At 65.4% G+C, this 55,414-nt stretch carries 55 protein-coding genes and 1 tRNA gene (2 of these 56 only partly in view); 26 read left to right on the top strand and 30 right to left on the bottom strand.

The genetic code is table 11. The annotated features are described in order from the left end of the window. The 4 genes from FHW83_RS22290 to FHW83_RS22275 all read left to right on the top strand — a co-directional run. Window positions 1–782, top strand: the 3' portion of a protein-coding gene (locus tag FHW83_RS22290; RefSeq protein WP_176648547.1) for a LysR family transcriptional regulator. Its footprint begins 133 nt before the window's first position; the window shows 782 of its 915 coding nt (coding positions 134–915); the start codon falls outside the window, past its left edge; it ends in the stop codon at window positions 780–782. A gap of 171 nt (window positions 783–953) precedes the next feature. Further along, window positions 954–1,244, top strand: a complete 291-nt coding sequence (locus tag FHW83_RS22285) for an H-NS family nucleoid-associated regulatory protein (RefSeq protein WP_176648546.1) — start codon at window positions 954–956, stop codon at window positions 1,242–1,244. Window positions 1,245–1,349: 105 nt separating this feature from the next. After that, on the top strand, window positions 1,350–2,552 hold the full coding sequence (locus tag FHW83_RS22280) for an amidohydrolase family protein (protein WP_176648545.1): 1,203 nt from the start codon (window positions 1,350–1,352) through the stop codon (window positions 2,550–2,552). 34 nt (window positions 2,553–2,586) lie between these two features. Continuing rightward, a complete protein-coding gene (locus FHW83_RS22275; protein WP_176648544.1) occupies window positions 2,587–3,207 on the top strand; it encodes an LON peptidase substrate-binding domain-containing protein in 621 nt (206 codons plus the stop codon). Here FHW83_RS22275 and FHW83_RS22270 read toward each other — a convergent pair. The 3 genes from FHW83_RS22270 to trpS are packed head-to-tail and all read right to left on the bottom strand — an operon-like array spanning window position 3,204 to window position 5,502. Further along, complete coding sequence (locus FHW83_RS22270) at window positions 3,204–4,163, bottom strand: DMT family transporter (protein WP_176648543.1); 960 nt, start codon at window positions 4,161–4,163, stop codon at window positions 3,204–3,206. The genes FHW83_RS22275 and FHW83_RS22270 overlap by 4 nt on opposite strands. 11 nt (window positions 4,164–4,174) lie before the next feature. After that, a complete protein-coding gene (locus FHW83_RS22265; protein ID WP_229224305.1) occupies window positions 4,175–4,441 on the bottom strand; it encodes a DUF1294 domain-containing protein in 267 nt (88 codons plus the stop codon). A gap of 11 nt (window positions 4,442–4,452) precedes the next feature. After that, entirely contained in the window at window positions 4,453–5,502 is a 1,050-nt protein-coding gene (gene trpS / locus FHW83_RS22260) for a tryptophan--tRNA ligase (RefSeq protein ID WP_176648542.1), read from the bottom strand. 308 nt (window positions 5,503–5,810) lie between these two features. Between trpS and FHW83_RS22255 the strand changes: the two genes are divergently transcribed. After that, window positions 5,811–7,679: a CocE/NonD family hydrolase gene (locus FHW83_RS22255; RefSeq protein ID WP_176648541.1), complete on the top strand. Its 1,869-nt coding sequence runs from the start codon at window positions 5,811–5,813 to the stop codon at window positions 7,677–7,679. A gap of 6 nt (window positions 7,680–7,685) precedes the next feature. Here the strand turns inward: FHW83_RS22255 and FHW83_RS22250 are convergent, their stop codons facing one another. From FHW83_RS22250 to FHW83_RS22240, 3 genes are read right to left on the bottom strand one after another with little or no spacing between them, the layout of a single operon-like run. After that, window positions 7,686–8,480, bottom strand: coding sequence for an ABC transporter substrate-binding protein (locus FHW83_RS22250; protein ID WP_176648540.1), 795 nt, complete (start codon window positions 8,478–8,480; stop codon window positions 7,686–7,688). Beyond that, window positions 8,477–9,697 (bottom strand): MFS transporter, encoded by a 1,221-nt coding sequence (locus FHW83_RS22245; RefSeq protein ID WP_176648539.1) that lies wholly within the window; start codon window positions 9,695–9,697, stop codon window positions 8,477–8,479. Before FHW83_RS22245 ends, FHW83_RS22250 begins: the two co-directional genes overlap by 4 nt. 18 nt (window positions 9,698–9,715) lie before the next feature. Further along, a complete protein-coding gene (locus FHW83_RS22240) occupies window positions 9,716–10,375 on the bottom strand; it encodes an HD domain-containing protein (protein ID WP_176648538.1) in 660 nt (219 codons plus the stop codon). Between the two features lie 168 nt (window positions 10,376–10,543). On the opposite strand from FHW83_RS22240, the gene FHW83_RS22235 reads away from it, so the two are divergent. Both FHW83_RS22235 and FHW83_RS22230 read left to right on the top strand, forming a co-directional pair. Next, on the top strand, window positions 10,544–11,038 hold the full coding sequence (locus FHW83_RS22235) for a chemotaxis protein CheW (RefSeq protein ID WP_176648537.1): 495 nt from the start codon (window positions 10,544–10,546) through the stop codon (window positions 11,036–11,038). A gap of 73 nt (window positions 11,039–11,111) precedes the next feature. After that, window positions 11,112–12,740 carry a methyl-accepting chemotaxis protein gene (locus FHW83_RS22230; protein WP_176648536.1) on the top strand — a complete coding sequence of 543 codons (1,629 nt, stop codon included), beginning with the start codon at window positions 11,112–11,114 and terminating at the stop codon, window positions 12,738–12,740. Window positions 12,741–12,766: 26 nt separating this feature from the next. Here FHW83_RS22230 and FHW83_RS22225 read toward each other — a convergent pair whose 3' ends face one another. The 3 genes from FHW83_RS22225 to FHW83_RS22215 form a co-directional block, all read right to left on the bottom strand. Beyond that, on the bottom strand, window positions 12,767–13,438 hold the full coding sequence (locus FHW83_RS22225) for a ribonuclease HI family protein (protein ID WP_176648535.1): 672 nt from the start codon (window positions 13,436–13,438) through the stop codon (window positions 12,767–12,769). Further along, window positions 13,438–14,178 carry a YXWGXW repeat-containing protein gene (locus FHW83_RS31230; RefSeq protein WP_176648534.1) on the bottom strand — a complete coding sequence of 247 codons (741 nt, stop codon included), beginning with the start codon at window positions 14,176–14,178 and terminating at the stop codon, window positions 13,438–13,440. Before FHW83_RS31230 ends, FHW83_RS22225 begins: the two co-directional genes overlap by 1 nt. Before the next feature lie 230 nt (window positions 14,179–14,408). After that, the gene (locus FHW83_RS22215; RefSeq protein WP_176648533.1) at window positions 14,409–14,633 is read right to left on the bottom strand and encodes a hypothetical protein; all 225 of its coding nucleotides are present in this window, start codon (window positions 14,631–14,633) and stop codon (window positions 14,409–14,411) included. A 190-nt stretch (window positions 14,634–14,823) separates the two neighbouring features. Between FHW83_RS22215 and FHW83_RS22210 the strand changes: the two genes are divergently transcribed. The 8 genes from FHW83_RS22210 to FHW83_RS22175 all read left to right on the top strand — a co-directional run bounded on the left by FHW83_RS22210 (window position 14,824) and on the right by FHW83_RS22175 (window position 27,182). Next, a complete protein-coding gene (locus FHW83_RS22210; protein WP_176648532.1) occupies window positions 14,824–18,123 on the top strand; it encodes a penicillin-binding transpeptidase domain-containing protein in 3,300 nt (1,099 codons plus the stop codon). Window positions 18,124–18,202: 79 nt separating this feature from the next. Further along, window positions 18,203–19,516 (top strand): hypothetical protein, encoded by a 1,314-nt coding sequence (locus tag FHW83_RS22205; protein WP_176648531.1) that lies wholly within the window; start codon window positions 18,203–18,205, stop codon window positions 19,514–19,516. Window positions 19,517–19,527: 11 nt separating this feature from the next. Further along, window positions 19,528–20,103, top strand: a complete 576-nt coding sequence (locus FHW83_RS22200) for a hypothetical protein (RefSeq protein WP_308936764.1) — start codon at window positions 19,528–19,530, stop codon at window positions 20,101–20,103. 3 nt (window positions 20,104–20,106) lie between these two features. Beyond that, a complete protein-coding gene (locus FHW83_RS22195; protein ID WP_176648529.1) occupies window positions 20,107–21,213 on the top strand; it encodes a hypothetical protein in 1,107 nt (368 codons plus the stop codon). Next, window positions 21,210–22,241 carry a hypothetical protein gene (locus tag FHW83_RS22190; RefSeq protein WP_176648528.1) on the top strand — a complete coding sequence of 344 codons (1,032 nt, stop codon included), beginning with the start codon at window positions 21,210–21,212 and terminating at the stop codon, window positions 22,239–22,241. The genes FHW83_RS22195 and FHW83_RS22190 overlap by 4 nt, the downstream gene beginning before the upstream one ends. An 88-nt stretch (window positions 22,242–22,329) precedes the next feature. Then, the gene (locus FHW83_RS22185; RefSeq protein WP_176648527.1) at window positions 22,330–24,504 is read left to right on the top strand and encodes a hypothetical protein; all 2,175 of its coding nucleotides are present in this window, start codon (window positions 22,330–22,332) and stop codon (window positions 24,502–24,504) included. A gap of 2 nt (window positions 24,505–24,506) precedes the next feature. Then, window positions 24,507–26,801, top strand: coding sequence for an SUMF1/EgtB/PvdO family nonheme iron enzyme (locus FHW83_RS22180; RefSeq protein ID WP_176648526.1), 2,295 nt, complete (start codon window positions 24,507–24,509; stop codon window positions 26,799–26,801). A gap of 36 nt (window positions 26,802–26,837) precedes the next feature. After that, window positions 26,838–27,182 carry a zinc ribbon domain-containing protein YjdM gene (locus tag FHW83_RS22175; protein ID WP_176648525.1) on the top strand — a complete coding sequence of 115 codons (345 nt, stop codon included), beginning with the start codon at window positions 26,838–26,840 and terminating at the stop codon, window positions 27,180–27,182. On the opposite strand, the gene FHW83_RS22170 is transcribed toward FHW83_RS22175, so the two are convergent. Next, window positions 27,166–27,795, bottom strand: coding sequence for a GNAT family N-acetyltransferase (locus tag FHW83_RS22170; RefSeq protein ID WP_176648524.1), 630 nt, complete (start codon window positions 27,793–27,795; stop codon window positions 27,166–27,168). The genes FHW83_RS22175 and FHW83_RS22170 overlap by 17 nt on opposite strands. Before the next feature lie 57 nt (window positions 27,796–27,852). Beyond that, window positions 27,853–28,731 (bottom strand): LysR substrate-binding domain-containing protein, encoded by an 879-nt coding sequence (locus FHW83_RS22165; protein ID WP_176648523.1) that lies wholly within the window; start codon window positions 28,729–28,731, stop codon window positions 27,853–27,855. A 98-nt stretch (window positions 28,732–28,829) separates the two neighbouring features. Between FHW83_RS22165 and FHW83_RS22160 the strand changes: the two genes are divergently transcribed. The 3 genes from FHW83_RS22160 (at window position 28,830) to FHW83_RS22150 (ending at window position 30,468) form a co-directional block, all read left to right on the top strand. Then, window positions 28,830–29,114 (top strand): DUF1330 domain-containing protein, encoded by a 285-nt coding sequence (locus FHW83_RS22160; protein WP_176648522.1) that lies wholly within the window; start codon window positions 28,830–28,832, stop codon window positions 29,112–29,114. A gap of 75 nt (window positions 29,115–29,189) precedes the next feature. Then, window positions 29,190–29,588, top strand: coding sequence for an OsmC family protein (locus tag FHW83_RS22155; RefSeq protein WP_176648521.1), 399 nt, complete (start codon window positions 29,190–29,192; stop codon window positions 29,586–29,588). Between the two features lie 4 nt (window positions 29,589–29,592). Further along, window positions 29,593–30,468, top strand: a complete 876-nt coding sequence (locus FHW83_RS22150; RefSeq protein WP_176648520.1) for a pirin family protein — start codon at window positions 29,593–29,595, stop codon at window positions 30,466–30,468. Between the two features lie 88 nt (window positions 30,469–30,556). Here FHW83_RS22150 and FHW83_RS22145 read toward each other — a convergent pair whose 3' ends face one another. The 8 genes from FHW83_RS22145 to FHW83_RS22110 form a co-directional block, all read right to left on the bottom strand. Continuing rightward, complete coding sequence (locus FHW83_RS22145) at window positions 30,557–31,969, bottom strand: FHA domain-containing protein (RefSeq protein WP_229224304.1); 1,413 nt, start codon at window positions 31,967–31,969, stop codon at window positions 30,557–30,559. A gap of 214 nt (window positions 31,970–32,183) precedes the next feature. Then, entirely contained in the window at window positions 32,184–33,251 is a 1,068-nt protein-coding gene (locus FHW83_RS22140; protein WP_229224303.1) for a PP2C family serine/threonine-protein phosphatase, read from the bottom strand. Next, window positions 33,248–33,724: an SH3 domain-containing protein gene (locus FHW83_RS22135; protein WP_176648518.1), complete on the bottom strand. Its 477-nt coding sequence runs from the start codon at window positions 33,722–33,724 to the stop codon at window positions 33,248–33,250. The genes FHW83_RS22140 and FHW83_RS22135 overlap by 4 nt, the downstream gene beginning before the upstream one ends. Window positions 33,725–33,730: 6 nt before the next feature. Continuing rightward, entirely contained in the window at window positions 33,731–35,278 is a 1,548-nt protein-coding gene (locus FHW83_RS22130) for a hypothetical protein (RefSeq protein WP_176648517.1), read from the bottom strand. 3 nt (window positions 35,279–35,281) lie between these two features. After that, entirely contained in the window at window positions 35,282–37,714 is a 2,433-nt protein-coding gene (locus tag FHW83_RS22125; protein WP_229224302.1) for an FtsW/RodA/SpoVE family cell cycle protein, read from the bottom strand. Continuing rightward, window positions 37,711–38,745, bottom strand: coding sequence for a serine/threonine-protein kinase (locus tag FHW83_RS22120; protein WP_176648516.1), 1,035 nt, complete (start codon window positions 38,743–38,745; stop codon window positions 37,711–37,713). Before FHW83_RS22120 ends, FHW83_RS22125 begins: the two co-directional genes overlap by 4 nt. Before the next feature lie 75 nt (window positions 38,746–38,820). Next, complete coding sequence (locus tag FHW83_RS22115) at window positions 38,821–39,246, bottom strand: glycine zipper domain-containing protein (RefSeq protein ID WP_176648515.1); 426 nt, start codon at window positions 39,244–39,246, stop codon at window positions 38,821–38,823. 133 nt (window positions 39,247–39,379) lie between these two features. Further along, entirely contained in the window at window positions 39,380–39,910 is a 531-nt protein-coding gene (locus tag FHW83_RS22110; protein WP_176648514.1) for a GNAT family N-acetyltransferase, read from the bottom strand. 128 nt (window positions 39,911–40,038) lie between these two features. Between FHW83_RS22110 and FHW83_RS22105 the strand changes: the two genes are divergently transcribed. Continuing rightward, the gene (locus FHW83_RS22105; RefSeq protein ID WP_176648513.1) at window positions 40,039–41,469 is read left to right on the top strand and encodes a M20/M25/M40 family metallo-hydrolase; all 1,431 of its coding nucleotides are present in this window, start codon (window positions 40,039–40,041) and stop codon (window positions 41,467–41,469) included. Between the two features lie 59 nt (window positions 41,470–41,528). Beyond that, a complete protein-coding gene (locus FHW83_RS22100; RefSeq protein ID WP_176648512.1) occupies window positions 41,529–41,768 on the top strand; it encodes a hypothetical protein in 240 nt (79 codons plus the stop codon). 19 nt (window positions 41,769–41,787) lie between these two features. On the opposite strand, the gene FHW83_RS22095 is transcribed toward FHW83_RS22100, so the two are convergent. Beyond that, entirely contained in the window at window positions 41,788–42,198 is a 411-nt protein-coding gene (locus FHW83_RS22095; RefSeq protein ID WP_176648511.1) for a hypothetical protein, read from the bottom strand. A gap of 109 nt (window positions 42,199–42,307) precedes the next feature. Here FHW83_RS22095 and FHW83_RS22090 point away from each other — a divergent pair, with 109 nt between their 5' ends. Continuing rightward, on the top strand, window positions 42,308–43,573 hold the full coding sequence (locus FHW83_RS22090; RefSeq protein WP_176648510.1) for a voltage-gated chloride channel family protein: 1,266 nt from the start codon (window positions 42,308–42,310) through the stop codon (window positions 43,571–43,573). On the opposite strand, the gene FHW83_RS22085 is transcribed toward FHW83_RS22090, so the two are convergent. Next, complete coding sequence (locus FHW83_RS22085) at window positions 43,565–44,434, bottom strand: DUF72 domain-containing protein (RefSeq protein ID WP_176648509.1); 870 nt, start codon at window positions 44,432–44,434, stop codon at window positions 43,565–43,567. The two genes, FHW83_RS22090 and FHW83_RS22085, sit on opposite strands and share 9 nt — an antisense overlap. 127 nt (window positions 44,435–44,561) lie before the next feature. Between FHW83_RS22085 and FHW83_RS22080 the strand changes: the two genes are divergently transcribed. Together FHW83_RS22080 and FHW83_RS22075 are read left to right on the top strand one after the other, a co-directional pair. Further along, window positions 44,562–44,646 (top strand) — tRNA-Leu (locus FHW83_RS22080). A gap of 22 nt (window positions 44,647–44,668) precedes the next feature. Beyond that, entirely contained in the window at window positions 44,669–44,875 is a 207-nt protein-coding gene (locus FHW83_RS22075; protein WP_176648508.1) for a hypothetical protein, read from the top strand. Between the two features lie 43 nt (window positions 44,876–44,918). Here the strand turns inward: FHW83_RS22075 and FHW83_RS22070 are convergent, their stop codons facing one another. Together FHW83_RS22070 and FHW83_RS30870 are read right to left on the bottom strand one after the other, a co-directional pair. Then, complete coding sequence (locus FHW83_RS22070) at window positions 44,919–45,209, bottom strand: hypothetical protein (RefSeq protein WP_176648507.1); 291 nt, start codon at window positions 45,207–45,209, stop codon at window positions 44,919–44,921. 78 nt (window positions 45,210–45,287) lie between these two features. Then, the gene (locus FHW83_RS30870; RefSeq protein ID WP_229224301.1) at window positions 45,288–45,962 is read right to left on the bottom strand and encodes a PEP-CTERM sorting domain-containing protein; all 675 of its coding nucleotides are present in this window, start codon (window positions 45,960–45,962) and stop codon (window positions 45,288–45,290) included. A gap of 243 nt (window positions 45,963–46,205) precedes the next feature. Here FHW83_RS30870 and FHW83_RS22060 point away from each other — a divergent pair, with 243 nt between their 5' ends. Beyond that, on the top strand, window positions 46,206–47,042 hold the full coding sequence (locus FHW83_RS22060; protein WP_176648506.1) for a hypothetical protein: 837 nt from the start codon (window positions 46,206–46,208) through the stop codon (window positions 47,040–47,042). Beyond that, complete coding sequence (locus FHW83_RS22055; protein WP_176648505.1) at window positions 47,042–49,228, top strand: acylase; 2,187 nt, start codon at window positions 47,042–47,044, stop codon at window positions 49,226–49,228. Before FHW83_RS22060 ends, FHW83_RS22055 begins: the two co-directional genes overlap by 1 nt. Here the strand turns inward: FHW83_RS22055 and FHW83_RS22050 are convergent, their stop codons facing one another. The 5 genes from FHW83_RS22050 to FHW83_RS22030 all read right to left on the bottom strand — a co-directional run bounded on the left by FHW83_RS22050 (window position 49,229) and on the right by FHW83_RS22030 (window position 52,897). Continuing rightward, on the bottom strand, window positions 49,229–49,615 hold the full coding sequence (locus FHW83_RS22050; RefSeq protein ID WP_229224300.1) for an HNH endonuclease: 387 nt from the start codon (window positions 49,613–49,615) through the stop codon (window positions 49,229–49,231). A gap of 17 nt (window positions 49,616–49,632) precedes the next feature. Then, window positions 49,633–50,805 (bottom strand): PLP-dependent aspartate aminotransferase family protein, encoded by a 1,173-nt coding sequence (locus FHW83_RS22045; protein WP_176648504.1) that lies wholly within the window; start codon window positions 50,803–50,805, stop codon window positions 49,633–49,635. Beyond that, on the bottom strand, window positions 50,802–52,169 hold the full coding sequence (locus tag FHW83_RS22040) for a pyridoxal-phosphate dependent enzyme (RefSeq protein WP_176648503.1): 1,368 nt from the start codon (window positions 52,167–52,169) through the stop codon (window positions 50,802–50,804). The genes FHW83_RS22045 and FHW83_RS22040 overlap by 4 nt, the downstream gene beginning before the upstream one ends. Before the next feature lie 60 nt (window positions 52,170–52,229). Beyond that, window positions 52,230–52,529 carry a DUF4148 domain-containing protein gene (locus FHW83_RS22035; RefSeq protein WP_176648502.1) on the bottom strand — a complete coding sequence of 100 codons (300 nt, stop codon included), beginning with the start codon at window positions 52,527–52,529 and terminating at the stop codon, window positions 52,230–52,232. Between the two features lie 65 nt (window positions 52,530–52,594). After that, window positions 52,595–52,897 carry a DUF4148 domain-containing protein gene (locus FHW83_RS22030; protein WP_176648501.1) on the bottom strand — a complete coding sequence of 101 codons (303 nt, stop codon included), beginning with the start codon at window positions 52,895–52,897 and terminating at the stop codon, window positions 52,595–52,597. Between the two features lie 169 nt (window positions 52,898–53,066). Here FHW83_RS22030 and FHW83_RS22025 point away from each other — a divergent pair, with 169 nt between their 5' ends. Next, entirely contained in the window at window positions 53,067–53,627 is a 561-nt protein-coding gene (locus tag FHW83_RS22025; protein WP_176648500.1) for a thymidine kinase, read from the top strand. 72 nt (window positions 53,628–53,699) lie between these two features. On the opposite strand, the gene FHW83_RS30865 is transcribed toward FHW83_RS22025, so the two are convergent. Both FHW83_RS30865 and FHW83_RS22015 read right to left on the bottom strand, forming a co-directional pair. After that, a complete protein-coding gene (locus FHW83_RS30865; RefSeq protein WP_176648499.1) occupies window positions 53,700–54,251 on the bottom strand; it encodes a discoidin domain-containing protein in 552 nt (183 codons plus the stop codon). Window positions 54,252–54,354: 103 nt separating this feature from the next. Next, window positions 54,355–55,414: the 3' portion of a helix-turn-helix domain-containing protein gene (locus FHW83_RS22015; protein ID WP_176648498.1), read on the bottom strand. It continues 11 nt past the right edge of the window; only the last 1,060 of its 1,071 coding nucleotides appear in the window; its start codon lies beyond the right edge, outside the window — the gene reads right to left on this strand; it ends in the stop codon at window positions 54,355–54,357.

Raw genomic sequence — 55,414 nt, 5'->3', positions numbered from 1 at the left:
AGGAACAACTGGGCGTGGAATTACTCGAAATCGACGGCCGGCGCGCGCGCCTGACTAAAAATGGCGAGGCGCTGTTAATCAAGGCGCGCGAGTTATTGGGCGACGCTTTTCAACTGGAGCAATTGGCCAGTAGTTTGGCCGAAGGCTGGGAGCCGCAAGTCAGTATAGCCGTCGATAGTCTGTTTCCAGTGGAACTGCTGGTCCAGGTGTTGCGCGATTTTGAACCGTGGGCCCGGCATACGCGGGTTAATCTGGAGGAGACGGTGTTATCCGGCTCGGAGGATGCGTTATTGGAAAAACGCGTGGATATCGCGATCGTCAGCCGTATTCCATCGGGTTTTCTGGGCGACGCATTAATGGATATTGAATTTGTCGCGGTGGCCCATCCTTGTCATCCGCTGCATGCGCTGGGGCGCGAGCTCGAAGCCGATGATTTAAGCCGCAATCTGCATATCGTGGTGCGCGATTCCGGCACCTTGAATCCGCGCGACCATGGTTGGCTGAATAGTAACCAACGCTGGAGCGTTACCAGCCCGCATACTCGCATGGAAATGATTTGTAATGGAATCGGCTTTGGCTGGCTGGCCGAGCACAAAATCCAGCATCAATTGGAGCAGGGCTTGCTGAAGCCTTTGCCCTTGCGCGTAGGGCAGCGCCGTAAGCTTTCCTTATCGCTGGTGGTGGCCAATCCGGAATTAGCCGGGCCCGCCACATGCCGCCTCGCCAATTTAATCCGCAAGGTTGTCGTGGACGGAATACAGTTGCGCCCCCTATGCGAATGAAACCGGCTTTTATATTCTCCCGCAGTGGTGGAAAATATTCATTTTTATCACTATATTGGGATATATCTGGAGTGCGGCCGCAAAGTTATGGTAAATTGCGCCTATCAAATGTCACGGATTGTCACTCGTGGTGTTTTTTAGAATCTAACCTATCGAAAAGAAGGAATTAAGATGACGACTTACCAGGAATACAAAGCGAAGATCGCTGAACTGGAGAATCTGGCCGAAACCGCCCGCAAAAATGAAATTGCACAGGCGAAAGAAAAAGTCACCGCGATCATGCGTGAATACGGCCTGACCATCGCGGATCTGGGCGGCGTAACCAAGGTTAAAACGTCCAAGCCACGCGCACCGGTGCCAACCAAGTATCGTGACGATGCCACCGGCCAAACCTGGACCGGCCGTGGCCGCGCGCCGAAATGGCTGGAAGGTAAGAACAAAGACGATTATCTGATCAAGTAATTCCTCCCGCTAGCCGTGGCGGAGTTTATATTGAAGCGCAACCGTCTTGCCTTATTATTCTCCGCCTTAATAGGCATATTCTCGCCCGCCACGTATGCGGCGGATATGGTGTTAAGCCCGGCACGGGTCTGGACTGGCGAAGGCCAGCCCCACGCCAATTGGGCTGTGCTGATCAGCGGCGACAAGATCGCCGCCGTCGGCCCCGCCGACAAAATCAATATCCCGGCCGGCGCCGAACGCATCAGTCTGCCGGACGCCACACTGATCCCCGGTTTAATGGATTTGCACTCGCATGTGCTGCTGCATCCTTATAACGAAACCTCGTGGGACGATCAGGTTTTAAAGGAGCCGGTTGAATACCGCACGCTGCTGGCGGGCCGTCACGCCGCCGCCACGCTGCAGGCCGGATTCACCACCTTGCGCGACCTGGGCACCGAAGGCGCCATGTACGCCGATGTCTCGATCAAAAAAGCCATTAACGACGGTGTGATTCCCGGGCCGCGCCTGTTCATCGCCACGCGCGCGATTGTGGCCAGCGGCAGTTATGGGCCCTCGCCGCGTTCCTACCGCGCCGATGTCGACCTGCCCAAGGGGGCGCAGGAAGCCAGCGGCGTCGACGAGGTGGTGAGGGCGGTGCGCGAGCAGGGCGCGCGCGGCGCGGACTGGATCAAGGTGTATGCCGATTACCGCACCGGCCCGGACGGCGGCGCGTACGCGACCTTTTCGCAGGCCGAATTGAACGCGCTGGTGCAGGCCGCGCATGAATCCGGGCGCAAGGTGGCCTCGCACGCCAGCACCGACGAAGGCATGCGCCGTTCCGCGCTGGCCGGCGTCGACACCATCGAGCATGGCTACGGTGGCACCGAAGCCACGTTCAAGCTGATGGCGGAGCGCCACGTCGCCTATTTCCCGACGCTGACCGCGCCCGAGGCCACCAGCGAATACTTTCAGAAATATCAGCGCGGCGGAGCGCCGACGCCATCGATGCAGGCCGCCGCCCGCGCTTTCCAGCTGGCGCGCAAGCTGGGTGTGGTGATCGGCAACGGCAGCGACGTCGGCGTCTTCGCCCACGGCGACAACGCGCGCGAGCTGGAGTGGATGGTCAAACTTGGCATGACGCCGCTCGAGGCCTTGCGCGCGGCCACCGTGGTCAACGCGGCCGTGCTTGGCCAGCCGGCGCTGGGCCAATTGCGCGAAGGCTACCTGGCCGACGTGGTGGCGGTGCGGGGCGACCCGACGCAAGACATCGGGGCCTTGAGAAAAGTGCAAATGGTCATCAAGAACGGCACGATTTTCCGTCGTCCATGAGCCGAGGTCAGCCATTTCGTGAGATGATAGCGAAATGCCATCGATCCCTCTTTTTCCGCTGAAAACCATCCTGTTCCCTGACGGCCATTTGCCGCTGCAGGTGTTCGAAGTGCGCTATCTCGACCTGGTCAAACGCTGCATCGCCAAGGGCGAGGAGTTCGGTGTGGTCTCGCTGCTGGACGGCAGCGAGGTGCGCGTGCCCGACCAGCATGAAACCCTGTCCGCCTGCGGCACCATGGCGCGCATCATCGACTGGAGCGCGCCGCTGCCGGGACTGCTGCAGATTTCCTGCATCGGCACCACCCGTTTCCAGGTCAAGTCGGCCGAGCAGCTCAAGCACGGCCTGTGGATGGCCGAGGTGGAGGAGGTGGCGGAGGACATGGTCGTGCCGATCCCGACCGAGCAGCAGGACGTGGCCAACGCGCTCGGCGCGCTGATCCGCTCGCTGCAGAAGAAGCAGATCTCCACCGCCAACATGTCGCTGGCGCCGCCGTACCGGCTGGACGAGGCCGGCTGGGTGGCCAACCGCTGGTGCGAGCTGCTGCGGCTGGACATGGAAGAGAAACAGCGCCTGCTGCTGCAGGAAAATCCGGTGCTGCGGCTGGAGCTGGTGCAGGACGTGCTGAGCGAGAACGGCCTGCTCGACAATCACTAATCGGCGTGCGCTTCGCTGGGATCGTCCAGCGCATGCACACGTACCGACCACATCACCCCGGCGATCAGCAGCACGATGGCGGCGATCTCCAGCGCGCGCGGCAGCTGCTGCTTGTAGATAAAGCCGTACAGCAGCGCGAACAGCGTTTCAAACAGGATCAACTGGCCGGACAAGGTCAGCGGCACCTTGCGGCTGGCGATGTTCCACAGGTGGTTGCCGATCACCGAGGCGCCCAGTGCCAGCAGGGCGTTGACGATCCAGAACACGCCCCAGTCGCGACCGCTGGCGACCGCGGCCGCGCCGGTCACGTCGCCATGGAAGATGGCCAGCGCCGCCACGGCGATCGCCAGCGCGATCAGGCCGCTGGAGATGCCGTACAGCGACGACCACTCGCCGCTGCTGAAATGCGGATTGCGCTTGAGGTAGCGCGCGTTGTCGACCGAGTACCAGGTCCAGCACAGCAGCGCGCCGGCCGCGCACAGCACGCCCACCAGCTTGTGCGCCAGCGGCATGGCGTTGCCGACGTCATGCGTGAAGACGTCGATATTGATGCAGGCGATGCCGGCCGCGACCAGCAGCAGCGGCAGCGTCAATTGCCTGAGCGGCACCGAGCCGTGATCCTTGTGACCCATCAGCGTGACGGAAATCGGCAGCACGCCGATGATCAGCGAGGTGGCGGCCACGCCGGCCAGCTTCACGCCGAGCGCCAGCAGCATGTAGTAGACGATGTTGCCGGCCAGCGCGTGCTTGACCATGGCGATGACGTCGTCGCGATCAAGCCGGCGCAGCAGCGCCGGCAGGCGCGATCCCATCAGCCCGGCGGCGATCAGGCCGTAGGCGATGTAGCGGCCGCAGGCCATTTCCAGCGGCGTGAACGCGCTTAAAAATACCGGCGTGACGAACACCATGCCCCACATGGCGCCCGCCAATAAACCGCACAACACGCCGTGCCACATGGTTGGAATCCTTAGTAGAGGGTGCAGAGCCACCACACGGCGGCCACGTTAGCCGCCACGCTGCACCAGAAAGCGATTTGAAAAGAAGTCTTGACCGTTTTATGGCGCAGGATCCGCTGCGCCAGCAGGCCGCCGGGCCAGCCGCAGCACAGGCCCAGCAACAGCAGGGTGCGCTCGGAGATGCGGCTGCGCCGCTGCTGCGCCGCCGATTTGTCGATGGCGTAGGCGATGAAGCAGGCCACGCTGGCGACGCCGTAGAACGACGCCAGCCACAGCAAGGTGAGGGCGATCAGAAGTAGCTCAGGCCGAGCGCGGCCTTGACTTCATCGGCGGTTTGCGCCGCCACTTCACGCGCGCGCATGGTGCCTTCCTTCAGGATCTGCATGATGTAGCCCCTGTCCTTGGCCAGCTCTTCGCGGCGCGCGCGGATCGGCGCCAGCATCTCCTGCAGCACGGCTTCCAGGCGCTTCTTGACGATGGAGTCGCCCAGGCCGCCGCGCACGTAGTGGGCCTTCATTTCTTCCAGCTTGTCCTTTTCCGGATCGAACGCGTCCAGGTAGATGAAGGCGACGTTGCCTTCCAGGTGGCCCGGATCCTCCACGCGCAGGTGCAGCGGGTCGGTGTAGACCTTCTTCACGGCGGCGGTGATCTCGGCCGCGCTGGCGCCCAGGTTGATGGTGTTGCCCAGCGACTTGCTCATCTTGGCCTTGCCGTCGATGCCCGGCAGGCGGCCGATGTCCGGCACCAGCGCCTTGCACTCGACCAGGATTTCCTTGTCGGCGATGCGGTTGAAGCGGCGCACGATCTCATTGGTCTGCTCGATCATCGGAATCTGGTCCTCGCCCACCGGCACCAGCGTGGCCTTGAAGGCCGAGATGTCGGCCGCTTGCGAGGCCGGGTAGGTCAGGAAGCCGGCCGGGATGTCGCGCTCGAAGCCGCGCAGGGCGATTTCGGTCTTCACGGTCGGGTTGCGCTCCAGGCGGGCCACGGTGACCATGTTCAGGTAGTAGAAGGTCAGCTCGGCCAGTTCCGGGATTTGCGACTGGATCAGGATGGTCGACTTGGCCGGGTCGATGCCGACCGCCAGGTAGTCCAGCGCCACTTCCACCACGTTGCGGTGCACCTTGTTGGTGTCGTCCATGTTGTCGGTCAGCGCCTGCGAGTCGGCCAGCATGATGAACTGCTTGAACTGGTGCTGGTATTCGACGCGGTTGCGCAGGCTGCCGACGTAGTGGCCCAGGTGCAGCGGGCCGGTCGGGCGGTCGCCGGTCAGGATGATTTGCGGACCTTTGGGGGCGACGGCGACGGCTTCGGTGTTGGACTGTTCAGGCAGACTCATCAGGGTTCCTCGGGGTTGCTAGGTTTTGCCCCAGTCCGATGCGCGGATATGAAAACGCCACCAGACGAGGGCGGCGTTGATAAAAATATCACATCACTAGTGTAGACAGTGGCCGCTCGCGCTAGGAGCGGCGCCAATACGTGCAGGTGTGAAGTGGGGCATAAAAAATCATGGCCGTATGGTTGCAGGTCGTGGCTTGTCTGTCAAGGTCGGGAACCATCCGGCGAGACAGGCGGTCTGAGCTGCTCTTAAAAACTCCTGCATTAATGGTACTATTGTTCCATTGGAAACTTTTCCGTGGAGCCGTCATGCGCCGTACCGCAGTTGCCGCATTGCTTGCCTTGTCCTTTCCTGCTTTTGCGCAAACGCCGGCCATGGCGCCGGATATTCCCGCCAAGTTCGACACAGCCATTCCCAACGCCGACTATATCAAGCGCGACGTCATGATCCCGATGCGCGACGGCGTCAAGCTGCACACCGTGATCGTGATTCCGAAGGGCGCCCGGCGCGCGCCCATGGTCCTGAGCCGCACGCCCTACAGCGCCAGTGGCCGCGCCGGGCGCAACAACAGCCCCAGCATCCAGGCCATCGTCGGACAGGGCGATGAGATCATGGTCGGCGAGGGCTATATCCGCGTGTTCCAGGACGTGCGCGGCAAATACGGCTCCGAGGGCGACTATGTGATGACCCGTCCGCTGATCGGCCCGCTCAACAACACCCGCACCGACCATTCCACCGACGCCTGGGACACCATCGACTGGCTGGTCAAGAACGTGCCGGAATCCAACGGCAAGGTCGGCATGATCGGTTCCTCCTACGAAGGCTTCACCGTGCTGATGGCGCTGGTCAATCCGCATCCGGCGCTGAAGGTGGCGGTGCCGATGAGCCCGATGGTGGACGGCTGGCGCGGCGACGACTGGTTCCACAACGGCGCCTTCCGCATGCCCAACCTGAGCTACATCGCCGGCCAGACCGGCGCCAAGGGCGGCGGCAAGCAACCTGCCACCGGTGTCTACGACGATTACGAAGGCATGCTGCGCGCCGGCTCGGCCAGCGACTACGCCGCCAAATTCGGCCTCGACCAGCTGAACTACACCAAAAAACTGTTCGAGCACCCGGCCTACGACAGCTACTGGCAGCATCAGGCGGTCGACAAGATCCTCGCCCAACACGACCTCAAGGTGCCCACCATGACGGTGGTCGGCTACTGGGACCAGGAGGACATCTATGGCGCCTACGCCGTCTACGAGACGCTGGAGCGGAAGGACACCGCCAACGACAAGAACTTCCTGGTGGTCGGCCCGTGGCGCCACAGCGGCGTGAACTATGACGGCTCCAGCCTGGGCGTGTTCAAGTTCACCGGCGACACCGCGCTGGAATTCCGCCGCGACGTGATGCAGCCTTTCCTCGACCAGTACCTGAAGGATGGCGCGCCGGCCGCCGATACGCCGCCGGTGCTGTTCTACCAGACCGGCGTCAACCGCTGGCAGAGGCTGCCGCAATGGCCGCTGGCGCGCCAGCTTAAACCGCTGTACTTGCAGAACGGCCAAAAGCTCGGCCTCGACGCGCCGCAGGATGGTTACGACGAATACGTCGCCGATCCGGCCAAGCCGGTGCCGTTCGTGCCGCGCCCGGTGCGCATGGGCGACGGCAATGTGTGGCGGCCATGGCTGGTGAGCGACCAGCGCGCCGTTTCCGACCGCACCGACGTGCTGACTTATGTGACCGAGCCGTTGAAAGCCGGTGTGCGGATCGCCGGCCAGACCATGGTCAACCTGTTGGCCTCCACCAGCGGCACCGACGCCGATTGGGTGGTCAAGCTGATCGACGTCTATCCGGACGAGGTGCCGTCGCAGCCGGAGCTGGGCGGCTACCAGCTGGGCATTGCGATGGACATCTTCCGCGGCCGCTACCGTGACAGCCTGGAAACGCCGTCGCCGATTCCGGCAAACGAAGTGCAGCGCTACCGCTTCGCGCTGCCGAACGCCAATCACGTGTTCCTGCCGGGCCACCGCATCATGGTGCAGGTGCAATCGAGCTGGTTCCCGCTGTACGACCGCAACCCACAAACCTATGTGCCCAACATCTTCTACGCCAAGCCCTCCGACTACAGGAAGGCGACGCTGAAGGTGTATCACAACAGCGCCCTGGAACTGCCGGTGGTGGAGGCGAAATAAGCCCGCCTAGCGCGGACGCACGCTGTCGCTCAGCAGGTCCGCGCGGAAGTAACGCAGATAGCCCTCCATCACCTGGTTGGACTTGCCGGCTTTCTCCAGCATGTCGCGGAGCAGCGCCTGGTCTTCCGGCTTGAGCGCGTTGGAGATGTAGGCGCCGCTCTGGTGCCATGGCAGTTCCGGGATGGCCTCCATCCTCAGCTTGTCCTGTAAGAGCTGCACGCGCGCGTCGCGGCGGATGGCGCCGGCCATCAGCGTCGGTCCCATGATGGTGACGTCGGCCGATCCCGCGTGCAGCAGGCGCGCGATGCCGACCACGTCCACCTCGACGAACAGGCGCCCCTGTTTTTGCAGCTCGTCGATCAGCGCCGTGTAATGCTCGCCATAGTCGAAGCCGCGCACCACCGCCACGCGCAGCTCCTTGCGCGCCAGCAGATCCTGCGCGCTGGTGATCGGCGCGCGGCCGTTGTTCACCGAGATCAGCATGGCGCGGTGATTGATCATGGGGATGAAGGTGCCCAGCTGATCGCGCGCCGCCGTGCGCGACGCCGGTACCAGCACGTCCGCCAGGCCGGCCTTGAACATGGCCACTTGCCGCGCGCGCGGCACCACCGTGAACACGAAGTTGCAGCCAGCCTTGGGGCCGAGGGTGCGCAGCAGGTCGGGATAAATGCCCCTGGCGGTGGTGCCTTCCACGATCACGCTGGCGCCGTTGGCCGACACCGGTGCCGCGATATCGCGCGAGCATCCCGCCAGCGCGTCATGCGCCAGCAGGCAGGCGGCGATGAATAACGCAGGCTTCATGCGTGCACCGCATGTTTGCCGAAGTAGCGCTGCGCCACGAAGATCGCCACGGTCTGCATCGCGGCGCACAGGTAGAAGGTGCTGCCCACGCGCCAGTCGCCGGCCGCCAGGTGGCTGACCTCGCCGAGTATCGCCGAGCCCAGCAGCGGCATGAAGATCACGCCCACGCTGCTGATCGACTGCAGCGACCCCATCAACTCACCCTGCTCGTTCGGCGCCGTGCTCTTGGAGATGATGCTTTGAAGGGCGGGCCCGATGGCGAACGACAGCACGTTGCACATGATGAGCACGTACATCATCCAGCCCTGTGTGGCCAGGCCGTACAGCAGGTAGGTGATGGCGCCGGACACCAGCCCAAGCACCGACAGCCGCACTTCGCCGAAGCGTTTGATCAGCACCCCGAGCAAGCCGGCCTGCACCACGGCCGCCGTCAGGCCGACGCAGAACAGCGCCGCGCCGTTCTGGCCCGGGGTCCAGTTGAAGCGGAAGGTGGTGTACAGCACCCAGGTGGTTTGCAGCATCATGGCCGCCAGCGTCACCAGCGTGTAGGTGACGATCAGGCCGCGGATGTCGGCGCGGCGGCCCAGCTTGACCAGCGCCGCGAACGGATTGATTTTCGACAGCGTGAGCGGCGCGCGGCGCGCCTCCGGCAGCGATTCCGGCACCACGAAATACCCGTAGGCGAAGTTGGCCAGCGACAGCCCACCGGCCACGTAGAACGGCAGGTGCAGGTCGACCGTGCCCAACAGCCCGCCCAGCATCGGCCCGCAGATGAAGCCCAGGCCGAACGCCGCGCCTACCTTGCCGAAGCTCTTGGCGCGATTCTCCGGCGTGGAGATGTCGGACGCGTAGGCCGACGCCACCGACATGCTGGCCGACGACATGCCGCCGATCACGCGGCCGATGAACAAACAGGCCAGGTTGGGCGCCCACGCGGTGGTGAAGAAGTTGATCGCCATGCCGGCCATGGAGTACAGCAGCACCGGGCGGCGGCCGACGCGGTCGCTGACCGCGCCCAGCATGGGCATGAAGATGAACTGCATCAGGCCGAACACGGCGCTCATCACGCCATACCAGTAGGCCTGGTTCTCGCGCGTGCCGGTGAACTCCCCCACCAGCACCGGCAGCACCGGCACGATCAGCCCGATGCCCAGCATGTCGATGAAAACGCAGATCAGTACAAAATTCAGATTGCCCGGGGATGCAGGTTTGGTCATGAGGACTCGGATTTCAGGTTACGGCGCGGCCGGGCTGGCGGCCCATTCGGCGATGAAGGTGTCGCGGAAGGCGATCAGTTCCTTGAGGCGGGTTTCGCCGAGACGGCGTCCGGCGGCGGTTTGCATCTTGCCGGGCAGGGTGGCCAGCTTGGTGTCGATGTGGTCCAGCGCGTAGGCCCTGTCGTCCAGGTCGCGCTGTAGCGCCATCGGATCGTCCGGGTGCGCCAGCGCCGAATCCATGCGGCCGGCGGTGTAGAACAGGCGCGCCAGGCCGACCGCGCCCAGCGCGTCCAGCCGGTCGGCGTCCTGCACGATCTTGGCCTCGATGGTCTCCGCGCGGATGCCGGCCGAGAAGCTGTGGCTCTCGATGGCGTGGGCCACGGCGGCCAGCTTGTTGGGCGGGAAGTCCAGCTCCGCCAGCTGGCGGCTGGCCAGCAGCGCGGCCTTGCGCGAGGCGAGGTGGCGTTCGGGGTCGTTCTTGGGCAGGTTCACCAGGTCGTGCAGATAGCAGCCCGCCAGCACGACCAGCGGATCGGCTTCGGGATAATCGTCCAGCAACAGGCTGGCGTTGCGCCAGACGCGGTGCAGGTGGTTGGTGTCGTGCGCGCCGTCTATCCCTTGGGCCGCGTTAGCCAAAGCGACAAGGCGTGGGTGCCAGCTGTTGAGCAAGCTATTCATCGTTCTCCCTGAGTGTGGAGGAATTTCGCCCAAATCATACACCATGGTTGAAATCATAATCTGGAAATTGCAATAAGGTTATTTGTTGCTGAGGGTCATTTATTTGCTGCGAAGGAACTTTACTTGGGGTAACATTACGGGTAATAACTTTGGCAATGAGGGAAAACCATGTCTAACGTCAGCGAACTGCACGCCACCGCCACCAACGTCGGCGAATACCTTGCCTTCACCTTGGGCAAGGAGGAGTACGGGATCGATATCCAGAAAGTCAGCGAGATCCGCAGCTATGAAACCCCGACCCGCATCGCCAACGCGCCGGAGTTCGTCAAGGGCGTGGTCAACCTGCGCGGCATCATCGTGCCGATCGTGGACATGCGCATCAAGTTCAACCTGGGCACCCCGACCTACGACCAGTTCACCGTGGTCATCATCCTCAACATCGGCCACCGCGTGGTGGGCATGGTGGTGGACCGCGTGTCCGACGTCACCACGCTGACCCCGGATCAGATCAAGCCGGCGCCGGAGATCGGCTCGGCCATGAACACCGAGCACATCGTCGGCCTGGGCACCATCGACGACCGCATGCTGATCCTGGTCGATATCGACAAGCTGATGTCCAGCGCCGACATGGGCCTGATCGACACCACCGCGCTGGCCGCGTAACCGAGCCTGGCCGCCGGGGCCGATGCTGGTTGCGTGGTTTTGTTTTTGATTTACTCGAGAGGTAGGTGCAAGAATGAATAGGTTGGCGAATATCAGTATCGGCAAACGCCTGGCGCTGGGTTTCACGATCATCCTGGCGTTTGCGATGCTGATCACCGGCATCGGCGTGTGGCGCCTGCAGGGCGTGGCCGCGGCCACCAGCGAAATGATGCAGGTGCCGCTGGCCAAGGAGCGCATGATCTCGGATTGGGCGGGCAAGATTGATAGCGGTATCAGGCGTACCACCGCGATCGCGCGCAGCAGCGATGCCTCCCTGGGCGCGTATTTCGCCGAGGAATCCAAGGCTTCCTCGGTCATTTCCTCCGAGCTGCAAAAGAAGATCGAGACGCTGATTTCCGACCCCGACGAGAAGGACCTGTTCAACCGCATCGGCGAGCAGCGCAAGGTCTATCTGTCGTCGCGCGACCAGATCTCCAAGCTGAAGGCGGCGGGCGAGCTGGAGGAAGCCAACAAGGTGTTCGACAACGTGTTCCGCCCCGGCACGGCCAAGTTCCAGGAGTTGATCGTCGAGCTGCTGAAGATGCAGCGCGCCAAGATCGACGCGGCGGCCCAGCATATCGAGGATATCGCCTCCAGCAGCCGCAACCTGCTGTACGTGCTGGCGGCGCTGGTGCTGGCGTTCGGCGTGACCTGCGCCTGGCTGCTCACCACCGGCATCACCGGCCCGCTGCGCGAGGCGGTGGCGGTGGCGCGCCGTGTCGCCAGCGGCGACCTGACCGGCCATATCGACGACAGCGCCAAGGATGAAACGGGCCAGCTGCTGTCGGCGCTGAAGGAGATGAATGGCGCGCTGCTGGGCATCGTGACCGATGTGCGCAGCGGTACCGATCACATTACCACGTCCTCGTCCGAAATCGCCCAGGGCAACCAGGACCTGTCGCGCCGCACCGAGCAGCAGGCGGGCGCGCTGGAGGAGACCGCGTCCTCGATGGAGGAATTGACGTCCACCGTCAAGCACAACGCCGACAACGCGCGCCAGGCCAATCAACTGGCGGCGTCGGCGGCGCAGGTGGCGGTGAAGGGTGGCGAGGTGGTGGCGCAAGTGGTGGGCACCATGGAGTCGATCAACCAGTCGTCCGGCAAGATCGTCGATATCATCGCGGTGATCGACGGGATCGCGTTCCAGACCAATATCCTGGCGCTGAACGCGGCGGTGGAGGCGGCGCGCGCCGGCGAGCAGGGGCGCGGCTTCGCGGTGGTGGCGTCGGAGGTGCGTAATCTGGCGCAGCGCTCCGCCTCGGCCGCCAAGGAGATCAAGGCGCTGATCGGCGACTCGGTCGAGAAGGTCAACCTGGGCAGCAAGCTGGTGGCCGACGCCGGCAGCACCATGGACGAAATTGTCGCCAGCGTGCACAAGGTCAGCGACATGATCTCGGAGATCACGGCGGCCAGCAGCGAGCAAAGCGCCGGCATCAATGAGGTCAATCAGGCCATCGGTTCGATGGACGCGGTGACGCAGCAAAACGCGGCGCTGGTGGAAGAAGCCGCAGCCGCGGCGGAATCCATGCGGCAGCAGGCGGCGGCGCTAGCCAAGGCGGTCAGCGTATTCAAGGTGCACGACAGCGTGACGCCGTTCACGGCACGCGCCAACCGCGTGCCAAGCAGCCGCCCGGCCCTCGAAATGTCGCGCCGCCGCGCGTAACGGCGAGGGATTGCGCGCGGCGGGAGCTAGCCCGCCGCCGCGTGGCCGGCGACCGCTTGCTGCGACAGGCGGTCCGCGTCGCCGTTGCGGTGGCGCGGCACCCAGCGCAGCTGCACGGCGCCCAGCGCCGACATCAGCTCCACCACGCGCGCGCGATGCGGCTCCAATCCCTTGGCCCCGCGCGCCGCGCCCAGGTTCACATCATTCACCACCACCTGGCTATCGCCGCACACGGCGAGCTCCGTCGCGCCCATCCTGACGGCCAACTCCAGCAGCGCCGTCAAGGCCAGGTATTCCGCCTCGCTGCTATTGCCGTATCCGGCGCGGCGGCTGATTTCCGCCCGCTGCCCATCCGGCCCGCACAACAAGGCCCCAATCCCGATTTGCCCGGGATTCGGATGCGCCGATCCGTCAAACCAGCCGCGCCAGGCGGCCGTCGATTGCGTGCCGGCCTTGCGCAGCGCCAGTTTGCAGGCGGCATTGGCCTGCCTCGCCAAACGCCTTTCCTCGTCGCGCGAGCGCAATTGCTCGCGTTGATGCAGCAACTGCGCCAGCCCGGCGGCGCCCGCGGCCAGCGTCAGCACCTGCAGCAATGCCTGCGCCTCGGTCACGTGCGTGCGCGCCACCAGACGACGCGCGGCCACGCGCTCGCCCTTGAAGGCGGCCGTGGCCAGGACATCAAATTCGAATTGATCCATTAATCGCGGCGACGGTTGTCCGGGTGGTGATCATAACGGTTCGGTACACCGTCGCCATCGCGGTCGCGATCGTAGCGGTTAGGGATGCCGTCGTGATCACGGTCGCCGCGTCCGCGGTAGTCTCCACGGTTGTCATGGCGGTCGTAGCGGTTGGGGATGCCGTCGTGATCGCGGTCGCCGTTCGGGCCGCGCTCCCAGCGCGCCTCCTCGCGGAACCAACGGCCATCACGCTCCACCCAACGCGGCTGCGCATACACGTAGCCAGGGCGTGAGGCGATCCAGTTACCGCCTATCCAGACGTGGCGGTTGCCGCGCCATTCCCAGTAACCGGGCGCCCAGATGTAGCCGGGGCGCGGATCGGGGATGCGCTCATAGCGCGGCGGAGGCGGTGCCACCGTGATGTAGTCCACGCGCGACGGGCCGGCATCGACCGTCACCCAACCGGCGGGGCTCAAACGCCAGCCGCCGTCGGCGCGCACCCACTCGGCGGGACGCCAGGCGCTGCCGATGCGCTCGCGCTCCCAGTGACCGCCCAGCCATACGTGGCGATAACCGTCCCAGTTCCAATAGCCGGGCGCCCAAACGTAGCCATGGCGTGGTGCGGGCACGCTTTCAAAACGAGGCGGTGGAGGGGCATTGCCGATCACGACGCTGACGCCGACCTGCGCCGATGCGATGGATGGTACAAAAGCTGCTGCGCTCAGCGCGAGCATGGCGGTAGCGAAAATTGGCTTGATCATGATGGTGTCCTCCGTCTCTCTTAATGGCGCCGTTTCAGCGCTTGGACGAACTATATCAAGCGGCACAAGGTGTTGCCTTGAATGATGCAACTTTTTACATATGACACAAAGCTGTTCGCCGCTATGTGCGGTCGCGTACAGATTGAGAGGGGAGAGGGACTGCGGGGAAAGGGAGAGAAGCTTCGCCTGTCACGCGGGGCGGCGTGTACAGGCGAAGGTGCTGCCGGCGTTCAAATCATGCTCGCTTTTTTAGCGTCGGCGGCCAGCGTGGTGGCGCGTTCTTCCATCACCGATTGCAGTTTTTGTTCGGCGGTCATGCGTTTGGCGCTCACCACCACGACTTGCATGTCAGGGGTTTGCGCTTCCACGCTGGATTTGTCCAGCGCGTAGCTTGCGCCGCAAGCCAGGGCGACGGTCATCACGAACAGGGCTTCGAAGTTTTTCAGGGTTTTCATGTTGCTTCCTTTCGGTGGTTAATTGAGTTTCGATGTGCTCACTGTATCCAAAGCCCCGTCAAGCCGCGATGGGATTGCGACGAGCCGCGTTTTCGGCGGGCCGAAATGCGTTTTGGCGCGATGGGAGGGGTGTTTTTCCTCGCCCCCCTGCTAAGCAGGCACAGACCAAGACCACCAGCGCGAGGGGCAAATGCCGCGATTCATTCATACGATCTTGCAAGCCTGGGCCGAGCGCCGTCGCGCGCGCCGCCGCAGCGCCAACCTGCGCGCGGGCCAGCGCGGCCGTCCGGCGATGACGCTGGTGTCGTCGCGGCGCGGCGCCGCCGGCGAGGGCCAGGCGCTCGCCCCTCCGCGCTGGGCGGTTGGCGCGCGGCCGGTGTGGCTGGTGGTGGCGGGACTGTGCGTCGTGCTTGGCGGCGGTGCGCTGATCGCCGGGCACGCGCGCCATCTGGCGGCGTCCACGGCCAGCACGCCGCAGTCGGCCGCCAATGTCCGCGCCGCGCATGCATATCGGTCGGTCTTGCCGGGCATCGCCTTCACGGTGCCGGAACAAGCCGGCATTGGCTCCAGCCTGCACCCGGGCGGCGCCTTGCTGATCGTGGCGGGCATGGAGGCGACGGCGCCGGTGCGCGTCGACCTGTGCAGCCAGATGCGCGGCCCCACCGACAACCGGTTGCTGCCGCTGCGCCTGGGGTATCGCTTCGAGGACGTGAAGCGCTGGGTTGCCCGCAACGAGCAGGCCGACGTGCAAATCCCGCTGCGCAACGTGCTGCTGGTGGCGGATCGCGCTGGCGCCGGCGCCATGCCGGAAGTGCAGATCGAAGGCCGCGCGCGCGCCGACTTCACCGATCCGTTGAGCGAACCGCTGCAACTGCGGTGGAACAGCAAGCAGGCCGACACGCGCTGGCTGAGCGACGCCAGCTTCGGCCAGGTGGAGCAGGGCGCCAACGGCCAGGTCGCGCTGCGCCAGCAAGGCTGGCTGCTGTGGGGCGCCAATTCCGCGTTGCGCATCGAACGCCGCGCCAATGCCATGTGCCCGCAAGCGGGGGAGTTGCTGGTTCAGATATTCCGTCCGGCTACCGCACCTGCCGGTCCGGCGCTGGTCACCGCTTTTCCCGCGCGTGGCCGCGCCGTCAATGCCTACCTCGCGCCGGGCCAATATCAGGTGCCCGAAGCTCCTGACGGCGAACTCGAAGATCAGGCGCTGTTCGAGCAGTTGCAGGCGCAAGGTCTGATCCGTCTGGGCGCCGACGGCGCCATCGAACTGGCGCCGCGCGACCTCCCGCAATGGCTGGCCGCCGCCGATGGCGAACGCGCCGCGGAACTGCGCAACTGGCGGCACGTGCAACCCGGCCCCGCCATCAACAAGCTGTTCAAGCGTCTTTACTATCAGGCCGACGGCGCCTACGTTCGCCAACAAATCGACATCTACAACAGCGAGCGCCGCCTGCTCGCATGGCGCATCAAGGCCCCCGAGGGACTGGCGCTGGAATGGAGCGCCGCCACCGTCAACAACGCCGGCAGCGGCGACGCGCCTGTGACGGTCGCCACCACCAGTCAGATGCCGGTGTCGGCATCGCGTTTGTTTGCCACCTTGCCGCAAGGCTGGCAGCCCTGGACGCGCGTGGCGCGCTGGCCGCAGGCCGGCGCAAGTTCGGGCGCGCGGCCAACTGTGCGCCTGACGCTTGAACTGCCGCGTGCCGCCGCCGGCGGCGAAGTGCTGCACCTGTTGGTCGCCGGTCGCATCGTGCCCGGATCCGGCGCCGCGGCCAGCGCCCAATTCACCTCCGCCTGCACCGGGCGCGCCTGCGCCAGCGGCGGCGACGTCCAGCAAGTCGCGCTGACATTGCTATCAGGCGCGCGCAGCGTCCAGCTGGACGTGCAGCCGCTGGACTTCAACGCGCCGGAAGACCAGAGATATCGCCACCTGCGCGTGGCTGGCGGGCGCCTGATCTGGCAGCCGCTGGCCCAAACCGACAACTCCGCATCGCGCACCGCCGCCCCGTCGCAGGTCCAACTGCGGGACCGCAACGGCACCGCATTGTGGAGCGACGGCGCTCCAAGCGAAGCCGCCGTGGAAGCGGGCCTTGCGCCGCTGCTTGGCATCAATCAGGAGCACGCCAACAGCGTCGCCGGCATGCTGGCCCGCTTGCCGGCCTGCGGCGGCTCGGTGCAAGCCAGCCTGACGCTGGACTTGCCGTTGCAAGCCCTGAGCCAGCGCGTGCTCGAATGCGTTGCCATGCGGCGTGGCCGCTGGGAGGGCGGCCATTGCGTCGGTGGCGCGCCGGTCCCCGAGGGCCGCCATGCCGGCATCGTCATCCTCGACACCGAAACTGGCGACATCCTGGCCGCCGCCGGCGCCGGCACGGGCAACGTCACCAGCGCCAACTGGTCCGAGGTGCGCGACTTCGACCGCACCAGTCCAGCGCGCAGCCCACTGCGCCTGCCGGCCCTGCAGCACGACGGCGGCGCGCACCAAAGTCCGGGTTCCACCTTCAAGGTGGTGAGCGCGCTGGGGCTGGAGATCGCCGCGCAAAGCGATCCGCAGATCGACGCGCTGTTGGGCGGCATGCCGCTGCCCGCCATCAATCGCCTGGCCGCGCAGCGCGGCTACGGCTTCCAGACCGATGCCGCCAGCTATCCGCTGAACCCGCGCCTGGCCCACATCACCAACTACCGCGAACAAAGCCTCGACCGCCGCGCGCAGGAGGGGCGGCTGGGTCTCGCGCAAGCGCTGACTTACAGCCTGAATACCTGGTTCGCCTGGTCCAGTGAGCTGAGTGACCGCAGCCTGTTCGGCCGTCCGGATGGCGGCGCGCCAGATCTGCAAGCGCTGGATCCCGACGCGCTGGACAGCATCCGCCCGATCGTGGCCGCCGCGCACCGCCTGGGCTTTGAACAGTCGCTGCGGCTTGACGGCGGCCTGCTGCCGGCCGATTTCAACTGGCGCGCGTGGGATGCGTTGCAGGCCACGCCGGCCCGCATGGATCCGATCCACACCCGCCACGAGTTGCGGCAAATGGCCATCGGCCTGCGCATGCAGGTGACGCCGCTGCAAATGGCGCTGGCGTCGGCGGCGGTGGGGCAGGGCCGGGTCGTCGCGCCGCGCATGCTGCTTTCGTTGGACGGCAATGACAGCCGCACTGCCGCCGCCGCGCCGCTGGGCATACGCCTGGACCGCATCAAGGCTGGCATGAAAGGCGTGGTCGATGTCGGCACGGGGGCGGGGGCCTTCCGTGGCGCGGCGCTGGCTGGCGTGCGTCCCGGCTTGTACGGCAAAACCGGCACCGCGCCGAGCGGCGAGGACACGGCCACCGTGTGGTTCACCGGTTGGCTGGAGGCGGGCAGTCTGCCGGGCCAGACGCATCGGCTGGCGATGGCGACCTTCGTCAGCCACTCCGACGCCACCGGCGGCGAGCATGCGGCGCCGGTGATCGCCGCCATCCTGTCCACGCTGGCGGCGCAGAACGGTGAACAGAAGGGGAAATAGCCTTGTAAACGGGATAATGCTTATTGCCTTTTTATGGCATGCTTGAAAAGCCTTTTGATTTACTCACTTACAGGACTTTATGCGCTTGCCAGGAACCCGGTACCAGGAGCATGGCTGGGAACAAGTGCGCAAGCTGCTGGGACTTTGCTCATTGCAGGCCTTCCGGCAGATTGAGATGCACCAGATGCTCGACCCCGAGCGGCACGCGGCGCTGCTTGACGCCTATACCGATGCGGTAGCGGCGTCCCTGCGCGCCAATGCCCGCACCGCGCGCGGCGCGGCCGAGGGCAACAGCTATGGCGAAAGCGTGTACGAGCTGTCGCTTGGCTTGTTGTACGAGTTGCAGGCGCAACCCGCATACTGGACGGCGTTCATGGCGGCCATGGCCGTCGAGCATGCGCGCAGCGGCGCGTTCTGGCACGACGCGGCAGCCGAGGGCGTGCTGCGCAAGAAGGTCAACGACATGTACGCCACCCTGCGCGACAAGGTCGACGCGGACAATTACATCGTCGCTACCGGGCGCGATTGCTCGCCCAATAAAATTTACACTTACCGGATGCTGGATACCGCCTACCGCGAGATCGCGGACCTGTTCGCGGCTTGGGAGCAGAACGCCGCACAGGTCGGGGCCATCCTCGGCCGTTCGCTGGCCGGCACGCCAATCGAAGTGCGCCAGATGAAGTCCATTTCCGGTTGCAAGGCCGAGTGGATTATTCGCTGGAGCGCGTCGCAGGAGCAGTTTGCCGGCGCGCCCGGGCCCTTGCACACCAAATCCAAGCGCTTCGCCAGCTTGAAGAATAGCCCCGACAGGATCGCGGCGCTGCTGGAGGAAATCGGCGATTACGAAACGCTGTCCGCCAACATGGACAGCGCCGAGGAATGGCAGGGCGATGCCGGCGAGGCGGCGCTATGGCTGGAAGATTACTGGCGCGTGCTGGGCGAGTCCGAGCATGCGGAAGCCAGCGGTCCGCCGCATGACGATGACCGCATCCTCGCCGCGCCGGAGCCTGATCCGCACGAGGAGGACGGCATCGACACCGCCGCCGCTTCGGACGACGCCGCGCCGTCCGAAGCGGAGCTGGCGGCCGAACAGTCCCGGGCCGCGGAGCTTTCCCTGCCCCTCCGCTATCTTGAATTGGCGCGGGCGGCGCAGGAAGCCGGCAGCTGGGCGGTCCGCATATTGCGTGACGAATCGCTGCCGATCCGTCTGGCGGTCTACCAGAAGCTGCTGGGCGCGGCCGACGACAGCTATCCGGACGCCTGGCTGGATCCGGTCACCGGCGAGCTGCCGACCTTGCAGCAGTTGGCGGCGCTGGACCAGATTTCGATGCCGACGCTGCGCAAGCGCCGTAATGAAGCGATCGCCAAGCTGCAAGCGGTGGGCGCGCGATGAAGGAGAACGATTTGAACTCAGCACAAGATGATCTCGAGGCGCGCCTGCGCGAACGCTTGCTATTGACGCGCCCCGTCGCGGGCGATCGCCTGATGCTGGCCGACGCCACCATGCTGGCGGCCATCGACGGCAGCCGTGTCCTGACGCCGAACGAGCGGCAGGCCCTGGCCGGGTCGCCATTGACCTTGCGCCGCTTCCGCCAATTATCGCTGGAGCGTCACGCCGCGCCTCGGCCGGCCGCCAACGATCCTGAATGGACCGGCAGCCACGGCATGCTGCGCGCCGCCTCCACGGCGGAGGCCTTGGAGGCCCTGGTCACGGATGATGGTCACTGGACTTTGCATTTCCTGCCGAGGGACGGCGGCTGGCAAGTGATTCTGAGCTTGTCGGCGGAGGCGCCGTTCGCAGCGCGCCTGTTGCGGGAGCAGCCGCAGTTGCGCGTGATCGACGGCGGCGGCGCGATCATCCTGCAAGGCCGGCTCGATGCCGACGGCGAGTGCGAGCGCGCATGGCCGTTCGCGACGGCGCCGGCATCGCACTTTCAATTATATGGGGCTGGCTTTGCCGTCGAACCGGTAGCGCCTTAGATCATGGGATTGTTCAGCCGCCGCCGCAAACCGGCCGCCGACCTCGGTGGCCTGGGCAGCACACTGATCGCGCTGAGGCTCGATGACGGGGATGTCGCGCCCGCACAGAGCACAGTGTTGATCTTCAATGCCGCCGGCCAAGCGCGCCGCGTTGCGGCGGGCAGGGTGGTGTGCGAGCAGGGCGAAACCGCGTTTTGCTTTCACCCGGGGCCGTACACGGTCGACCTGGCGCCATTCGCTGCGGCGCCGGAGTGGGGTTTGCGCCTGCGCTTCGTGGTGGATGCGGCCAATCCACGCGTGTCGCAACAGCGGTTCGATTTGTTCTTGTACAGCGAGACGGCGGGGCGTTTGACGGTGGCCGACTTCGCCGCGTCGGCGGAACTGGCCTTGCAGGCCGAGTTGGCGCAAGGGGCGCTTGACCTGCCGCCTTGCACCACGCTGGAGGAATGGCACGCGTTCCGCGCTGGCCTGAATCAGCTGATGTACACGCGCTATGGCGTGACGGTGGACGACTGCGTGCCCGTGGACCTGGGCGAGCAAATCGACTACGCCACCATGCTGCAGGTCCGCGCCCAGCAAGAGGCCGAACGCGCCCGCCCCGCCGCAACGTCCCCGTCATCCGCCGCATTGCCCGCATCGGACACCCAGACCGCATCATCCACTCCCGCGCCGACCGCCGCGCCTTCGGCCGATCAGGCGGCAGAGCAGGATGCGCGGGCCTTGCGCCGCCTGTTCCTTGAACTGCCCGCGCTGAGCACTGAACTGCGCGTGCTTGCGCTGCCCGAGGGACTGCCGATCTTCCAGACGCACCAGGCCTTGCTGCTCCGCTTCGGCATGGCGACCCTCAACGTCAACACCATGCCCGCGCTGGCATGGGCGGCCCCGGACCAGCCGCTGTCCGCCAACGATCAGGCCCGCCGCGTCGCCCAAACACTGATCGCCCAGGCGGCGCTGGACGAAGCCTGGTCCCTGCTGGCCCGCCTTCAACTGGCGGACCCACAGCAATGGCCGCAACTGCTGGACGAAGCGGACCGCATCTGCGCCAACCTGGAAACTGGGCTGTCGCTGCGCCGCCTGCCGCACCTGCCGCGCATGGAGCCGACGCTATGAGCACCATCTCCATCACCGCTGTCCCCGCCAATGCCGAATGTCGCAGCGCTTTGGCCGACGGCCGCATCGTGACCATCACCGCCAGCCGCCGCCCGCGCGCCAACCGCGCCGATGTGAAATGCAGCGCACCGAACGCACCGGAAACTGCAGAGCGCATGCAGCAAGTCGTCCGCCTTGCGCGCCACACGGAAGTCCGCCTCGACAGCCGCGACCAGGTGGTGCTCAGCATGGACATCGCACCCGGCGCCGGCGAGCGTGATTGGGAACTGGCCGCCGTGCTGGCCGACCGCATGGTGCGCGGGCTGCATCCGTTCACGCCAGACCGGCGCATCTCCGCCCAAGGCAGTTCCGACGCATGGCACCTCGGCCGCGTCAACGGCTTGGTGACCATAGCGTCCGCCGCCGACGGCCCTCAAGACGCCGGCAGCACGCTGCACATCACGCATCTGGGCGCGTTGAGCGGCCATGCCGACCTGTCGGCCGCCGTTTCCACCATCCGTACCTGGTTCCCGCTGCATAGCGGCGGCATTAACGATGCCCTGGGCTGGCTCGAAGTCAGCGTCTTCCCGCTGGAAGCTCCTGTCGCGAACGAGGAAGACAGCATCGCCGCGCCCGGCCTCGATCTCACAGCCCAACAGGAGATCCGCCAAACGCTCACGGCGGCCCGCCATTTCGACGGCAAAGGCTTGAACCGCTGGCGCACGGTGGTCCGTTTTGGCCAGCCGCGCTTCCAGGGCGGATCCTACCAACTGGCGCTGGTGATGGCGGACCGCCTGGCGCGCGGGCGGGAATTCGTCCCGCGCGGGCGCATCATCGCGACGGGCTGCTCCAGCGCCTGGCACGCCGGCCGCGTCGACACGGTGGACGGCCGCGAGCCCAAGCTGGAATTGATACTCAATCAAGTAAACAGCGGCGATCGCGTATTGCTGCCCAAGGACTGGCAGGACCAATTGCCGCCGGGGTTCGCCGCGGCAGTGCGCCAAAAGGGCGCAACCTTGGCTTGTATTGACAAAATTGGCATGATTTAAACCGTGCGCAAGAAGCAAACCGGGCGCGCCCTGCTAAAATCGGCAGATCGCGGGACGGCCCCAGGATGAATCGTAGAAGGAGTTTGTCATGTTCCAAATGTTTGGTTTTGGCGGCGTCAAATGCCCGCGTTGCGAGCACAAAAACGACGACCAGTCGGGCTACTGCAAGCACTGCGGCCTGACGCTGGGCGCGCCGCGCAGCGAACCAGTCCTGCGTGACAACCGCTGGATCCCCGGCGACAACGAGCTGGCGGTGTACTTCGGCGTGAGCACGCTGTCGGGCATCTTCACCAAGACACTGCGCGTGCCGGCCACCACCCGTGCCTACATCCTGCAAGCCGACAAGGCCACCGAAGTGCCGCAAGGCGAATATGAGATCGAGGGTTTCTTCACGCGCCTGAACCACCTGCTGCGCAACCAGAACGCCGAAATCCTCATCACCCGCAGCCTGCCGCTGCCGGTCGAGTTCTCGTTCAGCGATCTGCATACGGCCGAGCACTTGAAGATATCGGCCCGCTTCACCATCGCCATCCGCATTGAAAACGTGCCAGCCTTCGCCCAGCATTTCATGACAGTGCCGGGCGTGGTCAGCACCTTGCATCTGCATGAGCTGCTGGAACCGTCGGTGCGCCAGCTGGCGGCCGAATTCGTCGGCAGCCGCTCGATGCGCGAGATGGCCGGCAATGCCGAGCTGCGGCTGCAACTGAACGAACGCCTGCAGGCCGCGCTCAAGCTGCGTCTCGCCACTTACGGGCTGGCGGTGGACGGCGTGGAAACCGCCGCGCTGCGTCACGATAAATTCGACCATAACCGCGAACGGGTCGGCACCATGTGGCTGGTGGCGGACGAGCGCCACGTGCAGCTGGAGCACGTCAAGCAACTGGACGAAATCTACAACGAAGAAGAGTGGCAGGCCATCTGGCGCGAAGAACAGAAAATACATTCCGAGTTTCGCCGCGCCGAACTGCGCCAGGACGCCAGCATCAACAAGGCGGAACTATCGCTGAAAGAGGCCGAGCGTGTGCAGGCGATCCGCGCGCGCGAGGTGGAGCTCTACAGCCGCGTGATGGAGTCCAAGACCCGCAAGGTGGCCCTCGACAAGGGCGCGGGCACCGTGCTGGCCGATCTGGAGCACGAACTGGCCCGCAACAAGGCGCACCGCGTGGGCGAGCAGGCCGACTGGGAACATGTGCGCCATCTGGCGCAGATCCGCATGCGCACCGAGCTGGAGGTCTTGCAGCAGACCGCCGCCGAGCAACGCCAGCTGGCGCAACAGCGCCTGTCGCACCAGCTGCGCCAGCAGGCGATTGAAAGCCAGATCGCACAAGCCTTGCTGATCGAGGACGAATCCCATCGCCGCAGCGAGCTGGCCGCCTTGCGCCAGCGCGAGAAGGAAGAGAAGGCGCGCGAGCTGCAAATTGAGGCGGAGGCCCACGCGGCCCGCATTCAGGGCATGACGTTGGCCAATGCCGCGCGCCGCCGCGAGGCCGAGCGCGTGCAGGAATGGGAAGACCAGCTGGCGCTGGCGCGTCAACGCGAATTGCTGCGTGAAGATGCTGTCAAGGATGCCGCCAACGCCGTGCAGGTGGCGGAAATCAACCAGAAGATCGAGGATCTGAAGCGCACCGGCGCGCAGGCCGACGCCGTGGCCCAGTATGAAAAGCTGTTGCGCACCATCGAGGCGGACGGCGTGCATCAGCGCCAGAATCAGGCCAACGCCAAGCAGGCCATGCTGGATCAGTTGGCGGTGGACGAACAGCGCCTGATCCTCAAACAGAGGGAGCAGGAAGCCGCATGGCAGCACGAGTTGAAGAAATTCGAGCAGGAGCGCGCGGCGGCGTTCAACATCCAGCAAGCGACCCAGGATCACGAGATCCGCCGCATGGAGACCATCAACCGCCTGAGCGATATGGCGATTGCCGCGGTGGCCGCGCCATCCAACGTGGAAGCCGTGGCGCAGATCATGAAGCTGCAGATCCAGGGCGGCATGACGGCCGAGCAAATACAAGCGCTGGCGCAGGTGGTGGCCGCTGAGCATGGCGTTTCGCCGGTGGAGGCCGCGCGCATGGCGTATGAACGCGTGCTGGAAGAGCGCGCGCACCGCGACGCGGAGCTGGAAAAGGATCGCCGCTACCAGGTCGATCTGTTGAATACCCAGAATGCCGGCATTGCCCATGCACGCCGTTGCGCCAACGGCCATGCGGTGCCGGCCAGCCGCGCAAACGATAAATTCTGCGCCGAATGCGGCGCGCCTGTCACGTAGGAATGATGCAAACAGCAAGAGACAAGATCCGCGAACTGCGGGCCTTACATGATGACGGTTTGTTGAGTCTCCAGGAGTTCGACCGTCGCAAGAACGCCATCCTCGACGCGGAATACGCGCCGCCGGGAGGCAGTGCCGCGCCTGCGGCTTTGGCTCAGCGTCAGGGCACCGAGCTGGGATTGATGACCGGGCAGGAGATCGGCCCGCAAAACCGCCGCTACCGGCTGGAGCGCCTGATCGGCATGGGCGGCATGGGGCAGGTGTGGCTCGCCACCGACCTGGCCACCCACGCGGAGCTGGGCCACAGCGAGCTGGTGGCCCTGAAGATCCTGCCGCCGCAGCTGACCCAAAGCGCCACCCACGCCAAGCTGCTGATCGAAGAGGCCACGCAGGCGCGCAAGCTGGCGCATGAGAATATCGTCCGTGTGTACGAGTGGGCGCAGGATCCTGCCACGTCGAGCTACTTCATCATCATGGAGTACCTGGAAGGGCAGGACCTGGATGCCTATCTGGCCGAGCAGGGACAGCTCACGCTGGAGGCGGTGCTCAAGCTGCTGTCGCCGGTGGGCGAGGCGCTGCAATACGCTTGGGACAAGCACAAGCTGGTGCACCGCGATATCAAACCGGGCAACGTATTCCTGACCCAGCGCGGCGAGATCAAGCTGCTCGACTTCGGCATCGCCTCACGCGCGCGCAGCGCGGGTAGCAGCCTTGGCTTGCAGACGCCGAACGCCGGCACCGCCGGCTATCGCGCGCCGGAATCCGGCACGCATCAGCGCCAGCCCGCGCCCCGGCTGGACGTGTACGCGGTGGCGGTGATGATCTACCAGTTGCTGGAAGGCCGCATGCCGTTCGACGATATGCGTCCCGCGGATTTTCATCCGTCGCCGCCGCGTGGCTTGAACGAGCGCCAGTGGAGGGTGCTGCAGGACGGCTTCGCGTACCTGGCGGAGCGCCGTCCGGCATCGGTGAACGAGTTGTTGGCGGCGTTGGGCCGCGCCGCCGGTCCGACCGAGGCGGAAGTGGCGGCGCAGGCGGCACGCGAGCGCGAAGCGCGCGAACAGCAGCGCAAGCAGGAGCAGGCGGCGCAGGCCGAGAAAGCGGAGAAGGCGCGCGCGGATGAGGAAAAGCGCAAGGTGATGGTGGCCGAACTGGCTGCGCGCCGCCAAGCCGAGGCGCAGGCGGCGGCGGCCGAAAAACAGCGCCAGGAACAGCAGCGCCGCGCCCTGGAAGCGAAGCAGCGCGCCGAGGCGGAAGCCGCGGCGCAGGCGCGCAAGCAGGCATTGCGTGAGCAATTGCTGGCGCGCCGCGAAGCCGACGCCAAAAAAGCGCGCGAGGAACGCGAGGAACAGCAGCGCAAGGCCGCGCAGCTGAAGGCGGAAGTGGCGTATCGCCAGGAGCAGGAGCGGCATCGCAAGCAACAGGCGGAGCGCCACGCGGCCGAACTGGCGGCGATGACCGCCACCACGCCGGTGGCTGACGCCAATGGGGTGCTGCGAGACCGCTTCCTCGACGGGACGGGCGCGGGACCTGACCTGGTGCTGATTCCCACCGGCCGTTTCCAGATGGGCTCCCACGAACATGAGCAGGCGCAGGCGGTGAAGGCCGGCGCGCAAAAAAACTGGCTTGAGCGCGAACTGCCGCAGCGCTGGGTGGGCATTGAACATTCGTTTGCGATGGGGCGTTATCCGGTGACGGTGGGCCAGTGGCGGCGCTTCGTCAAGGATACCGGCTGGGAGTCGCAGTCCGATACCGACTGGCGCGCGCCCGGTTTCGCGCAGACCGACGAACATCCGGTGGTCGGGGTCAGCTGGATGGACGCGCAGCTTTACCTGCGCTGGCTGTCGGAGAAAACGGGGCAGGTGTACCGCCTGCCGACCGAGGCGGAGTGGGAGTACGCCTGCCGCGCGGGCACCAGGACCGCGTTCAGCTTTGGCGATACCATCAGCACCGAGCAGGCCAACTACGACGGCCACTACACCTACAACGGCGGCCAGCGCGGCGCCTACGTGCAGGGCACCACCAAGGTTGGCGCGTATCAGCCCAATCCCTGGGGCCTGTTCGACATGCACGGCAACGTGTGGGAGTGGACGCAGGACGTGGTGCACGATAACTACGTCGGCGCGCCGGTCGATGGCAGCGCGTGGGAAGAGGGCGGCGATCCGGTGCGGCGCGTGCTGCGCGGCGGCTCCTGGCTATATAACCCGCGCTATCTGCGGTCGGCGGTGCGCAATGGCTTTTCAGCCGTGCTGGCGAATGACATCGTCGGCTTCCGGGTCGCACGCAAGCTGGCATAAGGTATACTGCTGGCCTTTGAAAAGTCAGGATCACTTATGAGCGCCTTGCCCCCATGCCCTAAATGCAGTTCCGAATACACCTATGAAGATGGGGCCAACCTGGTGTGCCCCGAGTGCGCACACGAGTGGACCGCCGGCGCCGCCGAAGCGGCCGAGGAAGGCGCCCGCGTGTATCGCGATGCGGTCGGCAATGTGCTGCAGGACGGCGATACCGTCACCGTCATCAAGGACTTGAAGCTGAAGGGCGGCGGCGGTGTGGTGAAAGTCGGCACCAAGGTGAAGAACATCCGCCTGGTCGATGCCGATCACGACATCGACTGCAAGATCGATGGTTTCGGCGCCATGAGCCTGAAGACGGAGTTCGTTAAAAAGGTGGTGTGATCGTCACCGTGGCGAAGGGCGAGAGCACGCTCCAGCCCAGTGTGGCGTAGAGTCCCCGCCCGGCCTCGGTCGCCACCAGCACGCGCCGCGCGGCTTGCGATTGCTGCGCCGTTCCCAACGCCGCCATGACGGCGGCGCCCAGTCCTTGATGCTGGTGCGTTGGCGCGGTGGCGATGCGGTCGAAGATGAACACGCCCTCATGTTCCGCCGCATAGCCGCTGGCGGCGAGCGTGTCGTCCTCCGCGAAGATGCGCGCGGTCGTGACGGCGCCTTCGGTCTGCACCTGCAGCCAGTAGCCCGGCGGCAGCGATGGCACGGGATTGCGGCCCGCGTCCCTGATCATGAGATAACCGATCGGCTGCAACTGCCACTTGGGCGTGACCAGCGACTGCAGGCGCGCGCCTGTTCCGCACATCTTGATGAACACGTGCGGTTGATCGATCGATAGCGCCAGTTCGGTAATGACGGGGGATGGGCCTGCGAACACATAGCGGCGCAACTCGTCGGCGCTATTGGTCTCGAGGCGCAGTCCGCCGCGATCGGGCACGGGTTGCGGCAGATTGCGCGCAATCGAGCGCGCGCGCAGCCAGCTTTCCAGCAGTTCGGCAGTCATCTGTTTATCCATGCCGGAAGTTTACCGCAAGACGCCATGCTGCGTGTCACGAGGCCGTTAGCCGAGCCGCTCCAGCGCGAAGTCGACGAAACTGCGGACTTTGGCGGATGGCCTGGCTTCGGGGCGGCGCAGGATGTGCATGGCGCGGCTGGGCAGTTCCCATTTTGGCAGTAGACGCACCAACTCTCCGGCTTTCAGGGCCGGCTCCATCAGCACGTCCGCTTGCATGACGACGCCCATGCCGGCGATGGCCGCAATCACCAGCGAGGCGCCGGTGTTGCTGACCAGCGTGCCGCGCGCGTTGACTGCCACCTTTTCTTCGCCGCGCTGGAAGCGCCAGGTGGTGGCGCCGCCCGCGAACACCAGGCAGTTGTGCCGCTCGAGGTCCGACGGGTGTCGCGGCGTGCCGTGCTTCTTCAGATAAGCGGGGCTGGCCGCCACCAGCACGCGCCCCGGTTGCAGCGGACGGGCGATCAACGCGGTGTCGGTGATCGGTCCGGAGCGAATGGTGACGTCCACGCCTTCCTCCGCCATGTCAATCACCCGGTTGCTGAGTACCAAGTCGACGCGCACCTTGGGATAGCGCGCCGTGTAGGCCGCGATGACGGGTGTGAGGCGCTGTTCGCCGTATGTCGCCGGCGCCGAGATGCGCAAACTGCCTTGCGGTTCGGCGCGCAGGTTTTCCGCCACGTGGTCCGCCGCGTCCACGCTGGCCAGCACGTCGCGGCAGCGTTCGAGGTAGGCGGCGCCGATCTCGGTCAGGGTTTGCCGGCGTGTGCTGCGCTCGATCAGGCGCGCGCCCAGCTGCTGCTCCAGCGCCTGCACGTGTTTGCCCACCATGACCGCCGATATTTCCAGCGTCTGTGCCGCCGCCGCAAAGCTGCCCGCCGTGGCCGCGGCAACGAACACCTCCATGCTGCGTAGCTTGTCGCTCATATTCGAAACTAATTGTTAGGGGTGAGTGAAATTCTATCGCATTTATGTCTAAACGGATTGTGATGATAATGAAGTCACACAAACCACAGGAGGTCATCATGGCAGCATACGCAATCGGATACGCAACCCTGCGCAGCACGGAATGGCAGAAGGAATACGGCGCCCATATGCCGGCGCTGACCGCGAAACACGGCGGCAAGCTGGTGGCAAAGTCGCCGCCGCAGGCGATGGAGGGCGCGCCCGCGCTGCCGGAGACGATGGTGGTGATCGAATTCCCATCCGCCGAACAGGCGCAAGCCTGGTACAACGACCCCGAACATACCCGCCTCAAGGCGCTGCGCCAGTCCGGCGCCGATTTCTCGATGGTGTTGGTCGGCGCGTAGCCTTATAGTAGAAGCGCAACCCCTTCATTCGGTGTACATTGTTGGTTCTGATTCAACCGCCACAAGGAACACCGAATGACTATCAAAGCCCTGCGCGATCAATCCCTGCCGATGCGCCACATCGTCCACGTGCGCAACCACATTATCTCCACCGACGGTTCGGTGGAGGAGGGCGGCAATGACGCCGGCCCGTCCCCGCATGATCTGTACGACGCGGCGCTGAGCGCATGCAAGGCGCTGACGGTGGTGTGGTACGCCAAGCGCAAGAACATCCCGCTGGAGCACGTTGAAGTGAGCATGGAGCGCGACGCCAGCGAGGAGCGCCAGGGCATCTACCGCCTGCATGCGACCTTGCACGTCACCGGCGACCTGACCGAGGCGCAACGCGCCGAACTGCTGGCCGCCGCGCAGAAGTGCCCGATCCATAAGCTGATGACGTCCGTGACCACCGAAGTCACCACCGTGCTGGGGTAAGACCATGACGATATCCAATCTGTTGAAGGGCCATGAAAAGGATTTGGGCGGCGGTTTTGTGGTGCGCCGCTATTTGCCGTCGGCGGTCAAACAGGCCGTTGGCCCGTTCATTTTCTTCGACCATTTCGGCCCTGTGGATGTGCCGGCCGACGCCGATCACGATGTGCGCCCGCATCCGCATATCGGCCTGGCGACGGTGACTTACTTGTTTGAAGGCGCGATGGATCACCGCGACAGCCTGGGCACTTTCCAGCGCATCGAACCGGGCGCGATCAACTGGATGACGGCCGGCCGCGGCATCGTCCACTCGGAGCGCACGCCTAAGGATCTGGTCGGCGTGCCGCACCGCACGCACGGTCTGCAATTGTGGGCGGCGCTGCCGGTGGCGCACGAGGAAACGGAGCCGGGCTTCTGCCACACGCCGTCCAGCGCGATTCCGGAATTGACGGTGGATGGCGCAGATATCCGTGTGCTGATTGGCTCCGCTTTCGGCCAGACCTCGCCGGTGCAGACTTACAGCCAGACGCTGTACCTGGACATCGCCCTCAAGCCGGGCCATGAACTGGCGCTGAACGGTTTGCCGGCGGAGGCGGCGATCTATCCGATCAGCGGTCAGCTGGAAGTGGATGGCGCCGCGCTGGAGTTGCATAACATGGCATTGCTGAATACCGCCGACACGCGCCGCGTCAAGGCCAACACTGAGGCGCGTTTCGTCGTCATCGGCGGCGAGCCGCTGGACGGCCATCGTTTCATGTCGTGGAACTTCGTCTCGTCGAGCAAGGAGCGCATTGTGCAGGCAGGCGAGGATTGGGAGGCGCAGCGCTTCCCTAAAGTGCCTGGTGAAACGGAGTGGATTCCTCTGCCAGCCAGAAAGACCTGATCCCGTCGTTCCCGCGCAGGCGGGAACCCATGCTGAGCAGACCAGGTACGCGACGTATGGATTCCCGCCTGCGCGGGAATGACGGTCGTCAGGCGGTGGACATGGCGTTCGCCGCCACGGTGCTGACCATGTCGCTGCCGCCGGTGCGGATGATCCAGTGTTCCGGATAGGGATCGCTGGCGAAGCGGGTGTGGCGCGGCACGCGGCTCAGCTTATCCAGCGAGACGGTCGGCGCCAGCGCGGTTTCCTTGCCGGTCAGCTGATCGAGATGCCAGAAACCGCCGCCGCGATGGAACAGCAGCGGCAGCGCGGCCGCATGCGGCGCGGCGGCGAACGATTTGACCGGGTAGCCGGGATGGGTTTCCGGCGCCAGCAGATAGAAGCTTTCGGCATTGGCGCCGTGGTCCACACGGTGCAGGATCACGCCGTGCGGCATGATGGCCGATACCGACAGCGTCACGATCCCCTTGATGCTGGCGCTGAATTCAATCCGCATGCCCAGCCGCAGCGCGGTCGGCTTGTGCTTGCCCGGCCAGACGCCATCCAGCAGGATGCCGTAGCGCGAGACGTCTTCAATTTCAAACCCCAGGCCGGAGCGGCGGATGATGGCGTGGCGGCCGGACAGGCGGCGTGTGAGGCCGTTGGTGTCCTGGCCATCGGCCGTGTAGTGGGTCAGCAGCACGTCCGCTTCCGGATCGACCAGCTCAAAGCGGCCGATCACGCAGTCGTCCATGGCGAACAGGCGAATCTGTCGCTGCGCGCCGGCTTCCGGCGCCGCGTTCACCAGCGAGGCGGCGGCGCTGGGGTGCGGATGCAGCGCGGCCGCTTGCGGCATGTCGATTTCGATCAGGTCCTCGTCCCAGGCGATGGTGGAGAAGCCCAGGTCCACCTTGCCGGCCGGCGCGTTCAGGTCCAGGTGCGCGATGCCGGCGTTGCGGGCGGTGACGTCGATATCGAGACTGTCGCCGCCTTGCGCGCTGACGCGGGCGATGGAGGCGTCGTCCGCCATCACGCGCACGTTCTTGTGGGTGCTGAGGAAGATGCGGTGGATCTCGGTCAGCGTGGCGTCCAGCCGCGGCACCAGGATCACGAAGGTGCACACCCATTTGCGCGCGGCCATGCCGGCGTGTTGGCTCAGCAGCTCGATGCTGATCTGGTACTGGCCGTGCTCCTTGCCGCGCGAGGAAAACTCGACGAACACCGGACGCCATTCGCCATCCACGGCGCGCACGAATTGCTGGCGCGAGGCGCCGTGCGGGATCAGGTCCGATTGCAATTGCAGCGTCAGTTGCGGCGCGCACGCCTCGGGCATGCCGCGCAGTTCCATCTTCAGCGTCTGGCGGCCGCCGGCGGCGCGCGGGTCGAAGCCACTGATGTGCAGTTGCGGACGTTCCGCCTGCGCGCGTTGCAGCGGGCGGGCGTAGTGGCTGGCGGCTTGGGTTTCGGCGGCAGGGACGGCATCCAGCGCCGTGGCCGGGGAGGCGGCACGGGAAGTGCGCAAAGCAGTCAACAGGTCGAAGCTGGAAGGCGTTGCTTGGGCGTGGCCGCCTTCGCAATTTTGCTCTCCCGGCAAGACCCAATAAGTGCAGTGCGGGTGCTGGGCATTACTGCATTTTTTCATGACAAACCGACCGATGGGATACCTGTCAGTTTATGCGGTTTTCACTCTGTTTGGCAAACTTCGCAACCATTTTTGCGACGGCTCTGTGCACATTTCAAAAATGCGACGGAATTGCTGCTGTTGGTAGTGCTGTTTCGTCAACATTTCCGCTATTTTCCGGCGCGCGGAAGCGGATCACGATGGCGCTCAGGTTGTCGATGTGGAGTTGCGGCGGCGGGTTGTGGGCATAGTCGTTGAACAGGGCGTCGAGCGCGGCGCCGGCGCTGGGCTGGTCCAGCAATGCCGGCCAACGCGCGATCCACGCCAGCGGACGGGCGCACGACCAGAAGCCGTCGGTGGCCAACAGGTAGGTGGCGCCGGCCTGCGGCGTGATGGCGCGGCGGTCGGCCAAGTGCCGCAGGAACGGTGGCAGGTTGGCCCCGTCCAGCGGCAGCAGGCCATCGTCCAGGATTTGCGGATTGACGAAGGCGTTGCCGAGGATGTAGGCCTGCGAGATTTGCGCCCGATGCTCGCCGTGTACCTGTTGCCACCATTCGTCCTCGCCCAGCAGGCCGTGCATGGCGAACGCGGTGGCGGGGACATGGTCCACCGTCAGCGCTTGCGTGGCATGGGGCGTGATTTCGTACAGCCGCGAGTCGCCGGCGTGGAACAGCATCGGCGGTTGGCCCGGCGGGATTTCCAGCAGCGTGAGCGTGGTGCCGGGGCGGCGGAAGGTGTCGTGGTCGTCCGGGCGGCTGAAGCGCGCCTGCAATTGATGGTGCAGCAGGTCGAGGTGGGCGTTGAGTTGTTCCTGCGTGCTGCAGGCGGGGATTTGCAGCAGGCCGGTGGCCACGGCTTCGGCGGCCTGGCGCCCGTGTCCGTGGCCGCCCATGCCGTCGAGGACCGCGACGCGCACGTGGCCGTGCGGCCAATCGCCCAGCGTGGTGGTCCGCGGCGACTGGTTGCGCAGCAGGACCGCGCGGCCTTCGGCGTCGATGATCAGCAGGTTGTCCTGGTTCTCCGGCACTTGCAGTTTGCTGATGCTGGCGGCGCTGCGGGCCGCGATGTCCAGTACAGGGCCGAAGTTGAGTTGGTCGGTGATGCGGGTCATCGGTGCGGGCGCTGGCGCGCGGGATGCGAAAGGCCACAGCTTAGCTGAAAAAACGCCGGCGGCGGTGGTCATTCGCTGCTCCGGCGCAGCCACAGGCTGCTGGCCCATCCGGTTTGTTCGCGGCCCTCGATGGTGGCCTGGATTTGCCACCAGTCGCCATTGCGTTCGCCGGTGGAGGTGACGCTGGCGCCGGCCGGCACCACGCCGACGCGCGCGGCATGCACACCGGGCGCGGCACGCAGATTCAGGTCGCGGTGGACGCGGAACGCGCGGCCGGCGGTGCTTGTGCCATCGATGGTTGTTGCGCTGACCAGAACGGCGGGGGCGGACGAGGGCGTGACGGGGCTGGCGTGGGCGGCGGTGGCGCCATGGGTGGCGTATAAAATCAGGCTGCCGAAGCCCCACGCGCCGGCCATCATGATGAACAGCGCGCGCGCGTTGGGACGCCGCCACCAGCCGCGCGGCGTCAGGTAGGCCGCCAGGAACAGCGTGATGATCAGGCCTGCGGCGAAGGCCGCGACGGCGTGGAGTTTGACGGCGTCCATGGCGGCTCAGACCTCGAAGCGCAGCACATAGTGGCCCGCCGCCAGGTGGTGGCCGTGCGGCAGCAGGTAGGGCGCCGCGCCCACCGTGGCGACGAATTGCAGTTGCTCGTCCAGGTGATAGAGCGCCTGCGTTTCGCTCAGGCGGCCGATGGTGTAACCTTTGGCGCCGGCTTCAAAGCTGAAGGCGTTGCGCGACAGGCCGATGCGGTCCGCGCTGGCCGCATGCGCGCCATCGGCGCGCTTGAGGAAGCGCGGCGAATCGAGCAGGCGCAAGGCAGACAGCATCGGTGAATTGCGGCCGAAGGTGAAGCGCGCGCCGCTGGCGACGCCGGTGCTGACCGGCTGGGCGAGGCAGACGATGGCGCGATAGCGGTCGGCCATTTCGGGGGCTGCCGGCAGCAGGCGCAGCGCGCGTGTATCCACCGGCGCGAAGCTGGCGGGGGCCTCGATGCGTTGCCGGCCCTCGGCGGTGCAGGCGTACAGATTGTCGGCCGCGTCGACCATCAGGCTGATTGCCGGCTGGGCGTCGGCCGATAGCGCGAGGGCGTTGTTGAACGGGAGTTCCAGCGCCTGCGCGCCGGTGTCGCGGTAGCGGCTGAGGCGCGGCAGGGCCAGCGCCACCAGGCTGACGCGTTGCTGCGCGATCGGCGCGTAGGTGGCGTCGCTCTCGCCGGGGCGATTGGCTGGCTTGTGGCTGGCGGCCGCCGGCACGGCGGTCAGGTCGATCGGCGCGGCCCCGGTGCGCGCACTGGCAGGCGTGACGGCGGCGCCGGCCCGGCTTTGCCAAACGGCCGGACGACTGGAGGCGCTGCCGGAGGCCGCCGGCGCAATCCCGGTACGCGCGATTTTCAGCAGCAGCCGCTGGCCGCCTTGCGGCTCGCGGCGCGATTTGATGGTGTGGTAGCCGCTGCGCGGATCGTACTGGCAATCGAAGGCGTCCTTGGGGCGCATCTGCACCACGGGTGGGGCGTCCGGGCCGTCGTTCAGTATCAGCACGGCGGCGTCCGGGCCGAAGGGCCAGCCCTGCGCCACCGCGCTGGCCTCGCCGCCCTGGCCGCCGATCAGCGCCAGACGCTGGTTGGGATAGATCGGGCATACCGGGTGCCAGATGGCGCTGTCGCGCGACACGCTGACGTTGTAGAGGATTTGCTCATCGGGTGCGGGCAGGTACACCGCGTGGCCGAACTTGACCTCGATCTCGCCGGGGGCCAGGTCGGCATGGCCGACCACGTCGTAGCGGACCTGGTCGCTGCCGAGCAGGTCGCCGAAGTCCTTCTGGTGCAAGGCGGCCAGCGTTTGCGCGAGGTCGCGCGCGCGGGCGCCGCGGGTGAGGTGATAGTCGTCGTCGACGTCTTCCTGCGGCAGCATCAGCGTCACGTGCGAGAAGCAGCGCGTGGCGGCGCGGCCGCGATGCTCGCGCGGGCTGCGTTCCAGCAGGTCGCGCAGCAGCGGACGGCGGGAGAACAAGGCCAGGCCGGGCGTTTGCCAGATGGCCTCGGCGTTGAACACGTCCGGAATGCGTCCCAGGACGGCGTGTTGGACATAGGTCGGCATGATTCAGACTCCTTCGGAAGATATCGCACTGAAGGTAAGCAGGGGGCACAGGAAAAACAGCAGGTGGCTGCCGCCGGCCGACAGAAAACTCATCGGCTGTCCCATGATGGGGAAGATCGCCAGGTTGGTGCCCCACGAAAGCAGGAAATGCCCCAGCACGAACGCGCCGCCGCCGCACAGGGCGAAGTAGCGGAAGCGCCCCAGCCAGGCCTGGCGGAAGTTGCGCGCCGCCGCGCCGTGGCGATAGGCGCGCAGGGCGCACAGCAGGAGCCCGATCAGAAACGCCGCCTGCACCGCCCACAGCAGCAGCCCGCCCAGCAGGCCGTGACGGTTGAGGAAGAACGAGGCCGCGAAGTCGTCCTGCACGGCGGGGATCCGCACCACTTCGCCGGCAACTTGGCCGAGGGTGCGCAGGCCGAGCCAGTGGTCGGCGCCGAACCAGCCGCCGTCGCCGATGGCGCGCGCGCCCAGCAGCAATTGTTGGCCGGTGTGCGGGTGCTCGGCGGGATTGAGCCAGACCAGGAAGCGGTCGGCGTAGAAGCCCCAGCGTATCAGGTCATCGGTGCCGGCCAGACGCAGGTAGATCACGCCGCCGGCGGCCAGCATGGCGCCGCCGAGCAGGAACGCGGCCAGCGGACGGTTGCGAGCGGCGACGGCGTAGGCCAGGCCCATGCCGGTGCTCCACACCAGCAGCAGGATCAATGGCGAGAAGTCGTCCACCTGCACCAGCGCGAGGCCGAGCAGGGCCAGGAACAGCAGCGCGGGGGCGATCAGCCGCAGCCAGCGGGCGCCGTGGTCGGCCAGCCGCTGCGGCCCGTTATGCCAGTTGAAGCGCAGGGCCAGGCAGTGGGCGGCCAGGGCGGTCAGGGCGAGTTTGGCCAGCTCCACCGGTTGCAGGTCGAAGACGCCGGTTTCATCGCCCCACAGCACTTGCGCGGCCAGCGCGGCCAGCGCGGCGGCGGCGAACAGCGCCAGTATCCATTCGATGGTGCGTTGTTGCAGCTGGCCGCCGCGCGCGGCATGATGGTGCGCCCATGTGCGCAGCAATGCCCCCAGCCCGGCGCCGATGGCCAGCATGGCGGCGGACTTCTGGTAGTAGCGCAGCCAGGACGATTCCAGCGCGCCGAGCCCCAGTTCCAGCTGCGCCAGCAGGCCGGCGGCCAGCAGGATGGCGCCGGTCGCTGTCGCCAGCGTCAGGCGGCGCGGGCCAGGCTCCGGCAGCGCAAGCCAGAGCAGCAGCGCGCCGGCGCCGAGCAGCAGCGAACAGGCGGCGCTTGGCGGATAGCCGGTGCGCTGCGCCACCAGCGCGGTCACGCCCGCCGCCAGCATGCCCGCGGACGCCAGTCCCGCCGCCGCTTCCGCCAGCCGCGCCGCGCGGGCCGACGGGATGAGGGCGGCGACGCCCACGCACACGAGCGAGAGTGCAAGGACCGCGAGCACCGTGCCGGTCGGGCCGCCGCTGAACAGCGCGCGCTGTTGCCACTCCCAGCGAATGTGCTCCGGCAGCTTCAGTTCCGGTTCGCTGTATAGCGTGACGTGACGGCCGGGATGCAGCGTCAATTGTTCGCCGTTGATGGACAGCTGCAGTCGCGTGCGGCCGATCATGATCGCGTTCACGCCGTCCAGGGCCGCCTCCTGCTTGCGCAAGTCGGCCTGTTCCACCAGCACGGCGGCGCGGTCGCCATCGGGATTGCCGGCCGAGAGTTGCAGGCGTCCGTCGATCCGCGCCACCTGGGCGGCGCCCGGCGTTACCTGCGCGAGTCCCAGCCGGTTGTCGCAATACAGGTTGCCGCCAAAGCTCAGCGGACGTGCGATCGTCAGCGGCTGCGGCATGACGCGGTTCCACGCCGCCAGCAGCTTGCCCGAGATCCGCGCATCCGGGCAGCTGGCTTGCTGCCGCCCGTCGCGATACAGCACCGCGCCGTCATAGCGCCATTCGCGGCCGTCGCGGGTGAAGCGCACGCTGCGCGCGTCGGCGGCGCGCATGTCGAATACGGCGCCATCGATCTGGAACCGCCGCACCCCTTGCAGATCGGCGCTGCCAAGGCGTTGCTCGTGCGTGTCGCGCAGCAGCACCGCCGGCCGGGAGGCGCTCAGGTTACGCAGGAACCAGCGGCCTTCGGCGTTGCGGCGCAGTGACAGGTGGTTGCGGTCCGTTTGCGGCGCGGCCAGTTCGCGCTGCCCCAGCGTGACGACGTTGCCGGCGGCGAGGTTGACGGTGATGGCGGAGGGCAGCCATGCGGCCGGCGCGCGCAACAGCGCCAGTGCCTGCAAGCCGCTGAGGACCGCCAGCAAGGCGAGCGTGCACGCCATGCCGCTGTGACGCAGCGCGGCCCTTCGGCCCGCCCGCAGCAGGCTTGCCAGCCCCTCGGCCAGGTTTGCGGTGAGGCTGCCGGCGGGATGCGGCGCAACGCGGGAGGCGGAGGTACGCATCATGCCGCCTGCATGGTTTGCCAGCCATTGATGGCGGAAGGCCGGCGCATCGCCAGCACCGGATCGGCGGCGTCGAACGTGCCGCGCGCCGTCTTCACGCCCTGGACCGCGTTCAGCATGCGGCTGATCTGGAGCGCGTGGCGCGGCCGCCGCGCTGGATCGATTTGCAGCAGGGCGCGCAGCAGCTCCAGCGCGGCATCGCGCTTGTCGGCGGGGAGGGTGGCGGCAAAGCGTTGTTCCTCCTCCGGTTGCAGCGCGGCCGGAATCTCGCCGCCATTCCGGCCGCGCAGCAGATCCGCCCCCGCCACATGATGTTCGCGATAGGCCTGGCCGCACTCGCTGCAAAAACGCAGCGGCGCGCCTGTCACCAGAAAGTACAGCAACGCGCCCAGCGAGAAGTAATCGCTGCGCGCGCCGGTGGCATAGGCGCCGTCGCCGGCCGGGAAGAACTGCTCCGGCGCCTGCCAGTTGGCGGTGCCGGCGTACGAGTGTGGCTGCAGGCTGTCCAACGCGCGGTTGGTGCCGAAATCGGCCAGCTTGACGGTGTTCAGATGGGCATCCAGCAGCACGTTGGCCGGCTTCAGGTCCAGATAGCGCCAACCATATTGATGCACCTTGGCCAGCGCCTGATTGAGCTGGGCGATCCAGCCCAGCGCCTGCGCCAGCGGCAGGGGCTCGCCGCGTCCCTTGAGCGCCGCCATGTGCCTGCCCAGGTCGGAGCTCATCAATTCCAGCGCCAGAACGGGCAGGCCCTGGTGCCAGCCGCTGTCCAGCAGGCGCACGATGTGGCGCTCGTCCCATGGCTCCAGCGACCGCAGGAACGCGATCTCGTTATCGGCGGCGGCGATCCAGCGCTCGCGCTGGGCGGGCAGGGCGCGCGCCATCTGTTCCCGATTGATTAACTTGATGGCCACGTCGCGCGTGGCCTGCGGCCCGCTGGCACGCCAGATAATGCCGTAGGCCGATCCGCCGATCTGCTCGCGCAGCCGGTAGTGGCCCAGTTCCAAAGCGATGATTGCGTCTGCTGTCGTCATGATTCCCCCCGTCGCGGATGCCTAGCGGAGGGACGAAAAAAAGCCCCGGAAAATCCGGGGCTGGTGGCCGGGAGATTAACGATCCCAGCGATCGTGGTGGTAGTGGCGGCGCTCCCAGCGCTCTTCGCGGTAGTACGGGCGGGCCGGCTCAACGTAGACCACGCGTGGAGGCGGTTGGTAGTAGCGTACCGGCGGCGCGTAGTACACTGGCGCCGGGCGCTCGTAGTACACCGGTGCGGGCTGGGTGTAGACGCGGGTTTCGACGTAGCCGCGGTCACGGCCGCGATAATAGCGGTCGTCCGAGGTGCGGATGCTGTTGCCCACGGCCGCGCCAACCAGGCCGCCGACGATGGCGCCATCGCGGCCGCCGGCGCTGTTGCCGATGGCGGCACCGACCACAGCCCCGGCCACCGTGTTGAAATCACGGTCGCCTGCGTATGCCGACGACGATACCGCTGCTACGGTCAGTAACGCTACACCCAATAATTTTTTGCTCAACATGGTAATCCCCTTGCTGTGGCCTGAACCGGAATGATTCGCTAGCCAGTGACTCCACTATAAATCCCTGAAAAATTATTGCCACGTCTTATACACATGCTTACAAACCGGCTCGCGCGGTAATGCCTTGTAACAATTAGAGACGTTCTCGCTCCCACTCCGGCCGCAGCAGGCTGAACACCGTCACGTCCCTGTACTGGCCGTTGATGAAGAAGGATTGGCGCAACGTGCCTTCGGCCTGGAAGCCGCATTTTTGCGCGATCCGCACCGAGGCCACGTTCTCCGGCGCCGTCAGCAGCTCCAGCCGATGGTAAGGGTGGACATTGAACAGGTAATCGACCAGCAGGCGGCACGCTTCCGTTACATATCCGCGCCCCGCCAGCTTCCGGTCGAACAGCCGGTAGCCGATTTCACGCGCCACCGGCGTGCGGGTTTTGAAATGGGTGATCACCCCCACCACGTGGTGCAGCGCGTCCTCGATCACGAACAGTTCGCTGTCCTCGCTGACAAAACCGTGCTGCATGAACTCCTTGCGCATGGTTTCGGGCGATTTGAAGTGGCTGGAGAAATAGTCGCCGCGTGAGGGCAGGTCGTTGACCAGGGCGATGAAGGTGTTCAGATCGGCGGTCACCAGATGACGAACGGTGCAGAGTTGACCCTTGAGCATAGGCGCTTTCTTCAGGCAGATGAAGTTTCATGGTAGTGCAACTCCGATAGCAAATCAATATGGATGACAAGTTCATCACGATCGGTTATCGTTTCCTGCTACCCACTCTTTATCTCTACAGGAATCGCATGAAATCCGTCCTCCAGAAATCCCTTTCGCTGACCGTGCTGGCCACAAGCCTGCTGTGTGTCGGCGCCAGCGCCGCCCCCAACGACCCTGCCACGCTGAACCAGATCCGCGACAACGCGATGAAGAGTGATTGGGCCTACGAGCGCCTGGCCGACCTGACCGACCTGGTCGGCCCGCGCCTGTCCGGTTCCCCCGGCGCGGCGGCGGCGGTGGAGCAGGTGGCGGAAGCCATGCGCAAGCTGGGCGCCAAGGTGACGCTGCAGCCGGTCAAGGTGCCGCACTGGGTGCGCGGCGCCGAGTCGGCCGAACTGGTGGAGTACACGGGCCGTCCGGCCGGCATCACGCAGAAGGTGGTGCTGACCGCGCTGGGCGGCTCGGGCGCCACGCCGGCCGCCGGCCTGACCGCGCCGGTGCTCATCGTGCGCAGTTTCGATGAATTGAAGGCCAAGGCGGCGCAGGTCAAGGGCAGCATCGTGCTGTTCGACGTGGCGTTCGACCAGGAAATGGCCGATCGCGGCCACGCCGGGCCGGCCTATGGCCGCGGCGCCGGCTTCCGTTTCGCCGGTCCCAAGCTGGCGGCGGACATGGGCGCGGCGGCGGCGCTGGTGCGCTCGGTCGGCGGCGCCAACTACCGCATCCCGCACACCGGCGCCACCGGCGTGGTGGAGGGCGCGCGCATTCCCGCCGGCGCCGTGACGGCCGAGGATGCGATGCTGATGAGCCGCCTGTCGGCGCGCGGCCCGCTGAAAATGCGCCTGACCCTGACGCCGCAAAACCTGCCCGAAGTCGACAGCTACAACGTGATCGCCGACCTGCCGGGCACCGACAAGGCGGACGAGGTGGTGATCGTCTCCGGCCACCTCGATTCCTGGGACCTGGCCACCGGCGCGCACGACGACGGCACCGGCGTGGCCGGCGCGATGGCGGTGATCGATACGCTGAAAAAACTGAACCTCAAGCCGCGCCGCACCATCCGCGTGATCGCCTGGATGAACGAGGAAAACGGCACCCGTGGCGGCAAGGCTTACTTTGACGCCAACAAGGACAAGCTGGACAAGCACTTCGCCGCGATCGAATCCGACAGCGGCGGCGGTCGTCCGTTTGGCTTTATCGGCAGCGTGACGCCTCCGATGGTGAAGTATTTCGCGCCGCTGAAGGCCGCGCTGGAGCCGATCGGCGCCGGCATCTTCGAGCGTCACGACATCGCCGGCGCGGCCGACACCGGTCCGCTGGAGCGCGCCGGCGTGCCGGTGTTCGAGCCGCTGGTCGATTCGAGCGCGTACTTCAATTATCACCATACGCCGGCCGACACCTTGGACAAGGTCAATCCGCTGGAGCTGAAGCGCCACGTGGCGGTGATGACCGCGCTGACCTGGTACCTGGCCAATATGGAGGAGAACATCGGCCGCGTGCCTCCGCAGCAGGAGTGAAGCGGACGGCGGCCGGACGGTATTGGTGCTATGCTGAAAGCATGAGTAAGGAGGGCATCATGAGCAAGCTTCATTACAAAGGCTGGGCCATCATTCCGACCGCGCTGCCGACCGCCGACCATCAATGGAGCGCGAGCTGCGACCTGGCTCGCGTGACCGCGCATGGCGAAGAGATCTTCGAAGGCGCCACCATGCAATTCGTGCGTCCGACCGAGGACGAGGCGCTTCATGCCGCCTGCGCCGAGGCACAGGTGCAGATCGATAACATCATCGCCAACCCGACCATCAGGATGGCTTGAGCGGCAGGGTGCGGCCGCCCTAATTGAGGAAGGTCTTGGCAGCCATTGCCGCGAGGGCCAATATGACGGTAATCTGGCTGCCGATCATCCATCGGGTGAAACTTTGCAGGTCGTTGCGCAGGTTCTCTGTGGCGCCTTCCATCCGGTCCAGACGTCCGTCCACTTGGTCGAATTGCTTGCTCACGTGGTCGAAGCGCTGCGCGATATCCTCTCGCATTTCCATGAACCGCCGGTCGGTGTTTTCCTGCATTTCTGTGAAGCGACGGTCCACGTCGGCGCGGAATTCAATGATGCGGCGCTCCATATACTGCTCGCTCAGTTCGGTCGCGATGCGATTGAATCGGCTGTGCATTTCGTTCTCCAGCGCAGCGAGCGCGGCGGTATTGCGGCCGGTGGCTGCTTCAAGTTGAGCTACGCGCTCCTCCATCATGAAATCGTCCTCCTGTCGAGCTGTCCTGGCAATGGCGGGGTGATAAGGTCTTAGACCTATGTGCCGGCGATTTGATCCATCTCAGTGGATTTGTTAGTATCCGATGCACATGAGAAAAATATCGCGCCTACCTGAACCAATCACCTTGCTACCGTATATCGGCAAATGGACCTTGCTCGCCGGGCTGGTGGCGGTCCTGAGCGGCACGGCGTCGGCGTTTTTTCTGTTTGCGCTCGACTACGCCACCCACTGGCGCGAAGCGCATCGCTGGATTATCTGGCTGCTGCCGCTGGCCGGCTTCGCGGTCGGCTGGGTGTATCTCAAGCTGGGCAGCAGCGTCGAGGCCGGCAACAACCTGCTGATCGACGAGATCCACGATCCCAAAAACGTGGTGCCGCTGCGCATGGCGCCGCTGGTGCTGATCGGCACCGTGGTGTCGCACTGGTTCGGCGCCTCGGTGGGCCGCGAAGGCACGGCGGTGCAGATGGGCGGCACGCTGGCCGATCAACTCACCCATATCTTCCGCCTGCGCCACGCCGAGCGCCGCATCGTGCTGATGGCCGGCATTAGCGCCGGTTTCGCGTCCGTGTTCGGCACGCCGCTGGCCGGCGCCATCTTCGGGCTGGAAGTGCTGGCCATCGGCCGCATGCGCTACGACGCCATCTTCCCCTGCATAGTGGCCGCCATCGCCGCCGACCAGGTCGGCATGGCCTGGGGCGTGCATCACACCCATTACGCCATCGGCGGCATCGTGCCGATCACTTTGTGGAGCGTGGCCGCCGTGCTGGCCGCGGGCATGCTGTTTGGGCTGGCGGGGATGGCGTTCGCCAAATCCACCCATGCCGCGTCGGCTTTCATGAAACGTCAAATCGCCTATGCGCCGCTGCGGCCGATGCTGGGCGGCGCGGTGGTGGCGCTGGCTGTCTGGTGGCTGGGCACGCGCTACATCGGCCTCGGTATTCCGGTGATCGTGGAGGCGTTCCAGCAGCCGGTGGCGCCGTGGGATTTCCTTGGCAAGTTCATCTTCACCGTCGGCTCGCTGGGCAGCGGCTTCAAGGGCGGCGAGGTGACGCCATTGTTCTACATCGGCGCGACGCTAGGCAACGCGCTGGCGCCGTTGCTGCACTTGCCGTTCGCGCTGTTGGCGGGACTGGGATTCGTTGCGGTGTTCGCGGGCGCGGCCAACACGCCGCTGGCGTCCACCATCATGGCGATGGAATTGTTCGGCCCGCAGATCGGACCCTACGCCGCGCTGGCGTGTGTGGTGGCCTACCTGTTCTCCGGCCACAGCGGCATCTACCGCGCGCAACGCGTGGGGGCGCTCAAGCACCGCCTGCCGCCGGTGGCGAGCGACCGCAAACCGCCGTCAACGTAAGCGCTCGATCAGCCGCTGCGCATCGAACGGCGCGTGCACCTTGATGTCGTTATCGAAATAGCAGTAGATATCGCGGCTGGCGCGACGTGGCGGCGGTTGCCGCGATATCAGTTTAGCATCCGCCGGCTGGCCGCCACGCGACCATGCCCGGATGCGCGCGGCCCAGCGATCGAGCGCCGCGTCGTTGTAGCCGCTGGCGTACAACTCTTCGGCGCCGTGCAGGCGCAGATACATGAAATCGGCGCTCACGTCCTCATAATCTGGCCACTTGCCGGCGCTGTCGGCCACCACCAGCGCCACCCGGTACTCGCGCAGCAGCGCCACAAACGCCGGGTCGTTGAAACTCTCATGCCGCACCTCGAGCGCGTGGCGCAGCTTGTGATTGGCGTCGATCTCGAGCGCGACGCGCCCGTTCATGCGCGGCTCGTGCCGGCGCGCCAGCGCTTGCGCCTGCTCCAGGTCATGCGGCAGCAAGCGGAAAAAGCGCTCGAGTCGCTGAGCGTCGAACCGGAAGTTCGGCGGCAGCTGCCACAGGAACGGCCCCAGTTTCTCCCGCAGATTGAAGACGCCGGACGCCATCACGTTGGCCAGCGCCGGTTCGATGTTCTCGCCCAGACGCAGGATATGCGTCAGGTAGCGATTGCCCTTGTGACTGAATACGAAACCTTTAGGCGTGGCCTCGTACCAGGCCGCATAGCTGGACGGCCGCTGTAGCGAGTAGAAGGACCCGTTGAGCTCGATGGTCGGCACCGCGCGCGCGGCGAACTCCAGCTCGCGCGACTGCGCCAGGTCCGGCGGATAAAACGCGCCGCGCCACGGCTTGTAGCGCCAACCGGAGATGCCGATATAGATTTTTCCCATGCCTGACTATAGCCAGATCCGCGAACGCCAGAAGTACGCTGGCGCACCAACCGGCGGTTGGCGCTTCGATGGTGATAGTTGTCTGGCAGTTACTGCCGGTTCGTGGCATAATATCGGGCTTGTGTGGGCCTCGATGGTGAAATCGGTAGACACAGGAGACTTAAAATCTCCCGCCGCAAGGCGTGCCGGTTCGATTCCGGCTCGAGGCACCACCTCCTCAATTCCCTACAAAAAATGGCTTCCGAAAAAACTGTCAAATTGCTGTTGGCCTGCGCGATGGTCGCGGTGCTGCTGGGCGTGGCCGGCTACGTGCTGGTGTTCTGGCACAACTACAGCGGCTGCCAGCAACTGGAGGCCGAGGCCGCGAAGAACGGCAAGCCGATGTCGTGCGCCGACATCAAGGCCGCCGCCAAGGCCCAGCGCGACACACCTCGCCCATAAAAAAGCCCGCACGTGTGGCGGGCTCGTGTTGCCGAGCAGGGGCTCAGGTGCCTTCCACCAGCTTGAAGCCCGCCCACGACAGGGTCGTCACTTCCACCACCAGCACTTGCGGCTCCGGCTGGATGGTGCTGGCGAGGCGGAACACGGCGTCGCGCACTTCGTTGATGGTCTCGTTGCCGCTGTAGCAGTACTCGCCTTGCGGCAGGTAGTAGCCCTTGCCGTCGTCCGCCTTGATGGCGCCGGCGACGTTGAATTTCGCCAGCTCGACATTCAGGCGGTCGAAGGTGTCGCCGTTGGCGGCGGGGTAGGAGACGCGGATGATGTAGTTAACCATGTTAAATCCTTATTGTTGAAGCCGAATCATGGCATAAAAAAACGCGCCGTAGCGCGTTTTTATTGAAGCGGGGAAAACTCAGCCTTGGCGGCGGCGACGCGCGATCGCCCCCATCAGGCCCAGGCCGGCCAGCAGCATGGCATAGGTTTCCGGCTCCGGCACAACGGCGACAGCCGATACCGCGCTGGCGGTGAAGGTGGTGTAGTTGCCGTACTGGTTGTTCACGTATTCCTGCGGCGGGGTCCAGCCACCATAGTAGGACGAGATGCCGACCGTGTTCTCGCCGACCGACACGTTGCCGAGCGTGATGGTGAAGGTGGCGCTGCCGCCGATCTGGTACACCGATTCGGTGTACTGGCCCCAGAAGGTGAAGGCTTGATAGCCGGCCGGCGCGGTCATATTTTGGGAAGTGTTCGAGCCGCCGAGTGCCAGGTCGAGGCCGCTCGAGAAGCCGGTGCTCCAGAAGCCCGGGGCGCCGATGTAAGGCGCCGGCGCCGTGGCGCCGATGAAGGTGGCGGCGGTCGGCACGTAGATGGTCAAGCCATCCAGGCCGGTCTGGGTGCCGGGGACGCCCTGGCCCAGGTTGGTGACCTGGTAGGTGAACACATATTGATTGGTTTCGCCAACCACGGCGGTGGCGGACGATTGCAGCGCATATTGACCGGTGAGATCGGTGACCACCGCGCCTGCCAGGTGGCTGAAAGCGGCGGCGACTGCGAAAGCGGCCAGCTTGAGAGAGGTTTTTGCCTTCATGTTATTTCTCCAAAGAATTAATATTTACTGCAATACATCTAAGGTAACATGAATCTAGGATAATTTAGTTATCAGAGTGGAATCTATGTTGTTATTCCGCAAAAAGAAAAGCCCCGGTCAGGCGGAGAACCTGTCGGGGCTTTTGGTCAATTGGCGGAGAAAGCTCGTTTGACTGAACAGAAGTGTAATTTTGCTTTCTTAAAACTGCCTTAGTAGAATGCTGGACGGATTTGAAGGATACCTATGCAGATCAAAATTAACGATGTACTGCGTGCTTACATTGAGCCGCTGACCGAGAGTGAATACCAGGCGCTGGAGCGCAGCATCCTCAGCGAAGGCTGCCGCGACGCGCTGGTGTTGTGGGAAGACGTGCTGGTGGACGGCCACAACCGCTACCAGATCTGCCAGCAGCACGGCATTCCATTCAAGGTGGTCGAGAACACCAGCTTCCGCAACCTGGAAGACGTCAAGCTGTGGATGATCGATAACAACCTGGGCCGCCGCAGCATTTCCGATTTCCAGCGCGGCGTGCTGGCGCTGCGCAAGAAGGAAATCATGGCCGCGCGCGCGCTGGAACTGGCCGCCGAAGCCGCCGCCGAGGACGCCCGCATCGCGCCGCAGGAAGGTGACGCCGCGCCGAAAAAGCCGGCCGCCATGCCGCTGGCCTCGCGCGAGGACATCGCCCGCGCCGCCCGCCTGAGCACGGCGACCCTGGGTCAGATCGAAAAAATCCAGAAGACCGCCACGCCGGAACTGGTGGAGGCGGTCCGCGCCGGCACCATTTCGATCAACGCGGCCGCCACCGTGGCCTCGCTGCCCGAGGATGCGCAGCTGGCCGCCGTGGCCGGCGGCAAGAAGGAGCTGCAAAAGGCGGCCAAGGAAGTGCGCGAACTGCGCGCGGCCTCGCGGCCGGCCAAGGAAGCGAAGGAGTCCAAGGCCGCGCCGGTCGATTACGGCGATATCCCGACCGACGTGGCCGAGCTGCGCGCCGAGAATATCGCGCTGCGCGAAAAGAACGCCGCCCTGCTGGAAGAGATCACCGTCCTGCAACGCCGCATCTCCGAACTGGTCAACGCCTGATGCGCGCCCCGGTCGCACTGGCTTGCCTGGTTGCCGCCGGCGCCGTGGTGGCGGCGCCCGCCGCCCCGGTGGGCGAGACGGCGAGGCTCAAGGCCGTCGCCAAGCGCGTCACCATCCTGCGCGATCATTGGGGCATCCCGCATATCTACGGCAAGACCGATGCGGACGCGGTGTTCGGCATGGTCTACGCCCAGGCCGAGGATGATTTCCACCGGGTGGAGCTCAACTTCATCAACGCCATGGGCCGCCTGGCGGAAGTGGAGGGCGAAGCCGAGCTGTATAAAGACCTGCGCATGAAGCTGTTCATCAATCCGGATGAACTCAAGCGCCAGTACGCCGTCGCGCCGGCATGGTTGAAGAAGCTGATGAACGCCTGGGCCGATGGCCTGAACTACTATCTGCAAACGCATCCCGAGGTGAAGCCCGCGCTGCTCACGCGCTTCGAGCCATGGATGGCGCTCAGCTTCAGCGAAGGCAGCATCGGTGGCGATATCGAGACCATCGACATCAAGCAGCTGCAAGCGCTGTACGCCAACGGCGCCACGCTGCCGGTGCTGCTGTCGTCCAACGACCGCGTCGACATGAACAAGGAACCGGGCGGTTCCAACGGCTTCGCCATCGCGCCGTCGAACACGCGCAACGGCCATGCGCTGTTGATGATCAACCCGCACACCTCGTTCTATTTCCGCCCCGAGATTCAGGTCCACAGCGAACAGGGTCTGAACGCCTATGGCGCGGTGACGTGGGGCCAGTTCTTCGTCTACCAGGGCTTTAATGACCGCGTGGGCTGGATGCACACCTCCGGCGGCGGCGACGTGATCGACGAGTACCTCGAAACCATCAGCGAGAAGGACGGGCGGTTCTTCTACCAATACGGCGGCGAACAGCGTCCGCTGAAAGCCGTGGACATCTCGCTGCCATACAAGACCAAGGACGGCATGGCCAGCAAGACGGTGCGCGTCTACTACAGCCACCACGGCCCCATCGTGCGCGCCAAGGATGGCAAGTGGGTGGCGGTGCGCCTGATGAACGAGCCCTTGAAGGCGCTGACGCAATCCTTCATCCGCACCAAGGCGCGCAACTACAAGGACTTTTATAAGTCGATGACGTTGCGCACCAACTCCTCCAACAACACCGTGTACGCGGATGCCGATGGCAATATCGCTTACTTCCACGGGAACTTCATCCCGCGCCGCGATCCGCGCTTCGACTGGAAGCATCCGGTGGATGGCAGCGACCCGGCCACGGAATGGCAAGGCCTGCACGAGGTGAAGGAGACCATCACGCTGTTCAACCCCGGGAATGGCTGGATCCAGAATACCAATAACTGGCCTTACACCGCCGCCGGCGCCTACAGTCCCAAGGTGAAGGATTATCCGGCCTACATGTCGATGAATCCCGAGAACCCGCGCGGCATCCATGCCGTACGCGTGCTGGAAAACAAGAAGGACTTCACCATCGACAGCCTGATCGCCGCTTCCTACGACAATCAGCTGCCGGCGTTTGAACCGCTGCTGCCGCAACTGTTCGAAGCCTACGACGCGCTGCCAGCCGACGATGCGCGCAAAGCCGCGCTGGCGCCGCAGATCGCCGCGCTGCGAGGCTGGGACATGCGCTACACGCTGGAATCGACCGCCACGTCGCTGGCGATCTACTGGGCGCAGGACTTGTGGACCACGTGGCAGCCTTCGGCCAAGGCGAAAGAGGTGCAGATGCTGGATTACATCCAGGCCGCCGTCACCCCGGCGCAGCGCATTGAGGCGCTGGAGCGCGCCAGCGCCAAATTGAGCGCCGATTTCGGCAGCTGGCAAACGCCTTGGGGCGAGATCAACCGCTTCCAGCGTCTCACCGGCGACGTGGTGCAGCCCTTCGACGACAGCAAGCCTAGCCTGCCGGTGGCTTTCGCCTCGGCCAACTGGGGCTCGCTGGCGGCGTACGGCATGACCTCAAAGCAGACCACCAGGCGGATCTACGGCGAGCGTGGCAACAGCTTCGTGGCGGCGGTGGAGTTCGGGCCGCGCATCAAGGCGCGCAGCATTCTGGCGGGTGGCCAGAGCGGCAATCCGGCCTCGCCGCATTTCAACGACCAGGCCGCGATGTACGCGCGGGGGGAATTCAAGGACGTGTTGTTCTACAAGGCGGACGTGGAGAAGCATCTCGAACGCCGCTACCACCCGGGCGAGTAATCAGGGCTGGGGAAATACCACCGGCTCGGGATGTTCAACGTCGCTGAGCCGGACCCATTGCAGGTTCTCGACGCGGTTGTTGCGCACATTGCCGTCGCGGTGGCGCACCGCCGGCAGCTTGTTCGGGTTTGGCAGGAACGCCTCGGCCACCAGGTCGTGGACATAGAACTCGCCCTCGCGCGTGCCGCCGCGCAGCTTGACCTTCAAACCCTCCGGATACAGCGTCGGTTTCAGCACGTTGACCTTGGAACCGGCGGACAGCATCACCCGGCCGTCTCTCGAGACCTTGTAGTAATCGCTCCCGACCACCGGCTTCGCGCTGGCGACGAGGATGGAGTAGGCGAAGCCGAGGGCCAGCACCACGGCGATGATAATTAAGTAGATCATGCGCCGAATATTAGCAGCTAAATCGCTTCCAGCGAACGCTGAATATCGGCCTTTAAATCCTCTAAATCCTCAATTCCCACCGACAGGCGGATCAGGCCATCGCCGATGCCCAGGGCGGCGCGCTGCGCGGCGGGGATGGACGCATGCGTCATCAGGGCCGGATGCTCGATCAGGCTTTCGACGCCGCCCAGGCTCTCGGCCAGCGCGAACACCTGGAAGCTCTCGAGGAAGCGGCGCGCGCCCGGCAGGTCGGTGTTCAGGTCGATGGAGATGATGCCGCCAAAGCCCTGCATCTGCCGCTTGGCCAGCGCGTGCTGCGGGTGCGACGCCAGGCCGGGGTAAAACACCTTGCGGACTTTGGGCTGCCGCTCCAGCCATTGCGCCAGTTCCAGCGCGCTGGCGCAGTGGCGCTCCATGCGGATCGCCAGCGTCTTGACGCCGCGCAGCGCGAGGAAGCTGTCGAACGGCCCGGCGATGGCGCCGACGGAGTTCTGCAGGAAGGCCAGTTGCTCGCGCCAGGCCTGCTGGTGCGGCTCGCCGCCCACCACCGCGATGCCGCCGATGATGTCCGAGTGGCCGTTCAGATACTTGGTGGCCGAATGCACCACGATGTCGAAGCCGTGTTCCAGCGGCCGCTGGACGATCGGGCTGGCGAAGGTGTTGTCGGCCACCGCGATGATGCCGCGCTCGCGGCAGATCTTGCCGATGGCCTGCAGGTCGGCCAGCTTGAGCATCGGATTGGTCGGCGTTTCGACCCACACCATTCTGGTCTCGGGCTTGATGGCGGCCAGCAGGTTTTCAGGATTGGTCAGGTCGACGTAGGTGAAGTCATGGCCGGCGCTGCGCCGGCGCACGCGCTCGAACAGGCGGTAGGTGCCGCCGTACATATCGTCGCCGGCGATGATGTGGGAGCCCGCGTCCGCCAGCTCCAGCACCGTCGATATCGCGGCCAGGCCGGAGGCGAAGGCGAAACCCTGGGCGCCGCTTTCCAGGTCGGCCACGCAGCGCTCCAGCGCCCAGCGGGTGGGATTGTGCGAGCGGCCGTAATCGAGCCCCTTGTGCACGCCCGGGCTGTCCTGCACGAAGGTGGAGGTGGCGTAAATCGGCGGCATGATGGCGCCGGTGGACGGATCGGGCGACTGGCCGGCGTGGATCACGCGCGTGGCGAGTGCTGATTTTTTATCGTTCAAGATAGCGTCCTTCTGAGGTGGTTGAGCAGGTCGTAGCGGGTGATCAGGCCGTAGAAGGTGGCGCCTTCGGCCACCACGGCGGTCAGGCCGCGGTCCAGCGTGGAGCGCAGCGCGTGCAGGTCCGACGACGGCGAAAGGATTTCCAGCCGGCGCGTCATGGTCGTGCCGACCGGATGATTGAAGCGCTCCGGTTGCGTGCCGACCGACAGCAGCAGGTCCGATTCATCGATGATCCCCACCAGCTGGCCGTTCGACAGCACCGGCAGCTGCGCCACGTCGGCCGCGCGCATGCGGTTGAAGGCGATCATCAGGGTGTCGTCGGGCGTGACGCTGATGACTTCCCCGGCGTCGAAGCGGCGGCCTATCAGGTCGCGCAGATCGTGGTGTCGCGGGCGTTCCAGCAAGCCCTGGTCGCGCATCCAGCCGTCGTTGTAGACCTTGGACAGATAGCGGGTGCCGGTGTCGCACACGAAGCTGACCACGCGCTTGGGCGTGGTTTGCTCGCGGCAGTAGCGCAGCGCGGCGGCCAGCAGGGTGCCGGTGGACGAGCCGCCCGGGATGCCTTCCTCCTTCAGCAGCGCGCGCGCCGTGGCGAAGCTTTCCCGGTCGTTGATGGTGTAGGCCTGCGTCACCGCCGTCATGTCGGCGATGGCGGGGATGAAGTCCTCGCCGATGCCTTCCACCGCCCAGGAGCCGCTGGTGTCCGAGACGTGGCCGGTCTTCACGTATTCGGCCAGGATGGAACCGGCCGGATCGGCCAGGATGAATTCCACGTGCGGCGCCACTTTGCGGAAGTAGCGCGTCAGGCCGGTCAGCGTGCCGGACGAGCCGACGCCGACCACGATGGCGTCCACCTTGTGCGCCATCTGTTCCCAGATTTCCGGGCCGGTGGTGGTTTCGTGCGCGAGCGGGTTGGCGGGATTGTTGAACTGGTCCGAGTACCACGCGCCGGGCATGTCGGCGGCCAGCCGCGCGGCGTAATCCTGGTAGTACTCGGGATGGCCTTTGCCGACGTCGGAGCGGGTGGTGCGCACCTCGGCGCCGAGCGCCTTCAGGTGCAGCACTTTTTCGGTCGACATCTTGTCCGGCACCACCAGCAGCACGCGGTAGCCTTTCAGCCGGCCGACCAGCGCCAGGCCGAGGCCGGTGTTGCCGGCCGTGGCTTCGATGATGGTGCCGCCGGGCTTGAGCAAGCCTTGCGCCTCGGCCGCCTCGATCATGGCCAGGCCGATGCGGTCCTTGATCGAGCCGCCGGGGTTTTGCGATTCCAGTTTAAGGAAAAGTTGGCAAGGGCCGGTATCGAGACGGGTAATCTCTGCCAGCGGCGTCTTGCCAATCAGGGTGAACAAAGCGGGTGTGCGCATCTTGGTCTCCTTGCTGCATTAAAAGCAAGTATGCGCCTTTTCCGCTCATGCTGCATTTCCTCAGGACGCGACGTCGTCCGACACTTCCTTGTGGGTCTTGCGGTAGGCGGCCAGCTCGGCTTTGACCTCGGCGCGGGTTTTGGCTTGGGCCGGCGGCTGGCCGACGCGCGGATCCGGGTATTGCTCGCCGTCGCGCAGCTCGCCGCGCTGGATGGCGGCCAGGGTTTCCGCCTTCACCTCGGCGCGAGTTTTGGTCGAGACGAAGCCGTCGTAGCCGGAGTATTCGGCGGTTTCCTGCGCCGACACGGCGGCGGAGGCGAACAGGGCGGCAACGGACAGGGCGATGACGAGGTTTTTCATAATAAGACTCCTTAAGCTGGATTTAAGTTTGCGCTATTTAAGCGTATGCGATGTATGTGGCCGGATTATTGCACGCTGACGATGTCGTCGGACACTTCCTTGTGGGTCTTGCGGTAAGCGGCCAGTTCTGCTTTGACCTCGGCCCGAGTGCGCTGCACCAGCGGTTGGCCGACGGCGGGGTTGGGGTATTGCTCGCCGTCGCGCAGCTCGCCGCGCTGGATGGCGGCCAGGGTCTCGGCCTTGACTTCGGCGCGGGTCTTGGTGGAGACGGAGGCGATCTCGTTCAGGAAGTTATCGCTTTCCTGCGCCGACACGGCGGCGGAAGCGAACAGGGCTGCGGCGGACAGGGCGATGGCGACGGTTTTCATGGTAAGGCTCCTTGGATTTTGTTGGCTGGGCGTTGTTGCCCGATGTGTGAATATTAAAGCGCACACGATTTAATCGCAAGAGAATTTTATTGATCGGTGCGATAGAATTTATTGATCGGGGCGCATATAATCGTCGGCTTCAAGGGCACTTATTACTAGAAGGCTTGCAGTGGCAAAACTCTATTTCCGCTACTCTGCGATGAACGCAGGCAAATCCACCGCCATGCTGCAGGTGGCGCACAACTACGAAGAGCAGGGCCAGCAGGTGCGCCTGTTCACCGCCGCGATCGACGACCGCTACGGCGTCGGCAAGGTGACCTCGCGCCTGGGCCCGCAGCGCGAGACCGAGGTGTTCGACAAGAACACCGACTTCCTGCGGACGGTGGACAAGAAGATCGCCTGCGTGCTGGTGGACGAGGCGCAGTTCCTGAGCAAGGAACAGGTCAAGCAACTGCACCAGCTGGCGCAAGTGCGCGGCGTGCCGGTGATCACCTATGGCCTGCGCTCGGACTTTCTGGGGGAACCGTTCCCCGGATCGGCCTACCTGCTGGCGCTGGCCGACGACATCGAGGAAATCAAGAACATCTGCACTTGCGGCAAGAAGGCGACCATGAACATCCGCGTCGACGAAAACGGCAAGCGCATCAAGGAAGGCGAACAGATCAGCATCGGCGGCAACGAAAGCTACCGCCAGGCCTGCGGCCGCTGCTTCTACAGCGAGACCCACTGACCGCGACGCCACGAAGGTGCGGCGGACTGCTGGCCCGGCTCATCACGCATCGCGATGTGCCGGGCCAGCAGCTTAAACGGCTTTGCGGCGGCGCGCGGCGTAGCCCATCACGCCCAGGCCGGCCAGCAGCATGGCATAGGTCTCCGGCTCCGGCACGGCGGTGATCACGCCGCTTTTCAGCGCGGTCCAGCTGCCGTCGTTGTAGGCCACGATTTCCACGTAGCGCCCGGCGACGGCGCCAAAGCTGAAGGAGATGGGCGTGTTCGCGGTGGTGTAGCCCTGGAAGGTCACGGTCGGGGTCAGGCTGGCCCAGTTGTCGCCGATGGGGGTGTCCGAGATGTAGACTTTCTGCCAGCTGAGACCGTCCGGCAACTGGTCGGTGACGTAGCTGACGCCGGTCACCAGCAGGGTGCCCAGCAAGTCGACCTGCGCCCACTGGGTGCCACCGTCGCCGGCATTCCAGGATTCGCCGTTGAACAGGGTTTGCGCGGTGTGGCCGTTCCAGTTCTGGCTGTCGCTATAGCTGGAGGAGGGCAGGTTGGCGGCCGCGTTGGTGGCGGCGTGCGCCGCGCCGGTCAGGCCGATCAGCGCGGCCATCGATGCTGCGATGAGATATCGTTTCATTATGGATCCCTTGGTTGATGTTTTAGAGGCTTCGATGCCGGCGGGTTTTGCCGCATCGACATCAATTCTCAACCTGGATGAACAAACGGCTTGACCGCCCGTCTCACTTGTTAAAAAGATTATCCTGGAACAGCGATACGTCGATCCGCTCGCGGTAGTCGCGCGGCGACATGCTGTATTGCCGGCTGAATGCGCGTGAAAAATCGGACGCGCTGTTGAAGCCGAGCCCATAGCCGATGGCCGACACCGACAGCCGCGGCATCACCACCAGTTCGCGCGCCGCCTCGTGCAACCGGCAATGGCGGATATAGGCCTGCAAGCCGCCTTGCGGCTCGAACATGCGGTAGATGGTCGCGCGCGCCGCCGGAAACGCCCGCACCACGCTTTCCGGCGTCAACCCCTCATGATGCAAGTTGGCTTGGATGTAGGCCTCGATGTGTTGCCGCAGGGCGGCGCGGGCCGCCGCGCGCTGGTGGTCGTCCAGGCGTTGCAACTTGCTGAACGCGGCCAGTATCAGCTGCCCGCAGGTGCGTATCGCGTGCGCCTGGTCCTCGCCGGACAGGGCCGGCAGACCATCGCACAGCAGGCGTATCTGGTCCAGCACCAGGCGCGTCAGCGGCGTGGTGTAGCCGATCACGCGGCCGTGGATGGCCTCCGGGTCGGGCAGCGCCGCCGCCACGCTGGCGCGCGGCAGGAAGAATGCCAGCACGCGCGCGGCCATCGGCCGCATCATCAGCATGGGCTGGCTCATGTCCAGCGCCAGGATGCCGGGCGTGTATTGGGCCGCGCGCGAAACAGGGCGCGCGGTCGTGGTTTCCATGATCCCGTCCACCGCCACATGGAACACGAAGTCGCGCATGCTGTCGCGCGAAATGCGCGCCAGATCCCGGCGCTGGGAAAAGGCGCCGGTGCGGCTGTCCAGGTAGATCATGTCGGGCAGCAGATAGGCGTCGATGTCGCCGCGAAACCCGTGCGCCAGTTGCTGGCGCGTGACCGGCACATCGAGGAAGCGGTCCAGATAGTCGCGCCAGGCCAGCAACTGCAGTTCCTTGCTTTCGTGCCGCACGGTGAAGTGCTGATACAGCAGTGGCGTGCCCGGCGGCGGCGGCGCCACCCGCTGGTCGCGCCTGACGATCATCCGGGTGACGGAAGCGGTATAGCTC

It is taken from the genome of Duganella sp. SG902, assembly GCF_013376005.1.
Lineage (GTDB): Bacteria > Pseudomonadota > Gammaproteobacteria > Burkholderiales > Burkholderiaceae_D > Rugamonas.
This window is presented reverse-complemented; position numbering and strand designations above follow the sequence as displayed.

Bases quoted from the DNA above. Each gene is read 5' to 3' on its own strand.
- FHW83_RS22285 (WP_176648546.1), top strand. From the start codon at position 954: ATGACGACTTACCAGGAATACAAAGCGAAGATCGCTGAACTGGAGAAT.
- FHW83_RS22280 (WP_176648545.1), top strand. From the start codon at position 1,350: ATGGTGTTAAGCCCGGCACGGGTCTGGACTGGCGAAGGCCAGCCCCAC.
- FHW83_RS22275 (WP_176648544.1), top strand. From the start codon at position 2,587: ATGCCATCGATCCCTCTTTTTCCGCTGAAAACCATCCTGTTCCCTGAC.
- FHW83_RS22270 (WP_176648543.1), bottom strand. From the start codon at position 4,163: ATGTGGCACGGCGTGTTGTGCGGTTTATTGGCGGGCGCCATGTGGGGC.
- trpS (WP_176648542.1), bottom strand. From the start codon at position 5,502: ATGAGTCTGCCTGAACAGTCCAACACCGAAGCCGTCGCCGTCGCCCCC.
- FHW83_RS22255 (WP_176648541.1), top strand. From the start codon at position 5,811: ATGCGCCGTACCGCAGTTGCCGCATTGCTTGCCTTGTCCTTTCCTGCT.
- FHW83_RS22250 (WP_176648540.1), bottom strand. From the start codon at position 8,480: ATGAAGCCTGCGTTATTCATCGCCGCCTGCCTGCTGGCGCATGACGCG.
- FHW83_RS22245 (WP_176648539.1), bottom strand. From the start codon at position 9,697: ATGACCAAACCTGCATCCCCGGGCAATCTGAATTTTGTACTGATCTGC.
- FHW83_RS22240 (WP_176648538.1), bottom strand. From the start codon at position 10,375: ATGAATAGCTTGCTCAACAGCTGGCACCCACGCCTTGTCGCTTTGGCT.
- FHW83_RS22235 (WP_176648537.1), top strand. From the start codon at position 10,544: ATGTCTAACGTCAGCGAACTGCACGCCACCGCCACCAACGTCGGCGAA.
- FHW83_RS22230 (WP_176648536.1), top strand. From the start codon at position 11,112: ATGAATAGGTTGGCGAATATCAGTATCGGCAAACGCCTGGCGCTGGGT.
- FHW83_RS22225 (WP_176648535.1), bottom strand. From the start codon at position 13,438: ATGGATCAATTCGAATTTGATGTCCTGGCCACGGCCGCCTTCAAGGGC.
- FHW83_RS31230 (WP_176648534.1), bottom strand. From the start codon at position 14,178: ATGATCAAGCCAATTTTCGCTACCGCCATGCTCGCGCTGAGCGCAGCA.
- FHW83_RS22215 (WP_176648533.1), bottom strand. From the start codon at position 14,633: ATGAAAACCCTGAAAAACTTCGAAGCCCTGTTCGTGATGACCGTCGCC.
- FHW83_RS22210 (WP_176648532.1), top strand. From the start codon at position 14,824: ATGCCGCGATTCATTCATACGATCTTGCAAGCCTGGGCCGAGCGCCGT.
- FHW83_RS22205 (WP_176648531.1), top strand. From the start codon at position 18,203: ATGCGCTTGCCAGGAACCCGGTACCAGGAGCATGGCTGGGAACAAGTG.
- FHW83_RS22195 (WP_176648529.1), top strand. From the start codon at position 20,107: ATGGGATTGTTCAGCCGCCGCCGCAAACCGGCCGCCGACCTCGGTGGC.
- FHW83_RS22190 (WP_176648528.1), top strand. From the start codon at position 21,210: ATGAGCACCATCTCCATCACCGCTGTCCCCGCCAATGCCGAATGTCGC.
- FHW83_RS22185 (WP_176648527.1), top strand. From the start codon at position 22,330: ATGTTCCAAATGTTTGGTTTTGGCGGCGTCAAATGCCCGCGTTGCGAG.
- FHW83_RS22180 (WP_176648526.1), top strand. From the start codon at position 24,507: ATGATGCAAACAGCAAGAGACAAGATCCGCGAACTGCGGGCCTTACAT.
- FHW83_RS22175 (WP_176648525.1), top strand. From the start codon at position 26,838: ATGAGCGCCTTGCCCCCATGCCCTAAATGCAGTTCCGAATACACCTAT.
- FHW83_RS22170 (WP_176648524.1), bottom strand. From the start codon at position 27,795: ATGACTGCCGAACTGCTGGAAAGCTGGCTGCGCGCGCGCTCGATTGCG.
- FHW83_RS22165 (WP_176648523.1), bottom strand. From the start codon at position 28,731: ATGAGCGACAAGCTACGCAGCATGGAGGTGTTCGTTGCCGCGGCCACG.
- FHW83_RS22160 (WP_176648522.1), top strand. From the start codon at position 28,830: ATGGCAGCATACGCAATCGGATACGCAACCCTGCGCAGCACGGAATGG.
- FHW83_RS22155 (WP_176648521.1), top strand. From the start codon at position 29,190: ATGACTATCAAAGCCCTGCGCGATCAATCCCTGCCGATGCGCCACATC.
- FHW83_RS22150 (WP_176648520.1), top strand. From the start codon at position 29,593: ATGACGATATCCAATCTGTTGAAGGGCCATGAAAAGGATTTGGGCGGC.
- FHW83_RS22140 (WP_229224303.1), bottom strand. From the start codon at position 33,251: ATGACCACCGCCGCCGGCGTTTTTTCAGCTAAGCTGTGGCCTTTCGCA.
- FHW83_RS22135 (WP_176648518.1), bottom strand. From the start codon at position 33,724: ATGGACGCCGTCAAACTCCACGCCGTCGCGGCCTTCGCCGCAGGCCTG.
- FHW83_RS22130 (WP_176648517.1), bottom strand. From the start codon at position 35,278: ATGCCGACCTATGTCCAACACGCCGTCCTGGGACGCATTCCGGACGTG.
- FHW83_RS22125 (WP_229224302.1), bottom strand. From the start codon at position 37,714: ATGATGCGTACCTCCGCCTCCCGCGTTGCGCCGCATCCCGCCGGCAGC.
- FHW83_RS22120 (WP_176648516.1), bottom strand. From the start codon at position 38,745: ATGACGACAGCAGACGCAATCATCGCTTTGGAACTGGGCCACTACCGG.
- FHW83_RS22115 (WP_176648515.1), bottom strand. From the start codon at position 39,246: ATGTTGAGCAAAAAATTATTGGGTGTAGCGTTACTGACCGTAGCAGCG.
- FHW83_RS22110 (WP_176648514.1), bottom strand. From the start codon at position 39,910: ATGCTCAAGGGTCAACTCTGCACCGTTCGTCATCTGGTGACCGCCGAT.
- FHW83_RS22105 (WP_176648513.1), top strand. From the start codon at position 40,039: ATGAAATCCGTCCTCCAGAAATCCCTTTCGCTGACCGTGCTGGCCACA.
- FHW83_RS22100 (WP_176648512.1), top strand. From the start codon at position 41,529: ATGAGCAAGCTTCATTACAAAGGCTGGGCCATCATTCCGACCGCGCTG.
- FHW83_RS22095 (WP_176648511.1), bottom strand. From the start codon at position 42,198: ATGATGGAGGAGCGCGTAGCTCAACTTGAAGCAGCCACCGGCCGCAAT.
- FHW83_RS22090 (WP_176648510.1), top strand. From the start codon at position 42,308: ATGAGAAAAATATCGCGCCTACCTGAACCAATCACCTTGCTACCGTAT.
- FHW83_RS22085 (WP_176648509.1), bottom strand. From the start codon at position 44,434: ATGGGAAAAATCTATATCGGCATCTCCGGTTGGCGCTACAAGCCGTGG.
- FHW83_RS22075 (WP_176648508.1), top strand. From the start codon at position 44,669: ATGGCTTCCGAAAAAACTGTCAAATTGCTGTTGGCCTGCGCGATGGTC.
- FHW83_RS22070 (WP_176648507.1), bottom strand. From the start codon at position 45,209: ATGGTTAACTACATCATCCGCGTCTCCTACCCCGCCGCCAACGGCGAC.
- FHW83_RS30870 (WP_229224301.1), bottom strand. From the start codon at position 45,962: ATGAAGGCAAAAACCTCTCTCAAGCTGGCCGCTTTCGCAGTCGCCGCC.
- FHW83_RS22060 (WP_176648506.1), top strand. From the start codon at position 46,206: ATGCAGATCAAAATTAACGATGTACTGCGTGCTTACATTGAGCCGCTG.
- FHW83_RS22055 (WP_176648505.1), top strand. From the start codon at position 47,042: ATGCGCGCCCCGGTCGCACTGGCTTGCCTGGTTGCCGCCGGCGCCGTG.
- FHW83_RS22050 (WP_229224300.1), bottom strand. From the start codon at position 49,615: ATGATCTACTTAATTATCATCGCCGTGGTGCTGGCCCTCGGCTTCGCC.
- FHW83_RS22040 (WP_176648503.1), bottom strand. From the start codon at position 52,169: ATGCGCACACCCGCTTTGTTCACCCTGATTGGCAAGACGCCGCTGGCA.
- FHW83_RS22035 (WP_176648502.1), bottom strand. From the start codon at position 52,529: ATGAAAAACCTCGTCATCGCCCTGTCCGTTGCCGCCCTGTTCGCCTCC.
- FHW83_RS22030 (WP_176648501.1), bottom strand. From the start codon at position 52,897: ATGAAAACCGTCGCCATCGCCCTGTCCGCCGCAGCCCTGTTCGCTTCC.
- FHW83_RS30865 (WP_176648499.1), bottom strand. From the start codon at position 54,251: ATGAAACGATATCTCATCGCAGCATCGATGGCCGCGCTGATCGGCCTG.